The sequence below is a fragment of the Sorangium sp. So ce836 genome, assembly GCF_028553905.1.
Taxonomy (GTDB): domain Bacteria; phylum Myxococcota_A; class Polyangia; order Polyangiales; family Polyangiaceae; genus Sorangium; species Sorangium cellulosum_D.
The window spans coordinates 3,692,501-3,750,171 of record NZ_CP102233.1 but is presented as its reverse complement, the minus strand read 5'-3'; the positions used below and the strand labels follow the sequence as shown (position 1 = coordinate 3,750,171).

General features: G+C 71.2%; 42 protein-coding genes and 1 pseudogene (1 of these 43 cut by a window edge). 15 read left to right on the top strand and 28 right to left on the bottom strand.

The features are described 5' to 3' along the window. Positions 1 to 40: the 3' end of a sorbosone dehydrogenase family protein gene (locus tag NQZ70_RS13890; protein ID WP_129581341.1), read on the top strand. Its footprint begins 1,388 nt before the window's first position; 40 of the gene's 1,428 nt are visible here — the last part of the coding sequence; the start codon falls outside the window, past its left edge; the stop codon is at positions 38 to 40. Positions 41 to 51: 11 nt separating this feature from the next. Continuing rightward, positions 52 to 648 (top strand): hypothetical protein, encoded by a 597-nt coding sequence (locus NQZ70_RS13885; protein ID WP_129574634.1) that lies wholly within the window; start codon positions 52 to 54, stop codon positions 646 to 648. 187 nt (positions 649 to 835) lie between these two features. On the opposite strand, the gene NQZ70_RS13880 is transcribed toward NQZ70_RS13885, so the two are convergent. The 4 genes from NQZ70_RS13880 to NQZ70_RS13865 form a co-directional block, all read right to left on the bottom strand. Further along, positions 836 to 3,724 (bottom strand): hypothetical protein, encoded by a 2,889-nt coding sequence (locus tag NQZ70_RS13880; protein ID WP_207217837.1) that lies wholly within the window; start codon positions 3,722 to 3,724, stop codon positions 836 to 838. A gap of 235 nt (positions 3,725 to 3,959) precedes the next feature. Next, a complete protein-coding gene (locus tag NQZ70_RS13875; protein ID WP_129574633.1) occupies positions 3,960 to 5,342 on the bottom strand; it encodes a hypothetical protein in 1,383 nt (460 codons plus the stop codon). 142 nt (positions 5,343 to 5,484) lie between these two features. After that, entirely contained in the window at positions 5,485 to 5,985 is a 501-nt protein-coding gene (locus tag NQZ70_RS13870) for a DUF6691 family protein (RefSeq protein WP_129574632.1), read from the bottom strand. Further along, entirely contained in the window at positions 5,982 to 6,416 is a 435-nt protein-coding gene (locus tag NQZ70_RS13865) for a YeeE/YedE family protein (protein ID WP_129574631.1), read from the bottom strand. The genes NQZ70_RS13870 and NQZ70_RS13865 overlap by 4 nt, the downstream gene beginning before the upstream one ends. A 295-nt stretch (positions 6,417 to 6,711) precedes the next feature. Here NQZ70_RS13865 and NQZ70_RS13860 point away from each other — a divergent pair, with 295 nt between their 5' ends. Further along, entirely contained in the window at positions 6,712 to 8,454 is a 1,743-nt protein-coding gene (locus NQZ70_RS13860) for a serine/threonine-protein kinase (protein WP_129581340.1), read from the top strand. 4 nt (positions 8,455 to 8,458) lie between these two features. Then, on the top strand, positions 8,459 to 11,374 hold the full coding sequence (locus NQZ70_RS13855; RefSeq protein WP_129574630.1) for a TonB-dependent receptor domain-containing protein: 2,916 nt from the start codon (positions 8,459 to 8,461) through the stop codon (positions 11,372 to 11,374). Positions 11,375 to 11,474: 100 nt separating this feature from the next. On the opposite strand, the gene NQZ70_RS13850 is transcribed toward NQZ70_RS13855, so the two are convergent. Next, the gene (locus tag NQZ70_RS13850; RefSeq protein WP_129581339.1) at positions 11,475 to 12,053 is read right to left on the bottom strand and encodes a TetR/AcrR family transcriptional regulator; all 579 of its coding nucleotides are present in this window, start codon (positions 12,051 to 12,053) and stop codon (positions 11,475 to 11,477) included. A gap of 96 nt (positions 12,054 to 12,149) precedes the next feature. Here NQZ70_RS13850 and NQZ70_RS13845 point away from each other — a divergent pair, with 96 nt between their 5' ends. Further along, on the top strand, positions 12,150 to 13,106 hold the full coding sequence (locus NQZ70_RS13845; protein ID WP_129574629.1) for an NADP-dependent oxidoreductase: 957 nt from the start codon (positions 12,150 to 12,152) through the stop codon (positions 13,104 to 13,106). A gap of 350 nt (positions 13,107 to 13,456) precedes the next feature. On the opposite strand, the gene NQZ70_RS13840 is transcribed toward NQZ70_RS13845, so the two are convergent. Further along, positions 13,457 to 15,022, bottom strand: a complete 1,566-nt coding sequence (locus NQZ70_RS13840; protein WP_129574628.1) for a hypothetical protein — start codon at positions 15,020 to 15,022, stop codon at positions 13,457 to 13,459. Positions 15,023 to 15,447: 425 nt separating this feature from the next. Here NQZ70_RS13840 and NQZ70_RS13835 point away from each other — a divergent pair, with 425 nt between their 5' ends. Next, positions 15,448 to 17,391 carry a multicopper oxidase family protein gene (locus NQZ70_RS13835; protein ID WP_237245291.1) on the top strand — a complete coding sequence of 648 codons (1,944 nt, stop codon included), beginning with the start codon at positions 15,448 to 15,450 and terminating at the stop codon, positions 17,389 to 17,391. 57 nt (positions 17,392 to 17,448) lie between these two features. Here the strand turns inward: NQZ70_RS13835 and NQZ70_RS13830 are convergent, their stop codons facing one another. The 14 genes and pseudogenes from NQZ70_RS13830 to NQZ70_RS13765 all read right to left on the bottom strand — a co-directional run bounded on the left by NQZ70_RS13830 (position 17,449) and on the right by NQZ70_RS13765 (position 35,848). Further along, positions 17,449 to 17,649, bottom strand: coding sequence for a hypothetical protein (locus NQZ70_RS13830; RefSeq protein ID WP_129574627.1), 201 nt, complete (start codon positions 17,647 to 17,649; stop codon positions 17,449 to 17,451). A 321-nt stretch (positions 17,650 to 17,970) separates the two neighbouring features. Further along, positions 17,971 to 19,656, bottom strand: a complete 1,686-nt coding sequence (locus tag NQZ70_RS13825; protein WP_129574626.1) for a mechanosensitive ion channel family protein — start codon at positions 19,654 to 19,656, stop codon at positions 17,971 to 17,973. A 14-nt stretch (positions 19,657 to 19,670) separates the two neighbouring features. Next, positions 19,671 to 21,071, bottom strand: coding sequence for a family 2B encapsulin nanocompartment shell protein (locus NQZ70_RS13820; protein ID WP_129574625.1), 1,401 nt, complete (start codon positions 21,069 to 21,071; stop codon positions 19,671 to 19,673). A 96-nt stretch (positions 21,072 to 21,167) separates the two neighbouring features. Continuing rightward, complete coding sequence (locus NQZ70_RS13815; protein ID WP_129574624.1) at positions 21,168 to 22,574, bottom strand: family 2B encapsulin nanocompartment shell protein; 1,407 nt, start codon at positions 22,572 to 22,574, stop codon at positions 21,168 to 21,170. 21 nt (positions 22,575 to 22,595) lie between these two features. Further along, entirely contained in the window at positions 22,596 to 24,911 is a 2,316-nt protein-coding gene (locus NQZ70_RS13810) for a family 2 encapsulin nanocompartment cargo protein terpene cyclase (protein ID WP_129574623.1), read from the bottom strand. 169 nt (positions 24,912 to 25,080) lie between these two features. Next, the gene (locus tag NQZ70_RS13805) at positions 25,081 to 25,233 is read right to left on the bottom strand and encodes a hypothetical protein (RefSeq protein WP_165373947.1); all 153 of its coding nucleotides are present in this window, start codon (positions 25,231 to 25,233) and stop codon (positions 25,081 to 25,083) included. A gap of 333 nt (positions 25,234 to 25,566) precedes the next feature. After that, positions 25,567 to 25,743: pseudogene (locus NQZ70_RS13800) on the bottom strand (2-polyprenyl-6-methoxyphenol hydroxylase); the annotation flags it as partial. A 522-nt stretch (positions 25,744 to 26,265) separates the two neighbouring features. Beyond that, positions 26,266 to 26,697 carry a cyclopropane-fatty-acyl-phospholipid synthase family protein gene (locus NQZ70_RS13795; protein WP_129574622.1) on the bottom strand — a complete coding sequence of 144 codons (432 nt, stop codon included), beginning with the start codon at positions 26,695 to 26,697 and terminating at the stop codon, positions 26,266 to 26,268. Between the two features lie 5 nt (positions 26,698 to 26,702). Continuing rightward, complete coding sequence (locus NQZ70_RS13790; RefSeq protein WP_129574621.1) at positions 26,703 to 27,338, bottom strand: hypothetical protein; 636 nt, start codon at positions 27,336 to 27,338, stop codon at positions 26,703 to 26,705. 108 nt (positions 27,339 to 27,446) lie between these two features. After that, positions 27,447 to 30,422 carry a glycoside hydrolase family 3 C-terminal domain-containing protein gene (locus tag NQZ70_RS13785; protein ID WP_129574620.1) on the bottom strand — a complete coding sequence of 992 codons (2,976 nt, stop codon included), beginning with the start codon at positions 30,420 to 30,422 and terminating at the stop codon, positions 27,447 to 27,449. Positions 30,423 to 30,454: 32 nt separating this feature from the next. Continuing rightward, complete coding sequence (gene yicI, locus NQZ70_RS13780) at positions 30,455 to 32,773, bottom strand: alpha-xylosidase (RefSeq protein ID WP_129574619.1); 2,319 nt, start codon at positions 32,771 to 32,773, stop codon at positions 30,455 to 30,457. Further along, the gene (locus tag NQZ70_RS13775) at positions 32,770 to 33,537 is read right to left on the bottom strand and encodes a carbohydrate ABC transporter permease (protein ID WP_129581337.1); all 768 of its coding nucleotides are present in this window, start codon (positions 33,535 to 33,537) and stop codon (positions 32,770 to 32,772) included. Before NQZ70_RS13775 ends, yicI begins: the two co-directional genes overlap by 4 nt. 116 nt (positions 33,538 to 33,653) lie before the next feature. Beyond that, complete coding sequence (locus NQZ70_RS13770) at positions 33,654 to 34,565, bottom strand: carbohydrate ABC transporter permease (protein ID WP_129574618.1); 912 nt, start codon at positions 34,563 to 34,565, stop codon at positions 33,654 to 33,656. Next, the gene (locus NQZ70_RS13765) at positions 34,562 to 35,848 is read right to left on the bottom strand and encodes an ABC transporter substrate-binding protein (protein ID WP_129574617.1); all 1,287 of its coding nucleotides are present in this window, start codon (positions 35,846 to 35,848) and stop codon (positions 34,562 to 34,564) included. The genes NQZ70_RS13770 and NQZ70_RS13765 overlap by 4 nt, the downstream gene beginning before the upstream one ends. Positions 35,849 to 36,078: 230 nt before the next feature. Between NQZ70_RS13765 and NQZ70_RS13760 the strand changes: the two genes are divergently transcribed. Next, the gene (locus tag NQZ70_RS13760; RefSeq protein WP_129574616.1) at positions 36,079 to 38,019 is read left to right on the top strand and encodes a DUF4215 domain-containing protein; all 1,941 of its coding nucleotides are present in this window, start codon (positions 36,079 to 36,081) and stop codon (positions 38,017 to 38,019) included. Between the two features lie 37 nt (positions 38,020 to 38,056). On the opposite strand, the gene ribB is transcribed toward NQZ70_RS13760, so the two are convergent. Together ribB and NQZ70_RS13750 are read right to left on the bottom strand one after the other, a co-directional pair. Continuing rightward, positions 38,057 to 39,160, bottom strand: coding sequence for a 3,4-dihydroxy-2-butanone-4-phosphate synthase (gene ribB / locus NQZ70_RS13755; RefSeq protein ID WP_129581336.1), 1,104 nt, complete (start codon positions 39,158 to 39,160; stop codon positions 38,057 to 38,059). 283 nt (positions 39,161 to 39,443) lie between these two features. Continuing rightward, positions 39,444 to 40,394, bottom strand: a complete 951-nt coding sequence (locus tag NQZ70_RS13750; RefSeq protein WP_129574615.1) for an aldo/keto reductase — start codon at positions 40,392 to 40,394, stop codon at positions 39,444 to 39,446. Between the two features lie 236 nt (positions 40,395 to 40,630). On the opposite strand from NQZ70_RS13750, the gene NQZ70_RS13745 reads away from it, so the two are divergent. Then, a complete protein-coding gene (locus NQZ70_RS13745; RefSeq protein WP_129574614.1) occupies positions 40,631 to 41,437 on the top strand; it encodes a class I SAM-dependent methyltransferase in 807 nt (268 codons plus the stop codon). A 14-nt stretch (positions 41,438 to 41,451) separates the two neighbouring features. Here the strand turns inward: NQZ70_RS13745 and NQZ70_RS13740 are convergent, their stop codons facing one another. Further along, positions 41,452 to 43,191: a tannase/feruloyl esterase family alpha/beta hydrolase gene (locus tag NQZ70_RS13740; RefSeq protein ID WP_237245289.1), complete on the bottom strand. Its 1,740-nt coding sequence runs from the start codon at positions 43,189 to 43,191 to the stop codon at positions 41,452 to 41,454. A 231-nt stretch (positions 43,192 to 43,422) separates the two neighbouring features. Here NQZ70_RS13740 and NQZ70_RS13735 point away from each other — a divergent pair, with 231 nt between their 5' ends. Continuing rightward, complete coding sequence (locus tag NQZ70_RS13735) at positions 43,423 to 44,397, top strand: alpha/beta hydrolase (protein ID WP_129574613.1); 975 nt, start codon at positions 43,423 to 43,425, stop codon at positions 44,395 to 44,397. 117 nt (positions 44,398 to 44,514) lie between these two features. Here NQZ70_RS13735 and NQZ70_RS13730 read toward each other — a convergent pair whose 3' ends face one another. Then, positions 44,515 to 45,495 (bottom strand): ABC transporter substrate-binding protein, encoded by a 981-nt coding sequence (locus tag NQZ70_RS13730; RefSeq protein WP_129574612.1) that lies wholly within the window; start codon positions 45,493 to 45,495, stop codon positions 44,515 to 44,517. A gap of 283 nt (positions 45,496 to 45,778) precedes the next feature. Then, positions 45,779 to 47,020 carry a methyltransferase gene (locus tag NQZ70_RS13725; RefSeq protein WP_129574611.1) on the bottom strand — a complete coding sequence of 414 codons (1,242 nt, stop codon included), beginning with the start codon at positions 47,018 to 47,020 and terminating at the stop codon, positions 45,779 to 45,781. 186 nt (positions 47,021 to 47,206) lie between these two features. On the opposite strand from NQZ70_RS13725, the gene NQZ70_RS13720 reads away from it, so the two are divergent. The 5 genes from NQZ70_RS13720 (at position 47,207) to NQZ70_RS13700 (ending at position 52,751) form a co-directional block, all read left to right on the top strand. Continuing rightward, the gene (locus NQZ70_RS13720) at positions 47,207 to 48,043 is read left to right on the top strand and encodes a hypothetical protein (RefSeq protein WP_129574610.1); all 837 of its coding nucleotides are present in this window, start codon (positions 47,207 to 47,209) and stop codon (positions 48,041 to 48,043) included. A gap of 239 nt (positions 48,044 to 48,282) precedes the next feature. Then, positions 48,283 to 48,741, top strand: a complete 459-nt coding sequence (locus NQZ70_RS13715; RefSeq protein ID WP_237245288.1) for a hypothetical protein — start codon at positions 48,283 to 48,285, stop codon at positions 48,739 to 48,741. A gap of 279 nt (positions 48,742 to 49,020) precedes the next feature. Then, positions 49,021 to 50,526: a glutamate-cysteine ligase family protein gene (locus NQZ70_RS13710; RefSeq protein ID WP_129574609.1), complete on the top strand. Its 1,506-nt coding sequence runs from the start codon at positions 49,021 to 49,023 to the stop codon at positions 50,524 to 50,526. Positions 50,527 to 50,533: 7 nt separating this feature from the next. Beyond that, positions 50,534 to 51,919: a hypothetical protein gene (locus NQZ70_RS13705; RefSeq protein WP_129574608.1), complete on the top strand. Its 1,386-nt coding sequence runs from the start codon at positions 50,534 to 50,536 to the stop codon at positions 51,917 to 51,919. Beyond that, positions 51,912 to 52,751 (top strand): class II glutamine amidotransferase, encoded by an 840-nt coding sequence (locus tag NQZ70_RS13700; protein ID WP_129574607.1) that lies wholly within the window; start codon positions 51,912 to 51,914, stop codon positions 52,749 to 52,751. The genes NQZ70_RS13705 and NQZ70_RS13700 overlap by 8 nt, the downstream gene beginning before the upstream one ends. A 45-nt stretch (positions 52,752 to 52,796) precedes the next feature. Here the strand turns inward: NQZ70_RS13700 and NQZ70_RS13695 are convergent, their stop codons facing one another. The 3 genes from NQZ70_RS13695 to NQZ70_RS13685 all read right to left on the bottom strand — a co-directional run bounded on the left by NQZ70_RS13695 (position 52,797) and on the right by NQZ70_RS13685 (position 54,930). Next, positions 52,797 to 53,171 (bottom strand): zf-TFIIB domain-containing protein, encoded by a 375-nt coding sequence (locus NQZ70_RS13695; protein ID WP_129574606.1) that lies wholly within the window; start codon positions 53,169 to 53,171, stop codon positions 52,797 to 52,799. A gap of 76 nt (positions 53,172 to 53,247) precedes the next feature. Continuing rightward, entirely contained in the window at positions 53,248 to 54,027 is a 780-nt protein-coding gene (locus tag NQZ70_RS13690) for an N-acyl homoserine lactonase family protein (protein WP_129574605.1), read from the bottom strand. 69 nt (positions 54,028 to 54,096) lie between these two features. After that, positions 54,097 to 54,930, bottom strand: coding sequence for a DUF1206 domain-containing protein (locus NQZ70_RS13685; RefSeq protein ID WP_165373946.1), 834 nt, complete (start codon positions 54,928 to 54,930; stop codon positions 54,097 to 54,099). A 501-nt stretch (positions 54,931 to 55,431) separates the two neighbouring features. Here NQZ70_RS13685 and NQZ70_RS13680 point away from each other — a divergent pair. After that, positions 55,432 to 57,174, top strand: a complete 1,743-nt coding sequence (locus tag NQZ70_RS13680; RefSeq protein WP_129574603.1) for a glycosyltransferase family 39 protein — start codon at positions 55,432 to 55,434, stop codon at positions 57,172 to 57,174. The last annotated feature ends 497 nt before the right edge of the window (positions 57,175 to 57,671 follow it).

Here is a 57,671-nt window from a genome sequence, read left to right as displayed (position 1 = left end):
CGCCCATACGGGCGTGATCTGGCGCGTGACGAAGCGGTGAGGGAGGGAAACATGGTGGATGCAATCGAAGCGGCCGATCCCGAGGGCGCCGAGCCCGCGGCGATCGAAGGCCCCTACCTCCTGAATCTCGACCATGAGACCTGGGACGCGCACCTCGATCGTGCGGCCAGCTGGCTCGCCCATGTCATCACGGCGCAGGCGGCCTTCCGCAATGCCCTGGAGATCGCCGTCCCCAAGGTCGAGGAGCCCAACATCCGCCAGTTCCTCTCGGAGATCCTCGACCGCGCGCGGCGGCACGAGGAGGTGGCCCACCGCCTTCCCCGCACCATCGGCCGCGAGGTGGCGGACGGGACGCGCGGCCTCGCGGGCGTCGCGATGGACGTGGCACGCAAGGCGCTCGACGCCATCGAGGGCGTCGCGGGGGGCGCCAAGGGCAACTGGAAGGACCTCCACCACCTCCTCATGCTCAACCTCGACGCCATGGGCGCCTTCGCCATCGCCGAGCAGCTGGGCCTCGCCCTCGCCCATCACGAGCTGCGCGACCTCGCCTTCGAGGTGGAGGCCGAGAAGTCCACCGACCAGCTCATCCTCAAGGAGCTGATGCTGGAGATGGCGGCGGTCTCGATCCTCTACGGCGAGCGGGTCTGAGGCGGGGCCGCGCCTCGCTGGGGGGCTCCTCGGCCGGCGCGGACGGCCGCGCGCCGCGGCGCTGGTCGACCCGTGGCAGGCGCGGTGAGGGCGTCGCTTCTCGCCGCGGAGGAGGCGCCGCGGCACCGGCGCTCCACGGCGCCTTCGCGTGAAGGCCGGCCCGGCGCAGGGCGCGCGGCGCAGGAGCTCAGCGCCCGCCGAGCAGCCGCCCGCGCACATCGAGGATGCCCGTGGGCCCGCGTCGCGTGTAGGTCACGAACGCGTTCCCCGGACCGCAGGTGCTGATGCGTGGCCACCCTTCCGTGTCCGGATCCGCGGAGACGGTGAACAACGCCGGCGCCTCCTCGCTGCCCAGGATCTCGGCGCCGAGCACATCGAGCCCGTCCGCGCCGGCGTTCGCCCACACCGCCACGGAGCGCGCGCCGTCCGAGGCGATGGCCGGGTTTGTCTCGCTCCAGGTCCTGGGCGTCCGGTTGATCAGGGCGAGCAAGGCGCCGCCGGGCTGAAGCACGGTCCCGTCGGAGCTGATCTCGGTCGCGTAGAGGCCGATCTTATCGGTGTTCTCTTCCTCCCAGACGAGCAGGCTGCCGGTGCCGTGCCGCGTGATGGCCGGAACGGCCGGCGCCGTCGACATAGCGTCCTGATGCGAGATGCGGAAGCCCGTGGGATCCAGCCATTCCCCTGACGGGCGCACCCGAGCTCCGTAGAGCGTACCGACAGGCCCGTGCTCGTTCCAGCTGTCGTACGCGGTCCACGTGAGCAGGTAATTCACGCCGTCGAAGCCGAGGGAAATGGAGCGTCCGCCGATCTCCGGAGGGCTTGCCGGCAGCAGCTCGGGCACGCCTGCCTGATCCAGACGGACGAGCTCGACCTCGCCTAGCTCGTTCATCGTCGCGATCATGACGCCGTGCCCGTCCGAGGCGACGCTCATGTTGTCGTGCACGGGCCTGCCTTCCGATTCCGACTCTGGCAGCGGGATCGGGGCGTTATCCAGGACCACGCCCCCGGGGCTCAGCCTGACCGCATAGGCCTGGCTGGAACCGCAGCAGTCCCATATCGTCCAGATGATCACGGTGTTTCGACCATCGAAGACCGGGCGCGGCACAGCGTCGGTCCAGCCCACCGCGTTGGCCACGAAGATGCCCGCAGGATCGAGCAGATCCCCCGACGGGCTGACGCGGGCCGCGTAGATGCTGCGATCCTTGTTGCGCTGGTCCGACCAGACGACGACGTAGTTCTGCCCGTCGAAGGTCACGGCCGGCGTGAACTGGTTCGCCGGGGAGATGGCGACGGGCACCGGGCCGGACGCGTCGTGCGGAGCCCCGTGCAGCGCCACGCCGAAGATGTCCCAGGTCGACGACCCGTCGAGCCACCAGGACGCCTGCGTCCAGGCCACGAAGGCGCCGTCGGGACCTGCCGCGATGGCTGGGTCGGTGTACATGGGCGAGTCGGAAGCCAGGACCACGCCCCCGGGATCGAGCACCGCGCCGGTGGTGCGGCTCACCCGGGCTGCGCGGAGGTCGACCGTGCTGGAGGCATCATCCTCGCTGGGCGTCGCCCAGACGACGACGAGATCATCGCCGTTGGCGGCGGCCGCAACGTTGGTGTCGCTCCCGCTCTCGCCCGCGTGGACCAAGAGCCCCCCGGGATCGAGCACTTCGCCGCCGATCGTCACGCGCGTCGCGCGCACGCCCTCGCCTTTCCACACGATCCAGTACTGCTCGCCGTCGAAGGTCGCGACCGGCTGCCATTCGCCGCCGATCGCGACCGGGGCGCCGCCGGGATCGAGCACCGCGCCCTCGGCGCTGATGCGCGTGGCGAGGAGCACGCCGTCATTCTCCCAGGCGAGGAGCGCGCTCGTGCCATCGGTCGCGAGAGCCACGCGGCCATCCGAGGGCCAAGGGAGCGAGCCGAGCGAGGTCGAGCCGACCGAGACGCCGCCTGGATCGAGGACGTCGCCGGAAGGCGAGATGCGGGCGAACCGGACGTCATCGCCATCCGCAGTCCAGGCCACCACGGTCGTTGCTCCGAGCGAGACTGCAGTGGGCCAGGAGTCGGGCTGGTCGGCGCTGCTGATGACGAAGCCGCCGGGATCGAGCACCACGCCGTCGGGGCTGATCCGGGCGGCGCGGATGTCGCTCGCCGGGGACGGCGCTCCCCAACCTCGGGTGTCATCGGCCCAGGCGACGACGTAATGGGTCCCATTGAACGTGACGGTCGGTACGCCCTCGTCGCTGGGCCCGGCGGCGATGACCAACGGCTCGGGGTCCAGGACCGTGCCATCAGGCGCGATGCGCGCGGCGAGAAGGTCGGTTCCGTATCTGTCCCAAGGCTCGTCGGCCCAGACGAGCAGGAAGTTGATCCCGTCCGAGGCCAGCGCCGGGGTGAGCTCCATCCCGGCGCGCGGCGTAGTGGCAGGAAGGTTGATGTCCAGCTCGGGGAGAACCGCGCCCGCGCTCAGCTCAGGGCAGGGATCGTGCGGCGCCCCGCCGCCGCCGGAAGCATCGCCGCCGCCGCTGGAGCTGGAGGTGCCGCCGCCGCCACCGGAGGTGCCGCCGCCGCCGGAAGCGTCGCCGCCGTCACCGGAGGTGCCGCCGCCGCCGGAAGCGTCGCCGCCGCCACCGGAGGTGCCGCCGCCGCCGGAAGCGTCGCCGCCGTCACCGGAGGTGCCGCCGCCGCCGGAAGCGTCGCCGCCGCCACCGGAGGTGCCGCCGCCGCCGGAAGCGTCGCCGCCGCCGCCCGAGGTGCCGCCGCCGCCGGAAGCGTCGCCGCCGCCGCCCGAGGTGCCGCCGCCGCCACCGGAGGTGCCGCCGCCACCGGAAGCGTCGCCGCCGCCAGAGGTTCCGCCGGAGATCTGGCCACCGCCACCCGAGGTTCCGCCGCCGCCAGCGGCAGCATCGGACGCGTCGGTCGGCTCGCCCGCGGAACAGGCGATGAGCAGCGCTGTCGCGGCGCAGAGCCGGGCGAGGGGTGAGGAATCATCAGAAAAGGTGCGCCAAGAGAGGACCGACCGAGAGCGCGCAGGACATGGCACAGTGGCCGCGTTGCAGCGTGGATGAAGCGAAAGCTTGTTCATGAAACCTCTTGAAGAGCCGCTTTGGTAGACTCACCGCAGAGCGCGAAGAGCCATCCAGGTTCCAAGATTTCAGCAACTGCGTCATGTCGATATAGCGTCGTTTCTCCAAGCTGACCAGATCGCCTAGAGAATCTTCTGTCAGCTGAGAGGTCAGGAAGGCGGCGCCTGCCGCAAGCGACGGCCTGCGACAAGATCTTCGCCGCGGTCGCCGGCGTCGGCGCCGGCTGCAGCGCGCTCAGAGCAGGCGCACCCGGATCGCGTGCGGGTCGGCCCGCTGCACGCCGCCAGCGTCGATGTTGGTGATCGGCGTGATGCGCTTGAGCTTGCCGCGCTTCCCGCCGCGGGTGACCTGGACGACGCCGACCCCGGGCGTGCTGCCCACCGACGCGTGCGGATCGCCGCTCAGCGGCGTCGGGCCGCGCAGGGTCACGAAGATGCGGTTGCCCGAGGGCGAGAGGTCCATGAGGTCCGGCGCAGGATCGCTCGACAGCGGGCCCTTCAGGTCGACCGTGGCCACGTGCGCGTTGGTGTTGACGTTGAAGACCTCGGCCACGCCCTGGATCCGGTCCAGCACCCAAATGGTGCGGCCGCGCTTCGTCAGCAGCATGCCATGGGCGTCGCGGTCCGGGGAGCCGTCGGTGAACACCACCTGGGGCGGCGGGGTGTTGACCGGGTTCGTCGGCGCATAACCGGAGAGCGGGAATCGGTACACGTCGAACTGATCGAGGTTCGCCGCCGTCCCCCCGCCGGAGTTGATGAACATCGCGCCGCCGGCCTCGACGCCGCCGCACCCGTTCCCGTGCACGGCGCCGACGTCGTACTCGCCCACGATCTGGATCGGCGTCGCCGCGGGGTCGACGACGAACAGGCCCCCTCCGCGCAGCGTGATGAAGCCGTGGGCGCCCGCTCCGTCGATGATGGGGCAAATGGGCGCGTTGTCGGGCCGGATGCCCGGGAACTGGCAGGGATCGCCGCTCGGCGCGACGCACGTGGCCAGGTTGAGCTTCGCGGCGGGGTCCCACGCGAAGGTGCCCGCGGCGTAATCGGTCGAGATGCGCTCGAGCAGCTTGCCGTTCTGGTTGGCCACCAGGATGTACGAGTCGTCCGGCGCCGGCACCGCGGCGTGCGCCTGCCGCGCCCCGTCCGCGCCCGCCGACGCGCGGAGGCACGCGACCGGCGCGCGGGTCGCGGCGTCGAAGATCACGACGTGGCCGCTCGCCACGAAGGACAGCACCGCGTGGGTGCGCGCGGCGTTGAAGAAGATCATGTGCGGCCGGACCGGATTGGCGCCGGTCTGGTCGAAGCACAGCGACGCGGTGTCGCCCCCGAGGTCGATGACCTCCGCGACGGCCGGCGTGACCCCGCGACCGGTCGAGAGCGCCTGGCCATCGTAAATGTAGAGCGTGCCGCCGTACGTCAGCCCGTTCGTGTCGGACTGGTCGATGGCCCAGACCTCGAAGGGCTGCTCGTCGATCGCCGCCTCGAGGGCCGCCTCGGTGTCGGTCTCGGCGGCGGCCTCGGTGGACTCGAGCTCGGTCGGGCCGACCTGCTCGGCGCAGGCGGATAACAGACAAAGGGAAACCGTCGCCCCCAGAAAGGGGCCGAGTGAAAGCTTCATGGCTCGCTCTCCCAGCGTTGGCAAAGGCCGATGGCGCTCGTCCACCAGCCCGCGGCGGACCGCGGCCAGCATCGACGAGCATTGGGAGAGGAGCATTACATCGCGGGAGCGTTCGCCGCAAGACACATTGCCTGGAGCGGGGTCACGGGTCGCGCGTCGTCCGGCCCGTCGTCCCCGCCGTCCCCGCGTCCGCCGGCGCGCTCCTCGGTGCGGCGGCGACATGCGCGATCGCCATCCCGGCCGCCATGGCCAGGACGAACGCGAGGACGGCGCCGGAGCCGCTCGCGAGCGAGACGAGCGCCGGCCCGGGGCAATAGCCGGCGAGCCCCCAGCCGACGCCGAAGAGCGCGGCGCCGCCGAGCAGGCGCGCGTCGACCCCGGTGCGGGTCGGCAGGGACAGGCGATCGGCGAAGAGGGGAAAGCGCGGGGCGCCCTCCGAGGCGGCGCGCTGCTGCCGGCGAAGGGCGCGATAGGCGAGGAGGTGCACCGAGATCGCGCCCGCCATCACGAACGCGAGGCTCGGGTCCCAGCCGCCGGCGACGTCGAGGAAGCCGACGACCCTGGACGGCTGCGTCATGCCGGAGACGCCGAGCCCCACGGCGAACAGCGCGCCAGCGAGCAGCGCGAGCGCGTTCTGCTTCACCGCGCCGCTCCGAGCCCATGAAGGCTGACGTAAACGGTGACGGCCGCGGTCGCCATGAACGTCATGGTGGCGACGAGCGAGCGGAGCGACAGGCGGCTGAGGCCGCAGACGCCATGGCCGCTCGTGCACCCGTTGCCGAGCCGCGCGCCGAGGCCGACGAGCAGCCCCGCGGCGACCAGGAGGCCGAGCGAGCGGCCGTCGCCCGCCGGCGGAAAGGCGGCGGGATGCGCGGCGGCGAGCGCGAGGCCGCCGAGGAGCAGGCCCACGACGAACGCCGCGCGCCAGGCGGTGTCGCCCCGCTCGCGGAAGAGGAGCCCTCCGAAGATGCCGCTGATGCCGGCGACCCTCCCGTTGAACAAGAGGAGAAGCGACGCGCTGAGGCCGATGAGGGCCCCGCCGACGAGCGGGCCAGTCACGGTGAATTCATACACGATGAGACCTCGTGGGGTGACTCGTGGGGTGAGCGGCCGACAGCATAGCAACGCGCGGCGCCCGTCCTCCAGGCGAAGCCAGGCCCGGCGCTCCCGGCCGCGCGGACATGCCGAGATCCGGATCGTCGCCGGCCCCCCCGAGCGCGTCGGACACCGCAGGTGGGGCTGGGAGCGGGCGTATCGCACACGGCGCCGGCGCGGCCGGCGCGGGTGGCGTCGAGGGCGAGGATTCTGCCGGGGCCCGGGGGTGCTGGTGTATACTCATCGGCCGATGGCCCAAGCAGGCTGGGAAGCGGTGGAACCGGCTCCGTCGCGCAGGATTCCCCGGGTCGGGGACATCATCGGCGGCAAGTACCGCGTGGAGCGGGTGCTCGGCCGCGGCGGCATGGGGCTCGTCGTCTCGGCGCACCACGTCTCGCTCCGCCACCGCGTCGCGCTGAAGTTCCTGCTCCCCGAGGGGCGCACCACGCCGGGCGCGCTCGAGCGCTTCTTCCGCGAGGCGCAGGCCGCGGCGGCCATCGCCAGCGAGCACATCGCGCGCGTCATCGACGTGGGGCAGACCGACGAGGAGCTGCCCTACTTCGTGATGGAGCACCTGAGTGGCATCGATCTGGAGGCGCTCGTGGAGACGCGGGGCCCGCTGCCGGTCGAGCAGGCGGTGAGCTACGTGATCGAGGCGTGCGACGCCCTCGCCGAGGCGCACGCGCTCGGGATCGTCCACCGCGACCTCAAGCCGGGCAACCTGTTCCTGGCGAGCCGCGCGGACGGCTCGACCCTGATCAAGGTGCTCGATTTCGGCATCTCGAAGGCGTCGGAGGCGGGCGCGCTCGGCCTGAACGCCAAGCTGACCACCTCGTCCGTGGTGCTCGGCTCTCCCCGCTACATGTCGCCGGAGCACATCCGCAACACCCGGACCGTGGACGCCCGCAGCGACATCTGGGCGCTCGGCATGACGCTCTACCAGCTCCTGACCGGGCGGCTGCCGTTCGAGAACGATGCCGTCTCGGCGCTGTTCGTGAGCATCGTCACGGACCCGCCCGTGCCGCCGCGCGCGCATCGGCCCGAGATCCCGGTCGAGCTCGAGTACATCCTCCTGATGTGCCTCGAGAAGAACCCGGCGCACCGCCCGCAGACGGTCGCCGAGCTGGTGTCGCTGCTCGAGCCGCTGGCGTCGGAGCGCGCGCGCCTGACGGCGGCGCGCATCCTGCGCAGGGCCATGGGGAACGAGACCGTGGATGCGCCGCCGGCGCCGGACCGCCCGAGGGTGGTCGACGAGGACGCCCCGACCCTGACCGGGTCGCGCAGCGTTGCGCCGGGGACGTGGTGCGTCGCGGCCGAGCGGGCGCAGGGGTCGGCGCCGCCCACGCAGCCGTCCGCGGCCGACCCGCCGCCCGCGGCGATCGCGGCGTCCGTGCCGCCCATGGCGGGCCCGTCGCCCGCGGAGACGATCGCGGCGTCCGTGCCGCCCGCGGCGGGCCCGTCGCCCGCGGCGTCCGTGCCGCCCCCCGGCGCCGCGTCGACCGCGATGGCGCCGCACCTCGGCGAGCCCCTGGCTCCGGCGGCGGCGCCGTCCGAGCGGCACGAGCGCGATCCCGCGGGGGACGCCCGCGGGCGCCGCGGCCGGCGCAGCGCGGCCTTGCCCGCGGCGGCGCTCGCCGTGCTGCTCGGGGGCGCGGCGGCGCTCGCGTGGCTGGGGCGCGGGGCAACGCAGGTCGCGGGCGCGCCGCCCGCCGGCGAGGCGGCCTCGCGGGACGCGCCGGGGCGGGACGCGCCGGCGGCGATGCCCGCGGCGGACGAGGCGCCCGAGGCCTCGCCCCTCCCGCCGTCCGCGATCCTCGCGCCCCCTGCGGCGGCCGTGGCCGCCGCGGCGAGCGGGTTCGCTGCGGCCGGCGCCGCGCTCGCGCCGTCGAGCTCGGCGCGGCCCGCGCGCCCGCGCGCCGTGCTCGCGCCGCCAGCGGCGCCCACGGCCGGCGGCGAGCCCGCGGCCGGCGGCGAGGCGCCGGCGACGAGGGCGGTGCGCCTGCGCGAGCACCGCTAGCGTCATGCCGAGCGCGCCCTCGAGCACGCGCGCGCGCTCTCGGCGGCGCGCTCGCTGGTCTTGCCTCGCGGCGCTGCCCCTCCTCGCGGGCGCGCTGCTCCACGCCCCCGCCGCCCGCGCCGACGGCGAGGGCCAGGCCGACGAGGCCGACCTCCACTTCGAGCTCGGCCGCGACAGCTACAAGAAGGGGCAGTTCCGCGCGGCCCTCGAGCATTTCCTCGCGTCCAACCGGCTCGTGCCGAACCGCAACGTCGTCTTCAACATCGCGCTCACCTACGAGGAGCTGGGCCGCTTCGCCGACGCGCACCGGTACTACGACGACGCGCTCGAGGGCGAGACCGACCCGGAGATCGTCGCCGAGGCGCGGGCCGCGCTCGAGCGGATCGCGCCGCGCGTCGCCGCGCTGCAGATCGTCACGTCGCCGCCGGGGGCCACGATCTACGTCGATCGGAGGGACCTCGGCGCCCGCGGCACGGCGCCGCGCCGGCTCGCCCTGGCCGAGGGCCGCTACCGGATCCTCGTCGAGCTCGCGGGCTACGAGCCCGTGGCGGTCGAGGACACCGCGGTGAAGCTCGGCCAGACCAAGGAGGTGCTCATCGTGCTCCGCCGCATCGTGGGCACGGTCCGGGTGGACGTGCGCGGCGCGAGCGAGGCCACGGTCCACGTCGACAACGAGGGCGCGCCGCCCGCCTGCGCCGCGCCCTGCGATCTCGACCTGCCGCCGGGCCGCCACGTGCTCTATTTCTCGCGCGCCGGCTACCAGGCGGCGCCGCAGCCGCTGACCGTCGCCGCGCACGAGACCGTGCCGATCACGGCGACGCTCAGCCCGCTCACGGGCTCGATCCTCGTGCGCGCCAGCGAGCCCGACGCCCTGGTCGAGATCGACGGCCGGCCGATGGGCTTCACGCCGTCCGTGATCCAGGGCGTCCCCGTGGGCCGGCGCCGGGTGCGCGTCAGCCTGCGCGGCTTCGCGCCGGTCGAGCGGACGATCGAGGTCGCGGCCGGCCAGCAGGCGGCGCTGCGCGATCTCGCGCTGGAGCCGATCCGCGAGGTGTCGTCGGCCTCGCGCGTCCTCGAGCGGGTGGAGGACGCGCCCGCCTCCATCAGCGTCATCGAGCAGCAGGAGCTGCGCGCCTTCGGGTACCCGACCATCGCCGAGGCGCTGCGCGGCACGCGCGGCGTCTACCTCTCGAACGACCACGTGGTCTACTCGGCCGGGATCCGCGGGCTCGGCGAGCCGCTCGACTACGGCAACCGGCTCCTCGTCCTCTCGGACGGGCACTCGACGAACGACAACGTCCTCAACGCCTCGTTCGTGGGCTCGGACGCGCGCGACGACCTCCACGACGTGGACCACATCGAGGTCGTCCGCGGCCCGGGCTCGCTGCTCTACGGCACGGGCGCCCTCTCCGGCATCGTCAACCTCGTGCTGCGCGGCCGCGACGAGCCCACGGGCGCGCACGCGGCGGCCGGCACCTACTACGACGGCGTGGGCCACGCGCGCGCCGGGTTCCACTACAATGCTGGGCCGGACGCGGGCGTGCGGGCCAGCGTCACCGGCGCCCGCTCCGACGGGCTCGACGTGCCGGTCGCCCTGCGGGACCCCCGGGGCGGCCCGCCCGTGCCGATCGCCGAGCGCGCCGAGAGCTTCCGGGCCGGCGGCGCTTCCGGGCGCGCCTGGTACGGGCCGTTCACGGCGCAGTGGATGTACCACACGCGCGAGCAGCGCATTCCGACCGGCTACGTGGGCACGCGGCTCAACGACCTGGGGACGAGCTACGACGACACGCACATGATGGCCGAGGTGCGCTACGAGCCGCGGCCCGCGCCCGACCTGCAGTTCATGGCGCGCGGCCACGTGAACCGCTTCGTCTGGCGCGGGGTCTACCGGTTCGACGAGGCGACGATCTTCGAGCAGCAGCACGGCACCTGGCTGGGCGCCGAGCTCCGGGCGGCGTGGACGCCGCTCGCCGGGCTCCGGGTCACCGGGGGCGGCGAGGTGCAGGGGCACCCCGAGGCGACGCTGCGCGGCGTCTTCGCGGACGGGCGCGTCCGCACGAAGCGCGAGCCGTTCGGCTTCGGCGCCGGCTACCTCATCGTCGACGGCTCGCCCGCACCCTGGGTGCGCTTCTCGGCGGGCGCGCGCCTGGACGTCTACAGCACGTTCGGGCCCATCTTCGTGCCGCGCGCCGCGGTCATCTTCCGGCCCGCGCCCGGAGGCGTGCTGAAGATCATGGGCGGGAGCGCCTTCCGCGCGCCGAGCGTCTCCGAGCAGTACTACGAGGACGGCGAGACGCAGGTGCCCGCCGTCGACCCCACGGCAGGCCTCACGCTCGAGCCGGAGTCCCTCCATTCCGCCGAGGTCGAGTACGCGCAGCGCATCGGCGACGCCTGGATCGCGCTCGGCGCCGTCCACGCGAGCCTGCTGTCGGACCGGATCTCCCTCGAGGACCACGGCGGGCTGCTGCGCTACGCGAACAGCGAGCGCGACGCGTTCGTCGTGGGGGGCGACGTCGAGCTCCGCCGCGAGTGGCGGCAGGGCTGGATGCTCTCGGCGATGTACGGCTACCAGCGCGCCCAGCAAGGGGGCGGAGGGCGGCTCATCAACGCCCCGGAGCACCTCGCGTCGTTCCGCGGCGTCGTCCCGGTGGTGGAGCGGCTCGCCGCCGCCGCGCTGCGGATCAACCTGGACGCGCCCCGGCGGATCTCCCGCAGCGCGGGCGGCGAGACCCGGGGCGCCGTCGTCGCGGATCTCACGTTGTCCGGCGAGCTCCAGCGCTTTCACACGCGCTACGTGCTCGGCCTCTACAACGCGATGGACACGCGGTACGACTACCCGGCCGCGGAGACCTACCTCTCGTCCACGAGCCGGCAGAACGGCAGGACGTTCCTCGCCGAGATCACGGTCAGCTATCCGTAGCTCAGCCCGTCGGGAAGCCCGCCAGAGAGACCGGCCGGATGCGAGTTCGCGCGGAACCCCATTGGACCTCTTGTTCTCCTAGCAGGCAGCAGCGTTGCCGTTACCGGCGGACTGGAGGCCGCAGTCCATCCATGAGGAGGTCCAACAGGCGACTGGCAAGAGCTTCTCGCTGGGGCTTGGGGGCCACCGTGAAGATGCCGACGAGGCTCGCGGCGATGTCTTCGGCGGTGACGTCTCGGCGGAGGTCATCCACCGCGCGGCCGGCGTCGAGGATCGTGGTGATGGCCGCGAGCAGCTCGATCCGGGTCTGGTCGTGGGCGATCTCGCCGGTCTCGATCATCGCCAGCAGCGTGTCGAGCATGCCGTTCTTTGTCGCGATCCAGTCGCCGAACAGGTCCATCCAGCGCCGCATCGCCACGGCCGGCGGCAGTTGGTCGAGCAGCTCGCGGGCGCCGGTCGTCAGCCGCACGACCTGGCTCCGGTAGACCGCATCGACCAGCGACTCTCTGGTGGGGAAGTGCCGGTAGAGCGTGGCGATGCCGACCCCGGCCTCGCGGGCGATCGCACGCATCGACGGCTCGGTGTCACCCGACGCGAACACGCGGGTCGCCACCGCGAGCAACTGATCGCGGTTACGGGTTGCGTCCGCCCGTGGTGCGCGGCTCTCCGCCTCCGTCAAAACGGAGCGCGCTCCGTTTTTTGTGTTGCGGTCATCCATGGAAACGGAGCATAGTCCGTTTCAGTGCGTTCCGTCGTTCCAGGGGGACAGGAGAGCATGCAAAAACTGAGCGATCAGCCATCGACGAGCAGGAGCCGGGCGGTCCGGCTCGATTCCTTCGGCGGCCCCGAAGTCCTGGAGATCCGTGAGGTTTCAGCTCCGCAGACCGGACCGGGACAGGTCCGTGTTCGGGTCACCGCGGCCGGGCTGAACCCGATGGACTGGTTCATGACCGCTGATGCGGACACCGCCGTCCGGTTCGGCTTGAGCCTGCCGGCCGGGTTCGGGACCGACTACGCGGGAGTCGTCGACCAGGTCGGTGACGGGGTGATCGGCTTCGCACCTGGCGACCGGGTGTTCGGCGGCGCCCTGTCCCGCGCGATCGCCGACTTCGTGGTGGTCGACGCGACCGGGGGCATCGCGGCGAACGAGGCCCATCACACCCCCGACGGCGTCGACGACCGCACCGCCGCCACCCTCACGATCGCCGGACGCACGGCATCCGCCGCCCTGGCCGTGGTCGAGCTTGGGCCGGACGACACCGTGCTGATCGGCGGCGCGGCGGGCGGAGTCGGGGTATTCGTCGTCCAGATGGCCCGGATCGCAGGGGCGCGCGTGATCGGGACGGGATCGGCGACATCGGCCGATTTCCTGCGCGCTCTCGGAGCCGAGCCGGTCGCCTACGGCGACGGCCTGGCGGACCGGGTCCGTGCCCTCGCTTCCCGCGGTATCACCGCTGCGATCGACCTTTATGGAACGGAGACAGCGCACGCCGCGAGGGCGCTCGGCGTCCCTGACACGCGCATCACGACCATCGCCGCCCAGGTCGACGGGATCACACCAGCCAACGGCGCCAGCGCCGCCCCCGGCGCCCTGGAAAAGCTCGCTCGCCTGATGGCGACCGGCCGACTCCGGGTCCCCATCGCCGCGAGCTTCCCGGTCGAGCAGATCCGCGCCGCGGTCGAGCTCCAGGCCGGCCGGCACGTGAAGGGCAAGGTCGTCATCGACCTCTAGGAAAACGGCCTGCTCCTCTCCCCCGTCGCCTCAGCCGCGGTACGTCGCCATTCGCGAAGCCGAGGACGAGGGGCCGACGAAATGCTTCCTGCGTTGCCGAGGATGAGGGGGGCCAGGACCCGCTTCGCAGTAGCAACGCAGCAGCGCCTCCCTCGCCGCGACTCGGTGCGCACCGGCGCGCGTCGCGGCGTGCAAGGTGAAGCCATCGAGCGGCTGAAGTCCTCGCAGTCCGCATCGGTGTAGAGGTCGATCCCCTTGTCGGTGGCGTTGAAATCGGTGCGAGGCGGGCCGGGCGAGAGCTCCATGGGCGGGCTCGGGGGGCGCACACGCATCAGGGCGCGATCGCCCGGTCAGGGCGCGAACTCGGCCACGAAGATGTCCGATCGGTTGCGGTCCCCGACCAGGGTGCTGCCCGAGATGTCGAGGGTTCCAGAGTAATTTCCGGCGACGATCAGCTCGCCGAGCCGGGACGCGCCGATCCTCAGCTCGCGTCCTACATCTCCTCGCCCGTCGCTCACACGTGAAGAGGAGCGCAACGAGCCCGCTTCGTCGTACTGCACGATCGCATAGGTGTAGCCGCTCGTGGGGCCAAGGATCGGTCCATCCCCGAAGTCGATGTGCTCGCCGTACCGGATCGCAACGGACACGTTTCCGGCAACGTCCACGGCCAGCGTGGGCGGCGGATCGGCGGCCAGCCCCGAGACGGGCAGGTTGCTCCAGCGGAGCGCCCCGGCTTGGTCGAACTTGGCGACGAATGGCGCCACGCCGGCCGTCGCGGCGCCGTACAGGGTCGTCCCGAAGAACACCCCCGTGACGATGACGTTGCCGCGATCGTCAATGCCGATATCGCTACCGACCTCGCCCTGCGTGAGCTCCGTCATCACGTTCCACCGGCAGCCGCCGTTTTCGTCGAGGCTCGCGACGAACGAGCCTGCGTCGGAGCTGGCCGTCGTGCCTGCGAGCGGCCCGCAGCCGAAATCGTACGAGCCGGAGAACCAACCGGCGACCGCGATGTCCCCGCGGGGAGAGGCGGCGACGCTGAACACCTCGCCGAAGATGCCCGCCGTGAGCGTATGGGCCCAGATCGTCTTGCCGGTCGGGTCGAGCTTCAACACGTACGGGCTCGGAAAATTCCCGGGCGGAGCGACCGGGCCGGTGCCCAGATCGACGGTGCCAGAGAGGGTGCCGCCCAGGATGACGTTGCCCGCGTCATCCACCGCGAGGTGAGCCGCCCCGTCGAACCCGAGGCCGAAAGCCCTGCTCCAGACCGGGTGCCCGCGCTGGTCGAGCTTGATGACCGCCCAGTCGTGGGACCGGTCGCTCGCGGTGTGCAGCCCGACACCGAAGTCGACGCTGCCGGTGAAGGTCGCCACGACGAAGACATCGCCCGCGGCGTTGGTCGCCACCTCCCTGATCGACGTGGCTCCGATGAGGCTGCCGAACCCCCGGCTCCAGAGGCCGTTGCCGTCGTGGTCGAGCGTCGCGACGAAGCCGGAGTACACGCTTGGAACGTTGGTGATCGGACCCGCCCCGAGGTCGAAGGTCCCGGCGAAATTCCCTCCCAGCACGATGTTGCCCGCTCGGTTCACCGCGAGATCGGTCAGATCCTCGGTGCCAGCAATCTCGTCTTCGTCGTCCGACGACGGTGAGCCGAAGGATTTGGCCCAATGCTGCAGAGGATCCGAGGGGCGGCCCGTTCCAGGGCCGGTCTCCGGGAAGCCGCCCGCCGCGCCGGCCGCGTCATCGCCAGGCATGGACACCTTGCCACCGCAGCCGGTCAGCGACGAGAGCGCCGACAACCCCGACGCGAGCGCGAGGCACAGGGCAAGCGGGCCACGAGGAATACCTCTATGCATGACATGGACCCTTTCCAATTGTCTTCTGGAGGAACGTCCGGATCTCCAGACGACGGTCAATCTACACCGTGCGGGGCTGGCACGATAGACAGGCGCCCGCCGCGCCCATTGGAGCACCTCGGCGCACCTCGTCCGGGCGGCTCACCGTGCGCGACCGGACGCAGCCCATGCCCGCCGACACCCCGAGGCGCTGAGCCTGCCAGCGCGCGGCCTGCCGAGCGGCTACGCCGCCGCGGCATCGCTCGCCGGCTCCCCCCACCCACGACGCGAGCCGCGCCGTCCGCGCTCCCTGGCCCACCGCGCGTCGGCCGAGACGGACTCGATCTGCACGAACAGCGCTCGATCGCAGCGCATAGATGGTGATTCGGGACCTGCTCGTGAGCGCGCAGGAACCCTAAATCCGGAGCTTCCTGGATGGCTCGGATCGGCGCGGCCGTCATGATGGTCGCACGCTCGCGTCGCCGATTGCGGCGCAAGGAGATCCGATGTCTTCACTGAATCGACGACTGCTCTTGAAGTACGGTCTGACCGCCACGGGCGGGCTCCTTCTGTTCCGCCGCGAGGGCGTCGCGCTCGCGAGCGTCGGCGAATGCGCCTTCGTCCCGGAGTCGGCACCGACGCTGCGCGGCCGCGATATCCCCAAGTACAGGCTGCCGCTGCTCATTCCGCCCGTCATGCCCGAGGCGCAGGGGCGCATCGGCCACGACGCTCCCGTCGACCATTACGAGATCGCCGTCCGGCAGATCAGGCAGCGCGTCTTGCCGCCGGATTTCCCCCTCACGACGGTGTGGGCGTACGGCTCCGCCCGGCATCCGGAGACGTTCTCGTATCCAGGGTGGACCATCGAGGCCAGGTGGCGGAAGCCGGTGCGCGTGACGTGGATCAACGACCTCACCCACCCGCGGACTGGCCGCTTCCTCCCGCACCTGTTCACCGTCGACCCGACCCTCCACTGGGCCAACCCGCCCGGCGGGGTGGACGGCCGCGACATGGCCCCCAGGTTCAGCGGCCCTTGCCCGCCGGATCCTTACCGGGGCCCGGTGCCGATCGTCACCCACCTCCACGGGACGACCCCGGTCGAGCAGGAGAGCGACGGCTACCCGGAAGCGTGGTTTCTGCCGAAGGCGGAGAACATCCCGCGCGGCTTCGCGAGGACCGGGACCTTCTACGACATCTTCCGGAGGACATCACGGCTCGGGCGCCTGTGGGAGCCAGGGACGGCCGTCTTCGAGTACTTGAACCGCCAGCGGCCGACGACGCTCTGGTACCACGATCACACGCTCGGCATCACCCGGCTCAACGTGTACGCCGGGCTCGCCGGCTTCTACCTGCTCCGCGGCGGTCCCGACGATCTGCCGAAGGGGGTGCTGCCCGGACCCGCGCCGAGGCCGGGCGATCGTCCGGGCGCCGAGGTGTTCGAGATCCCGCTCGTGATCCAGGACCGCTCGTTCAACGCCGACGGCTCGCTCTTCTACCCGAAGAGTCGCGGGCTTCCGCCTGAGCTCGCCGAGGACCTGTACAAACCGAACGGCCCCGTGCCGCCGTACTGGGTCCCCGAGTTCCTCGGGAACGCGATGGTGGTCAACGGCCGGACGTGGCCTTTCCTCGAGGTCGAGCGGCGCCGCTACCGGTTCCGCGTCCTGAACGGCAGCAACACGAGGCTCTTGATCCTGAGGATGAGCAACGAGCTCCCGTTCTGGGTGATCGGCTCCGACGAAGGCTTCCTCCCCAGGCCCGTGCAGACCAACGAGCTCCTCATTGGACCGGCCGAGCGCTGGGACTTCATCGTCGATTTCAGCCGCGTCCCGGTCGGCACCGAGATCCTCCTCCTCAACGTCGGACCGGAGACGCACGGCGGCATGCCGGGCATGTCCGCCGTGGCCGACCCGAACACCACGGGCCAGGTCATGCAGTTCCGGGTGAAGGAGGCGACGAGCAGGGACACGAGCACGCCTCCCGAGCGGCTCGCGCTGCCGGCCTTCGATCCGCTCGGAGACGAGGAGGCGATACGCCGCGTGTCCATGAACCAGGAGGTGCTGGAGGGCGTGGGCACGATCCGGAACCTCCTCGGCATCGTCGACGCCGCGGGCAGGCCGGTGCCGCTCCACTGGGATGACCCCATCACGGAGAAGCCCGATGTGGACGAGATCGAGCTCTGGGAGCTCTACAACTTCACCGGGGAAGACCACCCGATCCACCTCCACAACGCGCGGTTCCAGGTCGTCAACCGCCAGGTGCTCGACCAGTCCGCGCCGCCCGAGCCCCCGTTTCCCGGGGAGGAGGGCTTCAAGGACACGGTCGGCGCGCTGGCCGGTCAGATCACGCGCATCAAGGTGAAGTTCGGCAGCCCCGGGCGGTTCGTGTGGCATTGCCACATCCTCGAGCACGAGGACCACGAGATGATGCGGCCTCTCCTCATCAAGCGTTGATGACGAGATCCCGCTCGTGATCCGGGATCGCACGTTCAAGGACGACGGCTCGCTCTACTACCCCGAGAAATACGGGCTCGACGCCCCGGCCTTCGCGACGGCCCCCGCGCACGACGAGCCGCCGCCGATCTGGGTGCCGGCCTTCGTGGGCAACGCCGTGGTCGTCAGCGGCCGGACGTGGCCGTACCTGGAGTGGTCCTCCCCCGCTTCCGCCTCGGCATTGATCGGATCTCGATCTTCTGCGGGAATTCGAGCCACGGGCGGGTCGTTCCGGGCCGCCATGGGCGACACTTCCCGGACCTGCCGGCCGACTTCGATCTGTACCGCGCCGACAACGAGGTCGAGGGGGGCGCCTACTTCGCGCCGTTCGACGCCTGGCTCGTGCCACGTCGATGCGGTGAGGAGCGCTGACAGCCGCACGTGGGTCGAGCGCCGGATGGTCTTTTGACCATCGGCGCGCCGATCCCGAACGACGGCCTGGTGCGCGCCGTCTCGTACGGCTACGCTGTACCCGACAGAACATTTTTGACGGGAAATACCGCGCGCAGGGCTGAGCGCGGCCGCGAGACGAACCGCTCGTCAGTCGTCTTTCGCGGGCGAGAGAGGCATGACGCGCTCGGACTCCTCGAATTCTCGCTTGGGTGGGTTTTTGACGGAAAGCGTGCTGTCGATGAGGACGGCTCGACGCGGGCGCGGCGCGCTGACCTGCGCTTTGCAAAGCTCCTCCACGACGCGGCCGCGCAGCGCATCGTTCACTTCCTTGTTCTTGCCGGGCGGCACGCGCGCGCTGATACGCAGGACGATCGATCCCTCGTTGAGCTCCTCCACGCCGACGTCCACCTGCCCCGGAGCGCCCGTCTGCAGCTCGACCTCCTTTTCGGCGACCCTCGCGAGGAGCTCACGCACCCGCTGCACGTCCTCCTCGTAGGGTACGTGCACGTCGACCACCGCGTTCACATAGGATCGCGAATGGTTCGCGACCTTGCGCACCTCGCCATTCGGGATCGAATGGAGCACGCCGAGCTCGTCGCGGATCTTCGTGATACGAACGCCGATCTCCTCCACGCGCCCCTGGATGCCGCCGATCTCCACGAGATCCCCGACGAGGAGCAGGTTCTCGAAGAGGATGAAGAAGCCGGCCACGATATCCCCCACGAACGTCTGCGCGCCGAAGCCGATGGCCACGCCGATGACGCCGGCGCCGGCGAGCAGCGGCGTGGGATCGATGGAAGCCTCACGCAGCCCCAGCACGAGAGCCGAGAAGTAAATCGCGTACCGCACGAAGCCCATGGCTACGGGGACCAGGGTCTTTCGTTGCTGGAGCGTCTGGGGGTTGTCCTCCGCCACCTTCCCGAGGAAGAGGTCGTTGATGAGGAGCACGCAGATGTCGACCAGGACCCGGCTCGCATAAACGATCGCGATGATCCGGAGCCCGACCCGCCCCGCCTGCGAGAGCCACGTGTCGGGCGTGAGCGCGTCCGCGACCCACGTCGCCGCCGTGATGTACACGCAATAGTCGACGACGCGCTTCGTGATCCCGAGCAGGTGCGACAGGTTCCCGAGGTACCTGAGCGGGCTTTCGAGGCGGGCGAGCCTCGTGGCGTTGTCGAAGATGACGTCGAGGAGGAGGTATCCCATCCCCGTCGCGAGGCGGCTCACGTAAAACGCGCCCAGCGTGTAGCTGGCGAGCAATACGGTGCGCTGGGTTCCCGGCGCGAGCGCGAGCTTCTCGGTGAGGAGGACCGCGGCGGCGCTGAGGACGACCACGCGCAGCGCCTTGCGCAGGCGTACCGTGACCTCGGCGACCGACTCGCGCCGCTTCTCCAGCCAGCCCGAGCGCGCGACCGCCTGCCCCAGCGCGTCGGCGAGCCCCCGGGCGAGGGCGTCGACGAAGAGCGCGCCGACGGCGATGCCGAGCGCGGTGAGCAGCCGCATCTTGGCGAGCGCGGGATCGTCTCCGGCGAGCCCGACGAGCGCGCTCTTCACCACGTCGAGGGCGCGAATTCCGCGAACTATGGCGAACGCCGCGCCGCCCATGAGCACGGCCCCGACGAGCGCGACCCAGACGAGCGCGCGGCGACGGACGCGACGCCGGAACGCCTTGCGCTCGTCGGCCGTGACGTGCTCCAGCGTCGGCGAGCGCAAGGCGAAAGCGTAGCCCCGATGGATCAGCCTAACCACGAGCTCCGAGAGAAGCAGGAGCACCACGATCGCGATGCACAGCGCGACGAGGTTGTGGAGGAGCAGGTCGAGATGCAGAGTCATAGGGGCCGTCGAGACTACCGCCCGATCTGGACGTTCTCAAGGACGCCGAGAGCGTCGGGCACCAGCACCGCGGCGGAGTAATAGGTGCTCACGAGGTACGAGGTAATGGCCTTCGGGTCGGTATCCATCTTGCGGGCCGAGACACCGGGCTCGATCTCATCGGGGAGGCCCGTGCGGTGGAGGCCGATGACGCCCTGATGCTCCTGCCCCGTGCGCATGACGAGGATGGAGCTCGTGTCGTCCTGGTTGATCGGGATCTTGTCGCAAGGCAGGATCGGGACGCCGCGCCACGCCGTGACTTTCGTGCCGGAGAGCACGACGCCGGTCGGGTAGATGCCGCGGCGACTGCACTCCCGGTGGAAGGCGGCGATCGTGCGCGGGTGCGCCAGGAAAAACTGCGACTTGCGGCGCCGGCAGAGGATCTCGTCCATGTCGTCGGGCGTCGGGCGGCCGCTCCGGGGATGGAGGCGCTGCTTCAGGTCGGCGTTGTGCAGGAGGCCGAAGTCGCGGTTGTTGATGAGCTCGTACTCCTGCCGCTCGCGCAGGGCCTCGACGGTCAGGCGGAGCTGCTCCTGGAGCTGATCCATCGGATCGTTGAAGAGATCCGAGACGCGCGTGTGGAGCCGGAGGACCGTCTGCGCGACGCTGAGCTCGTATTCACGCGGCGCGGCTTCATAATCGACGAACGTCCCCGGGAGCGCGTGCTCGCCCTTGTGACCGGCGGTGATCGCGATCGCCGCCTGTCCGAGCTTGTCCTGCGGCTTCTTCAGCCGCTCCTTGAGCGACTCGACGTGCGCGCGGAGCGCCGGGGATCGCGAGATCAGCTCCTCGAAGGCGCGCTGCGGGAGCTCGAGCACGATGCACGGCGTGACGGCCTTGACCGAATACGTCCAGACGTCGCTCGATTCGATGACGGACTGATCCCCGAAATGGTCCCCATCCGCGAGGACGTCGAGGATCGTGTCGGCGCCGTACTTGCCGACGCCGAGCTTCTGGGCCTTTCCGTGCGCGAGCAGGAAGATCGTCTCCGCGGGTTTTCCGCGTTCGGCGATCAGCGCGCCGGGCTTGTACTCCCGCTGGATGAACCGGCTCGCCAGAGCGTCGAGCACGGCGTCGTCCGAGAAGCCTTGCAAGAGCGGCAATTCGCAGAGCTCCTGCGGGATCACCTGCACCTTCGCCCCGACGTTGCCGAAGCTCAACCGCCCGTCGCCGACGGCATAACTCAGGCGGCGGTTCACGCGATACGTGCCGCCCGTGACCTCGATCCAGGGCAAGACCCGCAAGAGCCACCGGGGGGTGATCCCCTGCATCTGCGGATGCGACTTGGTCGTCGTCGCGAGCTTTCGCGCCCCCAGCGTCCCGAGGCTCGAACGCTCTACCTCGTTCCCGATCCCAGGTATTTCGGCGTTTGCCATGATGTACCTTTCCTTCTGCGCGCTTCGGAGAGCAGAGCGCTCCGCGTATCCCCCGCGTTTGCACGGGGCACACGCGGAGCGCCTACCGCTCGCGGCTCATTCGTGGGCGCGTCCGATCTCGACGCTCTCCAGGACGCCGAGCGCGTCGGGGACCAGCACGGCCGCCGAGTAATAGAGGCTGACGAGGTACGACATGATGGCCTTCTCGTTGATCCCCATGAAGCGCACGTTGAGGCTCGGCTCCACCTCGTCCGGAATGCCGGCGTGGTGCAGGCCGATGACGCCCTGGTTCTTCTCGCCCGCGCGCACGAGCAAGATCGAGGTCGTCCGCGCCTCCGAGATCGGGATCTTGTTGCACGGGAAGATCGGCACGCCGCGCCACGCCGGGACGTGGTTGCCGTTCACCTCGACGCTCTGCGGATAGATGCCGAGGCGGCTGCACTCATGGCCGAACGCCGCAATGGCGCGCGGGGGCGCGAGGAAGAACGACGGCTCCCTCCAGACCGTGGCGAGGAGCTCGTCCATGTCGTTCGGCGTCGGGGGGCCGCTGTGGGTGTGGATGCGCTGCTTCAGGTCGGCGTTGTGCAGGAGGCCGAACTCGCGGTTGTTGATGAGCTCGTGCTCCTGGGTTTCCTTCAGGGCCTCGATGGTCAGGCGGAGCTGCTGCTCCGTCTGGTTCATCGGCTCATTGAACAGATCCGCGACGCGCGTGTGGATCTGGAGCACGGTCTGCGCCACGCTGAGCTCGTACTCGCGGGGCGAGGTCTCGTAATCGACGAACGTGCCGGGGAGGACGTGCTCGCCGGAGTGGCCCGCCGCGATTTCGATCGCCGCCTCGCCCGTGTTGTCCTGCTTCTTCGTGGCGAGCGCCTTGAAGTTCTCGAGGTGCTCCTTCAGCGACGGGTACTGGGCGACGAGCTCCTCGAAGACGTTCTGCTGGAGCGTCAGCACCGTGACCGCCGTGACGGCCTTGGCCGTGAACGTCCAGTGATCCTGCGTCTCCAGGAGCGCCTGGTAGCTGTAATGGTCGCCGTCCGCGAGGACCGCGAGCACCGTCTCATCGCCGTACTTGCCCGCGCCGATCTTATTGATCTTGCCGTGCGCGATGAGGCAGATGTGATCGGCCTCCTTGCCGCGCTCGGTGATGACGTCTCCGGGCTTGTATTCACGCTGCACGAAGCGGTTCGCCAGCGCGGTGAGGACCTCGACGTCCTCGTAACCGCGGAGGAGCGGCAGCTCGCAGAGCTCCTGCGGGATGACGTGGATCTTCGCGCCGGTGCTCGTGAACGTCACGCGCCCGTCGCCCACCGCATAGCTCAGGCGGCGGTTCACGCGGTACACGCCGTTGACGTGCACCCATGGCAGGAGCTTGAGCAGCCACCGCGACGAGATGCCCTGCATCTGCGGCGCCGACTTGGTGGTCGTGGCGAGCTGCCTAGCGGCCGCCGTCGCGAGGCTGGTCTGCTGCTGGTCGATCGAACCCGAATTCCCTGAGATAGACATGAGTCCCTCTTTCCCGGACGGTTAGGACCGCCCGTGCTTCACCGGCACGGACCGGGCCGTACCCATCGAAAGATCCACCTTCGCAGCAGGATCCGCGGCACCGGCTTTTCCGGCGCCGAAGAGACTGCTGATGCGCGCCGCAGAGGCGCCAAACCCACGCGCGCCATCGATCGCCCGTTCGATCGGGTGGCGCTCGAGCTCCGCATCCACGTACCGGCTCGTCGCGACGTGCCAGTGGAGGACGCCAGCCATGTACGATCGCTGCTTCTCGACGTATCCGAGCACGGCCTCGCGGGCCGCCTTGTCGAGGTCGAATTCGTCGAGGATGCGGGGCAGCTCGGTCGCGACGATGTGCTCGAACTCCAGCACGCGCGCCGTGATCAGGTCATTGACGACCTCCTTGGCCCGCTGCGCGTCGCATTCGAGGAACCGCTCGACGACCAGCACGAGGTTGCTGAGCTCGCCCTCGAACTCGATCTCCTTGCGGTACGAATAGAGATCGTTGATCCAGCCGCCCACGTCGGCCGTGGTGTTGTCGAGCCCTCGCATCGTCCGCGTGCGGAAGACCTCGGCCGGGACCACATCGCCGAGCGTGAGCTTGGACAGGCCCATCGTGAGATCGGCGCCGAACGTCTTGCGGCGCATCTCGACGTAATCGACCGGATCCGGGATCCGGTTCTGGGCCTGGTTCAGGAGCTCCCAGAGCCAGCTCCCGGTCATGGTCTCGATGCTGCGGCGGAGCGTCTGCCGCGAGCTCATCGACATGGGGGAAGCTGTACGGATCCAGAGATCCAGCAGGCCGCTCTCCACCGGGTTCTCGGGCACCGGGGCGCCCGCGCAGTCGAGGGGCATGAACATCGAGAGCCGGGCATTGAACCGCTTCGCGCCCGCCATGTCCCGCGTCGCGCCGAACACGAGCGGGAAGTAATCGTCGCCGTACGTCCCCCACGTCAGCCAGCCCGAGCTCAGATCGAGCTCGTGCGGGGACGCATCCGGGTGAATGCCCGCGGCGCAGATGGGAAAATCGAAGCCGATGAACCTGCGCTCGTCCCAGATCCCGGAGCCGAAGACGCCCGGCACCACGTCGAGCATCGCGAACTTGCGGGCCCACTCGAGGGTGTTCCGGCGCGCCGCGGGCAGGTGTGGGCTCAAGCGGAGCTTGAACGGCATGTGAATCTTCGGGAGCGGCATCCTGCCCACGGGCCGGAACGGGGCGTGGGTGAGGGTCTTGATCCGCTGCAAACCCAGGGCGCCGGGCGTGAGCCTGATCCGGAACGCCGAGGTGCCGAGCCCCGTCGGCGCCCCGAGGAAATCGGGGACGCTCGCGGATTTGTCCGCGTTTTCGTTCATATAGCGGCTCGACCGCATGTGCCATTCGTGGCCGCCGGACTGCCAATCCTGCAGCCCCTTCACGTACTTGGCGACGTCGAGGGCTTGCGCCGGCGTCAGCCCGTACTCCACGCAGAGCGCCGGCACCTCGACGAGCGCCGTGTTCTCGAATTGCTGGAGCCGCGACGTCAGGATCTCGTTCGTCAAATCGGCCGCTCTTTGCGTGGGGACGCCGAGGAAACGCTCGAGGACGAGCACGCAGTTGGCGTTTTCCCCTTCTTCCTCGACCTCCCGCTGGTACGAGAACAGGTCATTTCGCAGGTGGACGCCGTCCGAGAACGTGTCGCGCAGGACCTCGAGGGGGCGCGTCGCGGCGACGGCGGCCGGGACCTCCGCGCCCACGGCGATCTCGACGAGGCCCGCGGACCAGGGCGCGCCGCCGACCTTGCGGCGCATCTCGATGTATTCAACCGGGTTCGCGACGCGGTTCTCCTGGATATTGGCGAGCTCCCACATGCATTCGAGCAGCAGGTTCCTCGTCGCCGCGAGGAAACGCTCGCGCCAGTGGATCGAGGTGAGCGGGACGGTGCGCGCCCAGAGGTCCGCGAGCGCGCGCTCGACCACGTTCGTCGGCTCCGGCGGCGTCCCCGTGGGCACGACGGGCATGAAGAGCGGCAGGCGGTCGAGGTACGCCTTCGCGCCGCGCATGTCCTTGGTGCGCTTGTAGATTTCGAGGAAATGGTCGTCGAAGAAGAACACCCAGACATACCAATCCGTGATCAGATTGAGCTCGGGCGCGGGCGCGTCGGGGTGGGTGTACGCGCAGAGCAGCGCGTAGTCGTGCGCGTCGAGGTCGCTCTCGGTCCAGATGGGTTTTCCCTGCGGGTTCTCCTCCAGGATACCCATCTCGTAGGACCAGGCCTTGGCATGCGCGCGCGCACCCTCGAGGTGCGGATTGATGCGCGCCGGATACGGCATGTAGAAGGCGGGCAGCGTGAAAGGTTGCATGTTCGCTGACTTCTCTCGCGCATCGACGATATGGACGACGCGGGCGACCTGAACGTCTTTGGCGGTGTGCATCCCGGACGCAGCTCGGCCGCTCGCACGCAGGCGTGCGACGATCCGTTTTGGGGGCTCGTCCATGCAGACCGACCGGGGTCTTTCGGGCAGGGCGGATCTAGCTCGGCTCAGCGGCTTCGCCAAATAAACTGGTGACCAGCCCGAAACCCCTGCGGCGCAAAAACTGCCGCTTGGTGCGGAGCCGTTCGGGCGGCAACGCCGCGGCGACCACCCGCGCCGCGCGGATCGGCCTCAGCCCCGGCACGGTCATCGACCGGGCCACCTCAGATTGTGAGCCGCCGACAGCAACCACGCCTCCGCCCGCTCGCGTGCTATCGCCGCCGCGTCCAACTGCTCGGAGCGCTGCTCGCCCGGCACCCAGTGCGCCACTGGAAGGCGCTCCAGCGAGCTTGCTCGCGTCACCGCCTCGACCATCGCTTCTCCGGGCCCGCGGATCCCGCGGGAGCGGTACAGGGCCTTGAGGCGGGCCTTCGCACACACCAGGCCTTGCACCGCGATCTGGTATCCGCGCACCCCCTCCCGCAGCGCAAGCAAGGAGGAATACGACCCGACGAAGCGTCTCAAGCCAAGCTGACCGCCTGCCTCATGTGCCGACAGGCCCTGGGAGGCCGACGCTGGCAAGGTAGGCTTCCAGAGCCGGTGCAGGATCGGACGACACGATGGCGCCGATATATCCGTCCGGCCGGACGAGCACCCAGTCGCCGAGCGACACGCCATAAGCAACGCAGAGATGACCGCCATCATCGACAACGTCGCCGCGCGGCCGGGTCGACGTCCCCGCGGTCAGGCTCACGGGGAGCGGTGCCGCGGCGGTGCGCCGGTGCCTCGGCGAGGCCGCGTGGTCGCTCGCGCTCCCGGGGGAGTTCAGGGAGCAGCTCGCCAGCGATGACATCGAGGTCTCTCGCTGAAGCGCCCGTCCGGCGTCCGTCCTACCCCGGGCGCCGATGAGGAGGGACGCCCGACGGCGGCAGGTACCCGCGCCGTCGCGAGGATGCCGCCCGCGAGGTCGCGACCCACCGCGACGCTCGCGCGGAGCCCGCGAGAGGGTCGCGACCGCTCGATTTGTATGAAAAAATTCAAATATTTCGATCGGGACCTCGTCGCGGGCTCGAATTCATCCTCCGCGGTGGGTCGCGACCTCCCCTCGGCCTCGTCACGAGCGCCGGCGTTGGTCGCGACCTCCGCGCCGCCTCGTTTTCAGCCGGACGGGTTGGTCTCGCGCGCCGCGCCCCGCCGCAAGCCGATGACAGGTGACGCGCGCTCGGATGCGCCGTTCGGGGTACTAGTCGTCAAGGGAGACCTCACGAAGCGGCTCGCCTCCATCGATGTAAAGGCGGCCCCCCTCGCGCAAGGCGCTGCGAATCCGCTGCCTGGCGATACGCCCAACCTCCGGGTGACGGCCGTCGAGCGCGCCAACCCGGACCGCGAACGCGATGTCATAAGGCCTTTCCCCCTCCTCCAGCTCGAGCTCCTCGATCGCCACATGGCGAAAGCTCAAACGGCCAGACGCCAGCTCAGCCTCTGATCCCGCCATGGCCTGCGCTATCGCCTTGGCCGAGCGGTCGATCGCCAGAACATGCCCCCCGCCGATCCGCCTGGCAACAGCGCGCGCCGCGACGCCAGGGCCGCAACCGATCTCCAGGACGCGAAGCCCCGGCCTCAACGGTAGGGCTTCCACGATCGCTGCAAGTCTGGACGACAGCTCACGGGGCATTCGGGTCAACCTTGCGACGCGCGGCGTCCCATGGCCGCGAGCGCCGCGGCCGCCGCGAGCTTGTGTTTCGCTTGCCAAGGCGGTCCGATCGATCGGCCCATCGCGTGCAGGAAGGCGTCGACGTCCTCGAGGCCGAGCGTCGCCGCCGCCTCGCGAAACACGCGCTCGCGGTCGTACCAATGCACGGACCAGCCGCGCGCCTCGGCTGCGGCCGCGAGGGCCTCGCGATACAGGACCGAGTCGGCGACGGTCTGCGCGCGGTTGTCGGCGATCCGCTCCTCGGTCGTCGGCGGAAGCGTGGGGCACACGCGGATCGCGATGCCCGCGATCGGCGCGGGCACCGCTGCGGCCAGCGCCTCGAGGCCCTCGCGCGCGCCGCGCGCGGCCGACGCGCGCACGCGCTCGACGAGCGCCACGGCGTCGGCGAGCGAGATCGGCCGCGCCCACGGGCTGTCGAGGTAACGGCCGACCGCCCACGACCCTTCGTGGTGATGCGGGTGCGTCGGCAGGCCCTGATCGGTGAGGTCGACGCGCCGGCGATCGAGGAGCTCGCCGCCGGGCGCGACGGTGACGAGCACCGCCGAGTTGCCGTGCTCGGCGACGCCGACGGTCGCGGCTCGCTGCGTGCGCTCTCTCGCCATGGGGTTCTGAAGATCTGACCAACGATCCGTCGACGGGTCAACCGAAGCCGCCGGACCAGGTCTGTCTAGATCGTCACCTTTTGTGACGTCCTCACGGCGAACCGCCCTTCAGTCGATCGCGAAGGTCGACAGGCGGGCGGCTCCACGGAACACGAGGTAGACGTCGCGTCGCCCGTAAGCGCCGTCGAGCTCGGCGTTCGCGGTGGCGTAGGCGTACACGTCCCCCGTGCTCGGCACGACGGCGGTCCCCACCAGCTTGCCGCGGACCGGATCGTCGAGCCGGATCTCGACGAGCGCGTCGCCCGCCTCGGCGCGGGCGAACCCGCCGCTGAAGTGGCTGGCGCCGCTGCCCAGCTCCACATCGGAGAAGCGGAGCCAGTCGCCCGCGGTGGCGCCCACGGCGTCGCCCCACTCCTTGCTCTCGTCGACCAGCTCGACGCCGGCGTAGTCGTCGAAGTCGATGGCCCGCGTCTCGCGGGCGAGGTCGCGCGCCGGGATGCGCTCGCCGCGCACGCGCACGGTCGTGCGGCGGCGGATGTCCGCCGAGGAGGAGCCGACCATCAGCTCGACGCCGGCCGCCTCGAGGACCCAGCGGCCCCGCGTCACGTCCCAGTGGGCGAGGTCGGAGGCGGCGAAATCGAGCTCGACCGTCCGCGTCTCGCCCGGCGCGAGGTAGATCCGCCGAAACGCCCGCAGCTGCTTGGAGGGCTGCGGATCGCGCGACGACGGCTGGCGGCTGTAGAGCTGAACGACCTCGTCGCCGGCCCGCAGGCTCCTGTTCGTGACGTCGACGCGCACCGAGATCGTGTCGCCGGCCTCGACGGACCGGGCGCTCAGCTGGAGGTTGTCGTACCCGAAGGTCGAGTACGACAGCCCGTACCCGAACGGATAGAGCGGATCACCGTCGAAGTACAGATAGGTCCGCCGGGCCTTGATGATGTCGTATTCGAGGATGTCCGGCAGGTCGTCCCCGGAGCGATACCAGGTCTGGGTCAGCCGCCCGGCAGGGTTGTGGTCGCCGAAGAGGACGTCGGAGATGGCATGGCCGGTCTCCTGGCCCGCGTGGGTGGTCCACAGGATGGCGGGGACGTGCGACTTCTCCCACGGGATGGTCATCGGATAGCTGGTCTCGAGCACGACGATGGTGCGCGGATTGGCGGCGACCACCGCCCGCACCAGGGCGGACTGCCCCTCGGCCAGCGCCATCGTCGTGCGGTCGTGATCCTCCCGCCCGTTGATGAACGGCATGCTGCCGACGACGACCACGGCGGCATCGGCGCCCGTCGCCGCGCGCACGGCCTCGTCGACGCCGCTCCGGACCACGTCGACCTCGAAGCGAGCCGCGTCGGCCGCCTCGGTCGCGGTCAGGGCGAGCGCGCCATCCTCGGCGATGGTCAGGTAGACCTCGGGGCCGGCCCAGTCGAACGCCTTCTCGTATCCGGCGTAGCGGATGACGTGCGTGCCGTCGCCCTGCGGCTCGAGGACGAACTGCTGCTGGACGAACCAGTCGTACGGCTGGGCGGCCCGGTTCGCGAAGTTGGCGCCGAAGTTGAAGCGGTCGACCACCTTGCCGTTGGCCGCGCTCCGCAACGTGACGATGCCCTGCCCCCAGTCGAACACGTCGAACTCCTCGGTGGGACCCGCGCTGGCCGCGCTGACGCGGAGGATGTCCCCGTCGTCGTCCGCGCCGGCGGTCACGTAACGGCCGCTCGCGACGTCGCGCAGCACGATCCGGTCCACGCCCTCGCTGGAGACGACAGCGGCGCCGCCGAGCCGCTCGCGGATGCCGTCCACGGGCGTGACCCGGTACGGGAGCGCCCCGGAGTACCAGTCCGTGTAAAGCGTGTCCGCGAGGGGCCCGACGACCGCGATCCGCCGCGTGGTCGACGGGTCCAGCGGCAGGAGGCGACGCTTGTTCTCGAGCAGCACCATGGCCTCGTCGGCGGCCCGGCGGGCCAGCTGGCGGTGCGCCGGGCTGTCGATGACGTCGGGCCCGATACCGGCGAAGGGGCCGCCCTCCGGATCGAAATCGCCGAGCCGGAGGCGGACGGAGAGGACGTGCTCGACGGAGGCGTCGATGTCCTCCTCGGCGAGGAGCCCTTGCGCGAGCGCCGAGCGGAGGATCGCGAGGGTGGGCGCGCTGTCGTTGTTGTCGACGGTGAAGCTGTCCACGCCGGCCAGGAGCGTGGCCGCGAAGGCCTCCTCGCTCGTGGCGAAGTACCGCTGCGAGCTGGTCAAGTTGGAGGGAGCCCAGGCGTCGGACACGTTGTAGAGCGTCTTCTGCGTCCAGCTCCGCACGACGTCGCCGACATCCGGGTTGACGGTGGCCGGCCTGCCGTTCACCAGGTTGTAGGACGTCATGACGCCGGTCACGGCGTCGGCGGCGATGGGCATCTTGAAGGCCAGCTCGTCATACTCGTGCTTCACGCGGGGGCGCAGGCTCGACGACGTGGTGTCACGACGGATCTCGTTGTTGTTGGCGAGGAAGTGCTTGAGGACCGGCGCGGTCTTCAGGTAGAGCGGGTCGTCTCCCTCGAGGCCGCGCCCGTAGGCGGTGGCGATCGCACCGGAGAGGAGCGGGTCCTCGGAATAGCCCTCCTCGTTGCGCCCCCAGCGCGGGTCGCGCAGGAGGTTGACCACGGGCGCCCATACCTGCAGACCCCAGACGCGAGGGGCGAGCGCGTGATAGCCGCGGACCTCGTCTCCGACAGCCTCGCCGACCTGCCGGATGAGCTCCGGGTTCCACGTCGTCGCCAGGCCGATCGCCTGCGGGAACACCGTGCCGGTCGCCGTCACGACGGCGCCGCCGTTGTCGCGATCGGTCGACCAGCCCACTCCATGCAGCGCCTCGGTGCCGGCCTTGAAGTCCGGGACGCCGAGCCGCGGAATGGCAGGCTGGAACTGGTGCAAGAGCGAGAGCTTCTCGTCGAGCGTGAGCCGGTCGAGGAGGTCGTGGACGCGGACCTCGATCGGCAGACCGGGATCCTGGAACGGCAGCATGTCACCCGCGCTCGAGGCCGAGGGGTGAAACGCCAGCGCGATGGCGAACGAAACGGAAGCAGCGATTGAGCGAGATCTCTTCATCGGTCGTTTCCTCTGGGGCCGGGCGCCGTGGCTCAGCCCTTCTCTTCCAGCGTGATGACCAGCTCGCGGCCGGCCGCCCTGACCAGCGCTCCCCGCGGGTGCTCCGCGCGCTCCCCGCCTTCGACGGCCACGACGCGGCGGTTGACGAGGAGGACGTTCCAGGCACCCGGGGCGCCCGCGGCCTCCACCCGCACCACCGGGCCGCGCCGGGACGTGGTGAACGTCGTGACCGCGTCCCCGTCCGCGCCCGGGATCACCGTGGTGACGCGGGCGCCGTCCGCGGGCTCGTACACGCGCAGCGTCACGCCGTTCGCATGGTCGTAGTCGGGACGGTCCTCCACCGCGCCCTCGGGGATCACCGCCCCCGGCCGGACGAGCAGCGGCGCGCTGTCGAACCCGTGGCGCTCGCGCACCCAGCGGCCGCCCTCGACGCGCTCCCCCGTGAGGTAGTGCGTCCACGCGCCGCGCGGCACGTAATAGGAGACCTCCCCGTCGGCGGAGAAGACAGGCGCCACGAGCAGGTCGTCGCCCAGCATGTACTGCCGCTCCAGGTGCGTGCAGGCCGGGTCGTCCGGGAACTCGACGACCATCGCGCGCATCATCGGCAAGCCCTCGCCGTACGCCTGCCGCGCGGCCCCGGCCAGGTAGGGCATCAGCCGCATCTTCAGCCGGCTGAAGCGCCGCAGCACCTCGACCGACTCCTCGTCGAACAGCCATGGCACCCGGTAGGAGCGGCTCCCGTGCAGCCGGCTGTGCGACGACAGCAGCCCGAACGCGATCCACCGTTTGAACAGCGCCGGGTCGGGGGTGCCCTCGAACCCGCCGATGTCGTGGCTCCAGAAGCCGAAGCCCGACATGCCGAGCGACAGGCCGCCCCGCAGGCTCTCTCCCATCGCCTCGAACGTCGATTCGCAGTCGCCGCCCCAGTGCACCGGGAACTGCTGCCCGCCCGCCGTGGCCGAGCGGGCGAACACGACCGCCTCGCCCTCGCCGCGCCGCTCGCGCAAGAGCTCGAACACCGTCTGGTTGTAGAGGTAGGCGTAGTAGTTGTGCGCGCGCTCCGGGTCGGACCCGTCGTGGTAGACGACGTCGGTGGGGATGCGCTCGCCGAAGTCGGTCTTGAAGCAGTCGACGCCCATGTCGAGCAGCGCGTCGAGCTTGGCGGCGTACCACGCGCGGGCCTCGGGGTTGGTGAAGTCGACCACGGCCAGGCCCGGCTGCCACAGGTCCCACTGCCACACGTCGCCGTTCGGGCGCCGCAGCAGGTAGCCGCGCGCCCTGCCCTCCTCGAACAGCGGTGAGCGCTGCCCGATGTAGGGGTTGATCCAGACGCAGATGCGCAGGCCGCGCGCCTTGAGCCGGCGCAGCATCCCGGGCGAGTCGGGGAAGACGCGCGGGTCCCACTCGAAATCGCACCACCGGAACTCGCGCATCCAGAAGCAGTCGAAATGGAACACGCTGAGCGGGAGGTCTCGCTCGGCCATCCCGTCGATGAACGAGGTGACGGTCGCCTCGTCGTAATCGGTGGTGAACGAGGTGGACAGCCACAGCCCGTACGACCAGGCCGGCACCCGCGCGGGCCGCCCGGTGAGCGCGGTGTACTTGCGCAGGATCTCCCTCGGCGTCGGCCCGTAGATGAGGAAGTAGCGCATCGATTGGCCCTCGACGCTGAACTGCGTCCGCGCCATCGCCTCGGAGGCCACCTCGAACGACACGCGCCCGGGGTGATCGACGAACACGCCGTAGCCCGCGTTGGTGAGGAAGAACGGCACGTTCTTATACGCCTGCTCGCTGGACGTGCCGCCGTCGGCGTTCCAGATGTCCACGGCCTGGCCGTTCTTGACCAGCGGCCCGAACCGCTCGCCGAGGCCGTACACGAAGTGGTCCACGCCGAGGTCGAGCTGCTCGCGCACGTAATGGCGGCCGTCGTCGGTGTCGATGATCGCCATCGCCTTGTGCGCGCTGCCGGTGAGGCGGCGGCCCCCGGCCAGGAAGTCCAGCCTCCACCCTTCGCGGCGCCCGACCCGCACCGACAGCGCGCCGGAGGTCAGCGTCGCCGCGTCGTCGTCCACCGTCACCTCCCCGGTCGGGCCGGTGGCCAGCTCGAACGCCGGGCCGCGCGGCCGCTCGCCCGCGAAGTGCGCGATGGTGACGCCGATGACGCCCGGCATCGGGGATGCGCAGGAGACGGTCACCACCGGGCCCTTGAGCAGGTCGCCGCGGTGCCGGATCCGCTGGACGGGCGCGTGCACGACGAACGACGCCGGCCCGGCGTCGATGTCGAGGACCTCCGCCGGGTGCGCCGCGTGCACGCCCTTGCGCATCAACCAGTAACCGTCGCTGAATTTCATTCCTTGATCGCTCCTGCGGTGAGCCCGCGCGTCAGCGTGCGCTGGAAGATGAGGAAGAAGACGACGGTCGGCAGCAGCCCGAGCAGCGCGGCGGCGCTGGACATGGTGGCGTCCATCAGCCGCTGCCCCTGCAGCACGCCGAGCGCGACCGAGACCGTCTGTTTGTCGTTGGAGATGAGAAAGATGAGGGGGATCAGGAACTCGTTCCAGGTCCAGATGAAGAAGAAGACGAGCATCACGGTCAGCGTGGGCCGCACGACCGGCACGACCACCCGCCACAGGATCTGCCACCGGCTCGCGCCGTCGATCCGCGCCGCATCCAGGAGCGGCCGGGGGAACGCCGACATCACCGACGACAGCAGGTAAGTGCCGAACGCGCTCTGGATGACGGTGAACACGATGATGACGCTGATCCGGGTGTCGTAGAGCCCGAGCTTGTTGGCCAGGGTGTACAGCGGGTAGACCAGCGACTCCTGCGGCAACGTGTTGGCCATCAGCAAGAGGACCAGCACCGACATCCGGAGCTTGATCCGGCCGATGCCCAGCGCGTAGGCGTTCAGCACCGACAAGAGGACCGCGAGCACGGCCACCGCGCCGCTGATGAGCAGGCTGTTGAGCAGGACATGGCCGAAGCCGACGCGCTCCCAGAAGTCCCGGATCCCCTCGAGATGGAACCCCTCCGGCGGGGCGAGCGGGCCGCTCGCGGTGTACTCCGCCGGCGTCTTCAGCGCGTTGAAGACGACCACGGCGAAGGGGATCAGCATGATCCCGGCCAGCGCGCTCAGCGCCACGAGCACCGCGTAGGCCGATGGGCCGCGGCGGCGCCGCCGCGGCCGGCTCCGCGCGGGCGCGCTCACCCGGCTTTGGGCCAGCGTCGCGGTCACGGCTCTTCCCCCAGCTCACGGCCCTGCAGCCGCAGGAAGGTGATGGTGAGCGCGAGGATGATCAGCGTCAGCACGGTGGCGATCGCCGAGCCGTAGCCGACGTCGGTCTTCTCGAAGAAATGGACGTAGGAGTAGTAGGACGGCACGTTCGTCGCGCCTCCTGGGCCGCCCCTGGTGAGCACGAAGATGTGCGGGAACGCCTTGAGCGCCGCGATCGTCGTCCACAGCAGCACCACGAAGATCTCGGGCTTGATCTGCGGGATCGTGACGTGCCAGAAGCGCTGCGCCCACGAGGCCCCGTCGATCTCGGCCGCCTCGTACAGCGAGGGGTCCACGCGCTGGAGCCCGGACATGAAGATCACGAGGGGGAATCCGATCTGGATCCAGACCATGACCCCCATGACGCTCCACAGCGCGGTGGCGGGATCGCCGAGCCAGTCGTGCGCGAGCGCGCCGAGCCCGATCGCGTCCAAGAGGCTGTTCACCGCGCCGTTCTCGGGGGCGAGCAGCCAGCTCCAGACGATGCCCGCGATGACGATCGGCAGGACCTGCGGCAGGTAGATGCAGGCGCGCAGGACGCTGGCGGCGCGCGGGCCGAAGTGCCGGTCGATCAGGTCGGTCAGGGCGGAGGCCAGCACGAGCCCGATCATCGTCGGGAGGATCGCCATCCCGACGATGACCAGGACATTGTGACGGAACGACGCCCAGAACTCGCCGTCCGTCGCCAGCTCCCGGTAGTTGTCCAGCCCCACCCACCTCGGGGTGCCGACGCCGGCCCACTCGGTGAAGCTGGTCCCGAGATTCATCAGGAACGGCGCCCCGATGACCGCGGCGAACAGCAGCAGTCCGGGGATCAGGTAGGGCACGTAGGCGAGCCCGTCACGCCCTGTCGCGCTGCGTGACGTCACCTGGGCAGCCCGCTGTCGTAGCTCTTCTGGATGCCGCCGAGCACCGACTGCGGCGAATCGCCGTTCATGAGCTTCTGGGTGTGCGAGACCCACTGGTCGTAGAAGCCCGGGACCGGCCAGTCCGGGTAGTACGCGAGGCCGCTCGACTGGGCGAGGGAGTTGAAGCCGTCGATGAGCTTCTTGGCCCTGGGCTCGGTGATGGCCGCGCTGTCGGCCGCCACCGGGACGCCGCCGGCGTTGCCGAGGATGTCCTGGATCTTCTTCTTCAGCGTGATGTCGATGAAGTCGTAGGCCAGCTGCTTGTTCTTCGCCCCCGCGGGGACGACCCACAGGTTGCCGCCCGAGCCGAGGGTCATCTTGGCGCCGGGCCACACGAAGGTATCCCAGTCGAATTTGGCCTCCTTGGCCACGCGCCCGAACCACCAGGTCCCGGAGAACATCATCGGGAACTTGCCGCTCATGAAGCCCACCCCGGCGTCCTCGGCCTTGGTGCTGACCGAGCTCTTGGCGATGTAGCCCTTGGTCACCCAGTCGGCGAACGTGGTCGCACCGTGCGTCCAGGCCGGGTCGGTGAAGTCGGTCTTGCCGGTGTAGCGCTGGAACGCGCTCACCCACGGCGGGTCGGCCTTGTCCAGCGCGAGCTGGTAGACGTACTGCTGCGCCATGTACTCGGCGCCGGCGTTGGCCAGCGGGGTGACGCCCTTGGCGACGAACGCGTCCATCGCCTTGGTGAGCTCGTCGAACGTGGTCGGGACCGCGACGTCGTGTTTCTTGAACAGGTCCTTGTTGTAGTAGACCAGCGTGTACTCGGCGTAGTTGGGCACGCCGTACCACTTGTCGCCGCCCATGATGCCCCTGTCGTCGTACTTGGCGACGACCTGCGCGCCCGGGCCGATCCGCTTGTCCCAGCCGCGCTTCGTGGCCTCGGGGGTGAGGTCCTGGAGCAAGCCCTGCTTGGACAGCAGCCCGGCGGTCGCGTTGCCCTTGTTGTACTCCATGACGTCGGGGGCGCTGCTGGAGTTCAGGATCATGGGCGCGGTCTTCTGGATCTGCTCGAAGCCCTTCTCCTCGAGCTTGACCTTCACGCCCGGATGGGTGGCCTCGAACTCCTTGATGGCCTCTTTCCAGGCCACGCCCATGGCGCTGTCGGGAGCCTCGTAGTGCCAGACCCGCAGCTCCTTGCCGCCGGGCTCGCCGCCGCCGCCGCGATCGCACGCGGCCAGCGTCAGCGCCGCTGCGGCGAGCGCGGCGAGCAGCGCTGCGCCCTTGACTCTTCCGATCATAAATTTCCTCCGGGACAAGAAACGGACATCGGCCCTCCTTGTCGAAGCGCTTCGGGTTGCCAGGATGTTTACCCGCATGTTAACGTTAACACAACCGGTTAAGTCAATGAAAATTCGCTGACCACGCGTTCATCGAGGCGGAGCGGTTGCGCCGAAGATGTCATCACGCTGCGCCGTGGAGTCAGGCTTACCCGCGTTATGACGGCTCTCTCTTGCGTTGGAGCAGATGGATGAACGTACGACTCGTTGCAGGTATTTTCGTGCTGGCGCTGTCGGCAGCCGCAGGATGCGGAGACGATGACGGCCAGGGCGGCGCCGGCGGCAATGGCGGCTCCGGCGGCGCTGGCGGTGCCGGCGGCGTCGACGCCACGAGCACCGGAACTGGCACCGGCGGTGGCGGCGGCGCAGAGCCCACCGGCACCGGCGGTGGCGGCGGCGCAGAGCCCACCGGCACCGGCGGCGCCGGCGGCGCAGAGCCCACCGGCACCGGCGGCGCCGGCGGCGCAGAGCCCACCGGCACCGGCGGCGCCGGCGGCGCAGAGCCCACCGGCACCGGCGGCGCCGGCGGCGCAGAGCCCACCGGCACCGGCGGCGCCGGCGGCGCAGAGCCCACCGGCACCGGCGGCGCCGGCGGCGAGCCCACCGGCACCGGCGGCGCCGGCGGCGAGCCCACCGGCACCGGCGGCGCCGGCGGCGAGCCCACCGGCACCGGCGGCGCCGGCGGCGAGCCCACCGGCACCGGCGGCGCCGGCGGCGCAGAGCCCACCGGCACCGGCGGCGCCGGCGGCGCCGGCGGCGCCGGCGGCGCAGAGCCCACCGGCACCGGCGGCGCCGGCGGCGAGCCCACCGGCACCGGCGGCGGGCCGGCGGGCACGCTGTACGAGGCCTGCGCGATGGACGCTGAGTGCACCGAGGGCATCTGCCTCTCCGAGGAGGAATTCGGATATCCGTCTGGGCTCTGCTCGACCCTGTGTGATCCCGCGGCCGAGCCAACGCCGGGCGGAGAGTGCGACGGCGGGGTCTGTCTCGATCTCTTCGAAGGCGAGGGCGCGTGTGTGGCGCTCTGCAGCGCGTCGTCAGAGTGCCGCGACGGGTATGCCTGCGAGGACGTCGGCGGCGGCATCCGGGCCTGCGTCCCGAGGTGCACCTCGAACGCGCAGTGCCCCTCGCGCGGCGTGTGCGACCCCCTGAGCGGCGTCTGCACGCTCGGCGAGACGGATTGCACGAACTACGAGGACGACGACGGGGACGGGTCCTACGACTGCGCGGACACCGACTGCGCCGCGACCTGCACCCCGATCGCCGAGGCCGCCTGCGCGAGCGCGACACCCATCGTCGCGACGACGATCCACGGCGACACGTCGGGGAGCACGAGCGGGCTGGAAGGGACCTGCTTCCTCGGCAACACCGGGCACGGACCGGAAGAGATCCACCTGTTCACGCCGCCCACCGGGCAGTCGGGCATGCTCGTGGTCGAGCTCGAGTCTCCGACCGATCACAGCGTCTACGCCCGCAGCGCGTGCGCGGACATGCGCTCCGAGATCGGCTGCTCCGACGAGAGCTCCCCCTACCACGGTCTGCCCGACGAAGAGCGGATCGAGATCTACGTGCGCGACGGCCAGACCGTGCCGATCGTCGTCGACGCCTACGAGCCGGGGGAGGCCGGTCCCTACACGCTGAACGTCAGCTTCACGCCGATCGTCTGCGGCGACGGGACCGTCGACTCGACCGAGGCGTGCGACGACGGCAACACGACGAGCGGCGATGGATGCTCCGCCACGTGCGCCTACGAGCCCGACGCGCTGTGCGAGGACGCGGCCGAGCTCGTCATCGGCGAGAACGCGGGCAGCACGGCGGCCGGCACGGCGGCGTTCGAAGGCAGCTGCCTCGGATGGGACCTGCCGGAGGCGATCCACAGGTTCACGCCGCCGAGCGACGGCACGCTCACGCTGACGCTGTCCGCCGAGGCCGACCTGGGCTTCTACGTGCGCGAGAGCTGCGCGGACTTCGGCTCCGAGCTCGAGTGCGCCGACGACGGAGGCCGCGGCGACGACGAGACGCTCGCGATCGATGTCACCGGCGGCGAGCCCGTGTTCGTCATCGTCGACACCTACATGCCGATCGGCGGAGGCCCCTACACGCTCACCGTCGCCTTCACCCCCGCTCCCTGAGCGCCCGCGCGCCGTACGACGCGCCCAGCGTGCCCTCTCAGGGCTGCAGGACGGGGACGCCGGAGAGCCCGTCGGCCGCGCGCCCGCGCCGCGGGAGCGGCGCGCCGGGGGCATCGACCGAGACCGGCGGATCGCCGGTCTCGAGGTCGATCTCGCGCTTCGGCGCGGCGGGCCGGGGCGCCCTCGAGTCGAGCAGCGCCACGCGGCGGTATCCGAGCTCCACGAGCTCGCGGGCGGCGACGGCGAGGTCGAGCCCCGCGGTGGGCTCGGCGCCGGGGTCGGCCGAGGGCGGGATGTAGACCACCGCGCCCGCGCCCGCGGCCTCGATGTCCCGCAGGGCGCCGAACAGGTCCGCGTCGCCGAGGAGGTCCGAGACGAGCGCCGCGCGGTGGGTGTACACGACGGCGCGGCCGTCCGCGGGCGGCGGCGCGCCGTGCGTCAGGAGGAGCAGCTGCCGGCCCTGGCGCAGCTGGAACGTGTGCGCCCGCCACTCGCCGCTCAGGCCCGCGGGGTGGAACGGGGCGGTCCGGACGCGCGCGGCGACGTCCTCGCGCTGCACCCGGTGGCGGATGACGTCCCCGATGGTGACGATCGGCAGCCCGTGCCGCGCCCCGAAGCGCGCGAGGTCCCGCCGGCGCGCCATCGTCCCGTCGTCGTTCATGATCTCGCAGATGACGGCCGCCGGGTTCGCCCCGGCGAGCCGCGCGAGGTCGACCGCGCCCTCGGTGTGGCCTTCGCGCTCGAGCACCCCGCCGCGGCGCGCGCGGAGCGGGAAGACGTGCCCCGGCGACACGAGGTCGCGCGGCGACGCGTCCCGGGCGATGGCGGCCGCGACGGTGCGCGCCCGGTCGCGGGCGCTGATGCCGGTCGAGACGCCCTCGCGCGCCTCGATGCTCACCGTGAACGCCGTCGAGCGGCGGGCGCCGGCCCGGGTCGCCATGAGCGGCAGCCCGAGGCGGTCCACCTGCTCCTCCGTGAGCGCCAGGCAGATGAGCCCCCGGCCGTGGGTCGCCATGAAGTTGATGGCCGCCGGCGTCGCGTGCTCCGCCAGGACGACGAGATCGCCCTCGTCCTCGCGCTCCTCGTCGTCCACGAGGATCACCATGCCGCCGGACCGGAGCTGCTCGACGGAAGCCTGCACACGCACCGCTGATGACGAAACTGCCATGGGGCGGCCCGACACGCACGAGGCGTGCCACGGGCCGGCCGCGCTCCTCACCTGCGTCGCCGGCGGTGGTCGGACCGGCAGCCGAAGGCGGGAGGCAGGGCGAATAGTTCCATGATCTCCGCGCTTTCTCGTGTTCAGCGACGCGTCCTTGCAGGGCGAGGTGCTGCTGGAGCAGCAGCGGATGCGCATCGGGTGCTGCTCCAGCAGCGGCTCGCCCCGGGGGGCCTGCGAGGCGCCGGCGCGGCGGGCGGCGCGGTCACGCGCCCGGAGCGGCGGCCGGCGGCGGCGCCAGCCGATCGATCTCGTGCAGGTCGGCGTCGGTCAGCCGGAAGCCCGCGGCGGCGGCGTTCGCGCGCACCTGCTCCGGCGTCGTCGCGCCGGCGATCACGGAGGCCACCGCCGGGCGGCTGGCGAGCCACGAGAAGGCCAGCTCCAGCAGGGTGCGGCCCCGGGACGCCGCGTGGGCGCCGAGCGCGGCGGCGATCTGCCGGTTCCGGTCGGTCAGGAAGCGCGCGGTCAGCGGCGCGTCCGGCGCCGAGAGCCGGGCGCCGGCGGGCGCCGCGCCATCGGCCTGGTACTTCCCGGAGAGAAGCCCGCTCGCCAGCGGGAAATACGGCAAGAACGCGATGCCGCAGCGCTTGCTCTCCGCCAGCACGTCCCGCTCGGGCTCGCGCTGGAGCAGGCTGTACTCGTTCTGGACGCTCACGAAGCGCGCTCCGCCCGGGCGGACCGCCTCCTCGGCGCCGCGGATCTGCGCGGCCGAGAAGTTCGAGCTGCCGATCTCGCGCACCTTGCCGGCGCGCACCAGGGCGTCGAGCGCCTCCAGCGTGTCCTCGATCGGCGTCTCGGGGTCGGGGCGGTGCAGCTGGTAGAGGTCGATCCAGTCGGTGCCCAGCCGGCGCAGGCTGTCCTCCACCGCGCGGCGGACGTAGGCCGGCCGCGCGCCGCCCTTGCGCTCGTCGTCGAGCCGGACGCCGAACTTCGTCGCGATGATCACCGAGCTCCGCCGGCTGCCGAGCGCCCGGCCGAGCAGCTCCTCGCTGCGCGTGCCGCCGTAGACGTCCGCCGTGTCGAAGAAGTTGATGCCGGCGTCGAGCGCCGCGTCGACGACCGCCGCCGTCCTCTGCTCGTCGATGCGGCCGCCGAAGTTGTTGCACCCGAGGCCCACGACCGACACCTCGAGCGATCCGATCCGTCGCTTCTCCATCGGGTCGCGCGATAGCACGGCCTGTGCCGCCGACGGGCGCGCCGGGCGGGGCGGCGGCCCTGGGGCCCGTCGATCGCCGGAGGCTGCTCTGGCCGCGGCGCAACAGCAGGCCAGCAGCCGTGCTCGCCGGGCAGCAGCAGCGGTGGCCGGGAGGCGGCGAACCGGAGGTGAGGTGGTGGGGATGCGCGGACCGCGCGTGGTCGGTAGCCCGGCACGGCTTCTGCCTGGGAGCCCGCATGACCACCAGCATCCGTCTCACGCTCGACACCCCGGAGCTCGCTCAGGCCTACGAGACCGGCAGCCACCGACAGTTCAACCACGGCAAGCTCCTCGTCGCGGCGCTCGGCGTGCGGCGGGGCCAGCGCGTGCTCGACGTGGGCGCGGGGACGGGCCGCCTGGCCGCGTACGTCGCGGAGATCGTCGGCTCCGAAGGCAGCGTGGTGGCGATCGATCCCCTGCCCCTGCGCGTGGACATCGCCCGGCAGAAGACGCGCGACAACCTCGCGACCGCGGTCGGGCGCGCCGAGGACCTCTCCGCCTTCGCCGCGCACAGCTTCGACGTGGTGTACCTGAACAGCGTCCTTCACTGGCTGGACCAGGGCCAGAAGGAGCGCGCGCTGCGCGAGGCGGCGCGCGTGCTCAAGCCGGGCGGCAAGATCGGGTTCAGCACCGGATCGCGGGAGAAGCCGCATCAGCTCGACCCGATCCAGCGCAAGGTGCTGGCGGACCTCGGGAAAGAGGCGCAGGGCACGATCCCGCACAAGCTGACGGTCGACGAGGTCCGGGAGCTGCTCCAGCGCACGGGGTTCATCGTGGACACGGTGGAGATCCGCACCTTCGTCGACCACGCCGCCGACGTCGACGAGATCTTGCGGCAGAGCGGGTCGGGCTCGTTCGGCAACCACCTCTCCCACCTCACCTCCGAGGAGAAGCGCGAGGTGCGCGACCGGCTCGCCAGGGAGCTCGAGGCGTGGCGCACGCCGCAGGGGATTCGCCTCGAGCGGAACCTCATCTTTGCGATCGCCCACACGGCGGGCAACTAGCTCCTACGCGCGGCTCACGGCGCCGCGCACTCGAACGACGCGGCGTCGTTCGGATCTCCCGTCCCGCGATATCTCGCGAAGGTCGGATACCTGCAGAGCGGTCGAGTGCGCCCCGGCACGCCGGCGAGGTCCGTGACGACCTCGTCGTCGCCAGGGTCCTTGCCGGTCTCGACCCACCTCTCGAGCGCGCCGAGGCCGTCCCACGACACGTGGAAGACGGTGCTGGCGGCGTGCTGGAACCCCGGCACCTCGTAGTAGCGCAGCATCGCGTCGGTGGCCCCCGCGCCGAGCGACGCTTGCAACGCCTCCACGTAGCGCTCCGTCGTCCGCGGGCTCGTCAGCATGTCGCCCGTGCCATGAAGCAGCAGGAGCTTCCCGCCCCGCGCGGCGAAGCCGCCCAACTCGGCGTCGCCCACGTCGAGCGCGGACAGCTGCTGCACGCGCGCGGCATAGGGGCCGAACGTCCGCGCGTCGAAGGTCCGGTAGTCGAACGACTGGTCGCCGACGACGACGTGGCGCATGAAGCTGTCGACGAGGGCCGCCGCGAACGAATTGGTGAGCGGATCGACGGGGAAGCTCGGTGCGCGCGAGCCAAGGTCGACGGCCTGCACGTGCGGCTCGAGCGGCGAATCGGTCCCGACGCCCTGTGCAGCCGAGTACACGTTGTAACCAGCGAGCTCGGTGTCGCCGCTCGCGAGCGGCGACGCCAGGCGTACCGGCGCGTCGATGGCCTCGAAGGCCTGAATCTGCGCGTCGGACAGGCACGCGTCGCCGGCGTCCGCACCGCCTTCACACCGCAGCGCCGTCACGTCGAACTGCTCATTGCAGCGCACGACGTCGCCGACCACACCGTCGGCCAGACCATCGAGGGCATCGCATTCGGCCAGCACCGCCTCCCATACGAGCTTGCGCTTCGCCGCGTCCGGGAACGCCCCTGGCGCCGACAACGCCTCCAGCATCGCGGTGAGGCCGAGCATCACATTCGTCACGTTGCGCGCCGGGTACAGCACGAGCGCCCCGTCCCAGTCGGCCGGAGAGCGCGCCGCCGCGAAGAGCGCCTCGCGTCCGCCCGTCGAGCTCCCCACCGCGTAGAAGCGCGCCGCGTCGATCCCGTAATACGCCCGGATGATTTGGCCCGCCACGTCACGCACCTTCTTGGGGGCGTCGGAGAGCCAGTTGCGATAAGCCTCCTCGTTGACGAGCGCGGAGGCGTCCGCGCCGGGCGAGGCGGCCGTCGATTGGTGTCCACCATCGCTCGCGAACACGGCGTACCCGCGCGCGAGCGGCGCCGGTGCGAGCGCGTTGAGCGAGTTGCCCGTGACGTCGGGGATGACGCCGTCGAAGCCGCCGCCACCGAGCCACAGCGCCTTCTCGTTCCACGGAGTCGGCAGGGCTACCGCCAGGAGGATGGGCGGTGCCTTCGGATCGACGGGGAACACCTCTGCGGAGACGAAGCAATGCGCCGGCTCCGTGACCTGCCCGTCGGTGCGCGCTGGGACCTCCACCGCCGACACGACGTTCGCGCCGCTCGTGGGCAAGCCAATCTGAGCCGCCGTCAAGCGCATCCCCGCGAGCCCGGCGCAGCTCCTGGACGGGTCGTTCTCTCCAGGCTGGTCGTCTCCGCATCCCAAGAGCGCGCCCGTTGCCATCCATGCAGCGCACAGCGCATGAATCCCGCGTCCGATCTTCATGCCGTCACTATCGGCCTGGGTCCGATGACCGTCAATGCGCATGCATGGCAATCCGGTTTCCATCCATGAAAACCGAACAGGCGGAGCCGCGTGGCTCGATCGAGCAGTTTTACGAGCACACGCTCGCTGCGCGCGATCGGACCCCGGTGGCGAGCCACATGGGCCTGCGGGTCCTCGTGACCCACAGGTTCGGAAGGTTCGCTGCCCGCACCGGCGCAGGCGCTCCGCGGGCGCCCCCGTCGCCGCTGCGGGCTTCCCGCGCGCCCGGAGATGTAGTACTCAGAAATCACGGACATGGCGCATCTCGCATCCGTCCTCTTGCCGGTCTGCACGACCTTCCGGTACGCGATCGCGCTCGCTCCTGGGGCGCCGGCGGACTACGAGGTCGCCGCCGAGCTCTGCGTGCCGCAGGACAGCCCGCGGGACACGGTGCTGCTCACCGTGCACGGCACCACGTACTCGAGCGTGTACTGGGATTTCCCGTACCAGCCGGAGCGCTACTCGTTCGTGCGCTACGCCAACGCGGCGGGCTACGCCACGCTGAACTTCGACCGCATCGGCACCGGAGACAGCGACCGCCCGCCCTCCCTTCAGGTCACAGCGACCGCGCAGGCTTACGTCCATCATCAGCTCGCGGAGGCGCTCCGGAGCGGCGAGCTCGGGCACGCATGGAGCCGGGTGGTGCTCGTCGGCCACTCGCTGGGATCCATCATTTCGGTCCAGCAGGCCGCGACGTACCACGACGTGGACGGCGTCGTGGTCACGGGGTTCTTGCACACCTACGGCCCGGGCTTGCCGCAGCTGCTCCTGAACGCCCATCCGGCCGCGCTCGACCCGAGCTTCGCGGGCTCCGGCCTCGACCTCGGCTATCTGACGACGCGGCCGGGCACCCGCGGTTCGACGTTCTATTACCTCCCGAACGCGGATCCGGCGGTGATCGCCCTGGACGAAGCGACCAAGGGGCTCGGCACGTCCGGCGAGCTCGCCGAGTTCGCGCTGGTCGGCACCGCGCTCACGAGCCTGCAGGTCGACGCGCCGGTGCTCACCGTCGTGGGACGGCACGACACGATATTCTGCGGGATCGCGCCGTGCGGCACCCTGTTCAGCGGGACCACGCTGGAGCCGGCCGCCTACGCGCCGGCCGCGGAGCTGGAGATCGTCGTCGTGCCCAACGCGGGGCACGATCTGAACCTGCAGATCAACGCGCCAACCGCGTACGCGGCGATCCGCGGCTGGCTCGACGAGCGCTTCCCGCCGCTCGGGAACTAGGGTTCTCGCCCCGCCAGGGGGGAGCGCTCGATCGCCTCTCGGCTCCGGCGGCGCGACGCTCCCGCCCGGGAGCTGCGCCTGCGCGGGCGCGGACCGCAGCGCGCGGCCCGCGCGCGGTCACCCCTTCGCCTTGCCGTTCGCGTCCCACTCCGCCCAGAAGCGCTCCAGGCCGAGGTCCTTCAGCGCCCGGTTCAGGAACCGCCGATCGGTCCAGGGCTCGACGTCGAAGGTGTTCCGGATCAGGCCGAACTTCTTCGAGTCGGCGACCGCCGACTTGTACCGGGCGATGACGTACTCGTCGAGCAGCGGGCTTGCGTTCTGCTTCATGTCCTCGCCCTGCTGCGCTTCCTTGTAGTTCGCGTAGGGCGTGCCCGACTTCGACCACAGCTGGAAGACCTGATTGCGGTTCTTCTCGTCCGCGACCCACGCCGACGACTTCACCGCCAGCGTGATGATGCGCTGCACGATCTCGGGGTGCTCGTTGATGAAGTCCTCCCGCGCGATGATGCCCGAGTTGCTCGGGTAGGTCGGCGAGTCGCCCTTCGTCGTGTACACGATCTTCGCGATGCCCTGATCGCGCAGCGAAAGAAAGTCCGTGCCGCCGAACGCCGCGTCGATGTCCTTCGTGGCCAGCGCCGCCTTCGACGTGGACGTGTCCATGTTGATGGAGCGAATGTCCTTCTCGGTCAGCCCGTGACCCTCGAGGATCCGGTTCGCGGACAGCTGCGTCGCCGTGCCCTTGGCGTAGGCCACCTTCTTGCCGCGCAGATCCTTGACCCCGTTGATCGGCGAGTCGGAGGGCACCACCAGATAGGCGTGGCCGCGCCGGCTGGCGCTGCCCAGGAGCCGCGTCCGGAGGCCGCTCGCCCGGCCCACCACCGAGGGGAGGTGGCCGTGCGTCCAGATGTCGAGCAGGTTGTTCGCCACCGCCTCGTTCACGGCCGGACCGGCGCCGCGGAAGAAGTTCCACTTCACCTCGATGCCGTCCTTCTTGAACTCCTCGGCGAGGCTGCCCTGAAGGTGCAAGAGGGAGAAGAAGCTGCCCCCCGTGACGGGGCGATTGCCCACGCCCACGCCCGGCACGCCGACGCGGATCACACTGGGCCCAGCAGCACGGGCCCTGCCTGCGAGGAGCGCTCCGGACACCGCCGCCGCTGCGCCCCCCAAGAACTGACGTCTATCCATGGCACGCCGATGTGCACCGGACATGCCATTCGCCGGTTATCCCTGAAATCAGCGCTCCTGCGCGCCACGCTGCTTCCAGGGGAGCACCCGATCCGCAACGATGCTGGCGGGCGGTCCATCGCGCGGGCCGGCCAGGGAGCCGCGCCCGGCCGCGGGCGCCCCGCTCGCCGCTCGCCGCCGGCCAGGCGCCGCGGCCTCAGCCGCCGAGCCCTCCCGGCCGCGCGCTCGCGAAGACGGCGACGTTCCGCGGCGTCACCTCGGGGTCGAAGACGATCGCCGCCTCGACCTCGTGCCCCTGCTCGCCGAGGGCCATCGCGCGGTCGAGCGAGACCGCGACCTCGGTGAGGCGGGCCAGGAGAGAGCGCGGCAGCGTGAGCCGGCGCATCCGGCCGAACGCCGCGCGCGCCGCGCGCTCGCGCTCGCGGAGCTCGGCGTCGGTCGCCGGCGGGAGGCCCCGCAGCGCGAGCGCCCGCGCCGCGAGCTCGCGCAGCCCGCCGTGCGCGCGCCGCCGGTTGATCCCGCGCATCTCCTCGCCGAGGGCGACGTCGAGCCCGCGGCCGCGGAGCAGCGAGAGCAGCGCGTGCCGCCGCTCGCGCGCCGCGAGCTCCTCGTCCAGGCTGGCCTCGACCCCCGCGCGCCGCGCCGTGAGGTTGGTGAGGCCCAGCGCCTCGCGCCGGAGGACCAGCCCCGCCGCCCTCGCCGCCGCCGACAGCGGGGCGCGCGCCGGCGCGCCGATCTTCTGCAAGCAGCACGAGACGAGCGCGAGGTCGCAGCGCGCCGCCGCCGCCGCGATCACCATGCGATCCCCGAGCTCCCCGCACGCGTGCAGGCCGACCGGCAGGTCGTCCGGCGCGAACGCGAGCGCCTCCTGGAAGGCGTCGAACGCGACGAAGCGGGCCCGGCCGCCGGCGGCCAGCGCCGAGGCCGTCGCGACGCGGTCGGGCTCGCGCTCGAGGCCGAGCGCGTCGCGGTCGAAGCGCGCGGCGGCGAGGCGGGTGAAGTGCCCGTGCCCCGCGCCCACGTCGACGAGGCGGCGGGCGCGGGCGGCCATGGGCGCCACCGCGCCGAGCAGCGCCTCGAGCTGGAGCCGCTTGCGCGCCGGCACCGCCCGGAGCTCGTCCAGCGACGCCGGCGGGAGCGGCTGGACCGGCCGCCGCGGCAGCCTCGCGGCCTCGTCCGCGGCGCGCGCCAGGGCCGCGAGGCTCGCCGGCGCGCCGCCGAGCCCGGCGATGCACGCGGCGAGCCCGTCGCCCTCGCAGCGGGCGAGATCGGCGTCCGTGAGCGAGAGGAGGAAGCCCGTCCAGCCCCGCGCCTCGCACCAGGCCGGCGGCGCGCCCTCGTCGACGCGCGCCCCGACGATGTCGAGCGCCGGCACGAGCACCTCGAGGGCGCGCGCGAGGCGCTGGGCGACGGTGGGCGGCCTGGGCGACGGGAGCATGCGCGAACCGGAGCGGGGCGAGCAGTACCGGATCCGCGCGGCGAGGGCGAGGGCAGGCCGAACCCCTACGAGGACATCGGCGTGAAGAAGGGGCGGGACTGATCCCGCCCGGCCGAGCGCGCGGCCGGAGCCATCCGGCGGGCGCGGGCTCTCCTGCCCGGCGGCGCATGGTAGCGTGGGAGCGCCATGCGCCTGCTCGCCCTCGCGTCTCTCTGCCTCTGGACGTGCGGTTGCGCTCCAGCCCTCTCGACGTTCCAGCCGGCCCACGTGGCCGACAAGGGCCATGTCCAGGCCGAGCTCGGGCTCGACGTCTCGATTCCGACCGGCACCATCGCCTCGCTCATCGACGCCGGCGTCGTGCTGGCGGACGTCGCGGAGTCCCGGGAGCTGTCCGAGCGCGAGCGGCAGACGCTCTTCGAGGCGGGCGGCGCGCTCACGCTGAACCCGCCCTCGGTGACGCCGCACCTCGGGATCGGCTACACCGCGCTCGACCGCTGGGAGCTGAACCTCCGCTATACCGGCAGCGCGCTTCGCCTGGGCACCCGCTACCAGCCCCTGAAGCGCGACAAGGACGGCGTCGACCTGACGGTCGGCGCCGGCGTCGGGCGTTACGTCTTCGGGCTTCCTGTCGCGAGCGTCCTCGGCATCGTGGAGCTCGAGGACTTCACGCGGTGGCAGATCGATCTGCCGATCCAGGTCGGGACGGCGGGCACGTGGTACCGGGTCTGGGGCGGCCCTCGCCTCATGCTCACGACGTTCGACGCCGCCCTCACCGCGGACCTGCCCGCCTTCACCGGATACCCGGGCGAGCGCGAGATCGCCGCGCTCTCCGGCGTCGGGCTGTACCTGGGCGGTCAGGCCGGCGTCGCGTTCGGCTACAAGCACGTGTTCCTGGGCATCGAGCTCACGCTCGCGGAGATCTTCACGGGCGGCGAGCTCTCCGTGCTCGGGGAGCGGGTGGTCGCGGTGGATCTCGACAGCTTCATCATTTACCCGGCGGTGGGGCTGATGGTTGAGTTCTAGTCGGCGCTCCAATGTCGCAATCACCCCTCCTGACGCCGCGGACAGGGGGGCGCGCGCGTTCGTCAGGGTGGCTAGCCTCGTCCTGCGCGATCGCATCGACGCGCATTTCCGGGCGCGGCGTCGACGCGACGCTGAAGCACCTCGATCCGAGCTATCAACTCCGCGGCGTCCCCGCGTCCCCCTCGGACAGCGTGTTTTGCTGGAACGGCGCGCGACGCGCTCGTGGCATGATGGCCCGCATGAACATCTCGTCGCTCTCGCGCCCGCTCGTGCTCGTCGTCGGTCTCGCCGGTCTCGCCGGCTGTCACAAGGAGGCCCCGGCGCAGGCCCCGCCGCCGGTCGACGCCGCGCCTCGGATGCAGGACCCCGCCGCCGGGACCGGCGCCCCGGCGGGCGACGGCAGCAGCGCCGCGCCGGGCGACGGCAGCAGCGCGGCGACGACCGAGCCCCGGTGCGAGGCGGACGCCGACTGTGTGGTCTCCTGCGCGCGGGTCGGACAGTGCTGCGACCAGCTGTGCCCGCCGTGCGACCAAGCGTACCACCGCGATGCGCTCGCCGCGCTCCAGCAGTGGCGCGCCGAGCGCTGCGCGGCCGAGAGCTGCCCGGTCGCCAAGTGCATGGCGCCGAAGGAGGACTCGGTCGCCCGCTGCAAGGCGGGGCAATGCGTGGTCGAGCGCGTGCCGCACGTCGACCGGTGATCCGCCGCCCGCGCGATCGCCGCTGAACGGCGCGGCCGAGCAGCGCCTCGCGGTGCGTTTCGCCACAGACCGCACCTGCGCCACACCGATCGAGCTCGACGCCATCGGACAGCCCATCTCCGGCGTCCTTCACGCCGAGATCGCCAGCGCCTGGCCCTGCGCTTGCATTGCGTGGGGTCCGGGAACATCGCGATCCCGGCGGCGGACGTCTCTCCAGCCCACGGCTGGAACGTGGAGAATCGTGGATCGGCTCTCGCCGAGGTCGCAGCGGGAGGTCCCTTGGGCATCGAGATCCAGCAAGACCATTTCAAGACCGTCGATTACGGGCTCTTCAAGGCGCGCCTCCAGCAGAACCTCACCGCGCTCGAGATGGTGCTCAGCCGGCCGGGGTTCGGCCTCGGCGACGCGACGATCGGCGCGGAGCTCGAGCTGTTCCTCGTCGACCGGGAGGCGCGCCCCGTGCCGCTCGGGCCCGAGATCGCGCGCGCGGCGGCGAGCCCGATGATCACGCCGGAGATGGGCGCCTTCGACATCGAGCTCAGCACGCAGGCGGTGCCGCTCGCCGGCCGGCCGCTGTCGGCCCTGCGCGAGCAGATGCGCGCGACCGTCGAGGCGATCCGCGCGCGCGCCGCGGCGCGGGGGGCGCGCGTGGTCCCGGTCAGCATCCTGCCGACCTTCCGGCGGCAGGACTTCAGCCCCGCGACGATCACGAACCTGCCCCGGTACCGCGCGCTCGCCGCGGGGCTCTGCCGGCTGCGCAAGGCGCCGTTCCACATCCGGATCGACGGCGCCGAGCCGCTCGAGCTGATGTCGGACGATCCCGCGATGGAGGCGGCGAACACGGCCTTTCAGGTCCACCTCCGGGCCTCGCCCGACGCGTTCGCGCGGCTGTTCAACGCGGCCATGATGATGACCGCGCCCGTCCTCGCGGCCGCGGGCAACTCTCCCACCTTCCTCGGACACCGGCTGTGGCACGAGACGCGGGTGGCGGTGTTCAAGCAGGCCGGCGACGACCGCCCGCCGGAGACCGAGACGGACTGGAAGAAGCCCGCCCGCATCGGCTTCGGGACCGGCTGGGTGCGCGACGGCGCGGCGGAGCTCTTCATGGAGAGCGTCGCGCTGCACGAGCCCATCCTCCCCGTGTGCAGCGACGAGGACGTCATCGCGTGCGCGCGGGCCGGCGGCGTGCCCCAGCTGCACGAGCTCCGCCTGCACCACGGCACCGTCTGGAAGTGGAATCGACCGGTGTACGACCCGGCCGGCGGCGGTCACCTGCGCATCGAGCTGCGCGCCATGCCGTCCGGGCCCACGCTCGACGACATGCTCGCGAACGGGTGCTTCCTGCTCGGGGGCATCCTCGCCCTCGCGCCGACCGTCGGAGAGCTCCTGCCGTCGTTCCCCTTCGGGCTCGCCGCGCGGAACTTCTACCACGCCGCGCAGCACGGCCTCGACGCCGAGCTGGTCTGGCCGGAGGGGCCGGGCGCCGCGCCGAAGGGCGTCCGCGCGCGCGATCTCCTCCTCTCGCTCCTGCCGCGGGTCGAGGAGGGCCTCGTGACCGCGGGGGTCGACGGCGCGGAGGCCCGCCGCTACCTGCAGATCTTCGAGGCGCGGGTCGCCAGGGGCGTCACCGGGGCCGTGTGGCAGCTCCGCGCGCTTTCGGCCCTGGAGCCGCGCGCGCCGTCGCGCGAGGAGGCGCTCCGGCGGATGCTCGAGCGGTACATGGCCGAGGTCGACTCCGGCAACCCCGTGCACGCCTGGGCGCTCCCGGGCGCCGGCTCGACGTGAGGTCGCCATGAGCCGGGACGCCACGAGCTCGCTCGCAGCGCAGATCGACGCGCGGCTCTCCGCGCCGGGGGCGATGGACGCGGCGCGGTTCGCGTCGTTCCTCGAGGGCCAGCGGAGGCTCGGGCTCACGCACGGCGACCGCGCGCTGTGCCGCCACCTCAGGCCCTACCTCATCGCGGAGCAGGACTACGCCGCGGTCGCGCGCGCCGCCGAGCGGATCGCCGCCGCGCTCGAGCGCGTCGCGCGGCGGGCGCTCGTCGACGCCGCCCTCGCCGAGGAGCTGGGGCTCTCCGCGGACGAGCGCGCCCTCGCGGCCCTCGATCCGGGCGAGGGGCCGTTCCTCACGGTCGGCCGGCTCGACATGCTCGTCGCCGAGGGCGGCTTCTCGTTCATCGAATACAACGCCGACTCCCCCGCTGGCATCACCGACCAGCTCCTCATCGAGCGGACGTTGATGGATCTCCCCCACCTCTCGCCGCTCCGGGGCCTGCAAGGCGTGCGCACGCCCGCGCCGCACCGGGCGCTCCTGCGCGCCCTGCGCGAGGGGTACGCCGCGTGGGGCGGGCGCGAGCCGAGGCCCACGATCGCCATCGTCGACTGGAAGGCCGCCGACACCTTGGCCGAGTTCAAGGCGCTCTCCGACCTGTTCTCGGCCGAGGGGCACCGGACGCGGATCCTCGACCCGGACGAGCTAGAGCGCGACGGAGACCGCCTCTCGGCCGGCGGGGAGCCGATCGATCTCGTCTACCGGCGCGTCATCACGCAGGAGCTCGTCGCGCGGCGCGGCGTGGATCACCCGCTCATCCGCGCCTACCGCGACCGCGCGGCGTACGTGGCGAACTCGTTCCGGACCAAGCCGCTCAACAAGAAGGCGGCGTTCGCGGTGCTGAGCGCCCCCGAGTTCGCCGATCTGTTCTCGCCCGAGCAGCGCGCGGCCATCGCGGAGCACATCCCCTGGACGCGCCGGGTGCGGGCGGGCCGGACCTCGTGGCGCGGGCGCGACGTGGACCTCCTCGAGCTCATCGCCGCCGAGCAGGAGAGCTTCGTGCTGAAGCCGAACGACGATTACGGGGGCAAAGGCGTGCTGCTCGGGTGGCAGACGCCTGCGGACGCGTGGAGAGCGGCTGTCCGCGACGCCGAGGCGCAGCGCGCGATCGTGCAGGAGCGCGGCCGCGCGCGCACGGCGCGCATGCCGACGTTCCGCGACGGCGGCGTGGTCGAGGAGGACGTCTACTTCGACCTTGGCCCCTTCGTGTTCGCCGGCCGCATGGAGGGCGCCATGGTGCGGCTCTCGGCCTCCGCGCTGAGCAACGTGTCCGCGGGCGGCGGGGTCACCGGGCTCATGATCGTTGACGATGCGCGTTTGAAACGAGAGGATATTCGCCATGTGTGAGCTCCTTGGCACGGTCTCGAACGTGCCGACGGACATCGTGTTCTCGTTCACGGGGCTCGCGCTCCGCGGCGGGCAGACGGGGCCGCACGCGGACGGCTGGGGCGTATCGCTCTATGATGGGCTCTTCGCGCGGACGTTCCTCGAGCCTCACCCGGCGTTCTCGAGCCCGCTCGCGCGGTTCATCCGCGAGAACCCGATCCACACGGCCCTCGCCATCGCGCACGTGCGCAAGATGACGCGCGGCGGGGCGGCCTTGAAGAACACGCACCCTTTCATGCGGGTGCTCCACCGGCGGCACATCGTGTTCGCCCACAACGGCACCTTGCCCAACGTCCGGGATCGGCAGCTCCGCCTCGAGACGCCCATCGGGGACACCGACAGCGAGCATGCCTTCTGCGTCATCCTCGAGGAGCTCCGGGCCGCCTACGGCGCGCAGTACCCGAGCGACGGGCGGGAGCTGGGGAAGATGCTCTACGAGCTGGGAAACGAGCTCGGCAGCGACGGCGTGTTCAACTTCCTGCTCGCGGACGGCGAGCACCTGTTCGCCCGCTGCGGCGACCACCTGTCCTGCATCCTCCGCCGCGCCCCGTTCGGCGAGGCCACGCTCGTGGACGCCGACCTCAAGGTGAATTTCAACGATGTCCACGGCCTCGGGCCCGACGCGCGCATGGCCGTGGTGGCCACCGAGCCGCTCACGCGCGACGAGCTCTGGAGCAAGGCGACGCCCGGCACGCTCTGGGTCTTCCGCGCCGGCGAGCTCGTGGCGACCTACCCCGAGGCCGCGGCGCGGGGCTCGAGCGCGGAGATCGCCGAGCCCGGCCCGCCGGGCTGAGGCGCCGTGTCCGCGGCGCGACGTCAGCCGCGCGGCCGCGCGCCGTCAGCTGCGCGGCCGCGCGAACAGGCCGCGGAAGAAGTCGCCCACCGTGTGCTCCTTGTAGTCGCGGAACTCGCCGGCATCGAAGTAGACGCCGCCGCACACGCTACAGCTCTCGTACCAGATGTGCGGCTGCTGCGGGTCGACCATGCGCACCATCGGCGTCGTGCAGCGGGGGCACGGCACGCGCCGGATCTGGTTGTTCTTCCGCCCGACCGCGGGGTCGCCGGTGTCGATCTGCTGCGAGCCGTCCATCGCCTTGAGCGACTCCTTCTCACGGCTGTCGAACCAGATTCCGCCGCACGCGGTGCATCGGTCGACATCGATCCCGCCGAAGGTGACGACATCCATCGAGGCGGTGCATTTCGGGCAGTTCACGTCGCGCTCCAGTGCGGCCGGCGCCGCGGTCGGACGCGATGCTATCAGACGAGCCGGATCGCGGGAAGCGCCGGCGTCACGTGTAGCACGCCGGCGCGAGCCGCAGCGCCTGGACGAGCGCCGGATCGTGGCCGAGGAGGAGCGCGCCGCGGCGCTCTCGCGCGATCTGCTTGAGGCGGCGGATGCTGGCGAGCGCGGCCTCGTCGTCCACGCTGTCGCCGGGGAGGATCTCCTCGGTGAAGTTCTCGGCGAGGTCGCCCGCGTCGCCGACGAGGACGACGGTGCCGGTGTCCCTCAGCTCGACCACCACGGACTGATGGCCGGGCGTGTGCCCGCGCGTCAGCACGACCTCCACGCCCGGCATCGCCTCCCAGTCTCCCTCGACGAGGTCCCAGCGCAGGCCGGGCAGGTCGTAGTCGCGCTCGAACCAGGCGGGCCCGTGGTCCGGGCCGAAGGCATAGGCGTGCTCTCGCCGCTGCACGGAGACGCGCGCGTCCTGGAACATCGCGAGGTTCCCGGCGTGGTCCAGGTGCATGTGCGTGAGGATGACGTGGTTCACGTCGGCGGGGCGCACCCCGATCCGGTCGAGCTGACAGGCGAGCTCGTGCTCCGGGAGGATGACCGGCGGGCGAATCCCCTGCTTCGTATAGTGCTCTTCGCGGAGCGCCGGGTCGTGGACGATCGCGCTGTTCAGCCCCGTATCGACGAGCACGAGCCCCCGCGCGGTCTCGAGCAGATAGGCCGACACCGGCTCGGCGAGGATGAAGCGCCCCCCGCGATCGCGCGTCGAGACCGTCTTCTCGAGGATCTCGTACCCACAGAGCAGGACGTAGAGCCTGGAGACCTCGGTGGTCATGGCGCGATCTCCCTCGCGGCGCCGGCTCGTGAGCGGGCCTGTTCAGCCCGGCCGAGCCGCGCGCCCGCGTCATGCGGCGGGGTGTGCCAGCTTCGAGTACTTCGTGCAAAAGAACATGTACACGCCGTAGGCGCACAGGCCGGCGGCGACGAGCACGAGCAGCATGGGCCCGAAGGGCGACGCGGCCACGGTCGAGAGCGCCTCGCCGACGCCCTTCGATTGCCCCGGATCATGGGCGATCGCGGCCTTGATCAGCGCCGCGCCGATGATCCCGAAGACCACCCCGCGGGAGACGAGCCCGACCCGGGCCATGCGGAAGACCCACGTGCGCTCGGGGGGACTCATGCCTTGCGTGCTGAGGTCCCGCGCGAAGCGGGATTTCATCGCCTTGCGGAGCTGCTGGACGGCGACGGCGATCACCACGAGCCCCGCGATGCCGACCAGCACGCCCCCGAACGGCTGCTCCATCACCTTGCCGACCCAGGTCCGAGACCCGTCGCCGCCGCCGCCGCGGCCGAGCGCGAGCTGGAAGGCCGTGATCGCGAGGCCCGCCGAGATCGCGCCGCTCACGGCCCAGCCCACGCGCTCGGCCTTCCCCTTCGCGTCGCGGCCCACGTGGCCCGGGTCCTTGAGCGCGAGGACCTCGCGCCACAGCGCATATCCGACGAGCCCGATCCCCACGACGATCAGCAGCGCTTGCCCGAACGGCTGTTCGCCGAGGACCCCGACCGCCTCGTGCCCGCCGGCGGTGCGCCCGCCGGCGCCGAAGGCTGCCTGGAGCGAGAGGGCGCCGATCAGCACATAGACGAGCCCCTTGGCCGCAAATCCCAACCTGGCCAGGGTGCGCACCCAGCCGTTATTTTCAGGCTCGGCGAACATGTCTTTCCTCACCGGAATTTCCATGGCTTCAGCTCTCCTGGGCGAACCTGGTGCAGCGGGCATGCCACCGGGCGAGCAGGGCCCTTCGAGCGCTGGTGCGGGGTGCGTCGTGCGGTGTGGGGCGGGCCGCCACGCCTTGGCTCCAGAGTGCCTCACACCCTCGCCGAGCGTCGGTAACGTGCTTCGCCGCGCGCCGAGGCATCGCGCAGCGGGCGCGGCGGTCCTGGGCGGGCCCTGGGAGACGAGGGCGGGTGAGCGCACACGCGCTCTCTGGATCGCGGGGATTTTCGGCGGGAAACCGGAGCGCTGGATGGAGGGGAGTCCTCTGGCAGCCTGCAAACGAGCCTGCGTCCACCCTCGTCCGCGCTGGATCTGCGGCGGCCCACGCCGCGTGGTAGAGCATTGACACCCCGTTGCCGTTTGGGGTCTTCTCGCGCGCGATCTCTTGCCGCGCGGGCCGCCCTGGCCCTCCGAGCGGGCCGCGCCGGCCCTCTGTCGCCCCTGCTTCAGCCGTTCGGCCCCTCGATGACCCAGACCTCCCCTGACGTAGCGCCCGAGCCCGCGCCTGACGAGCCGCAGCGCGCTGGCACGCCCACGGCGCTGGCCGCCCCAACGCCTTGGGGCGCGCGCGCCGAAAGCCTCCGTGCGCGCGTCCTGCCGTGGCTCGAGCGCCTCCCGCGCTTCGCCGTCGTGTTCCTGCGCGTGGTCGTCGCGCTGGCTGCGGCGGGTGCGATCGGCACCTACCTCGTGCTCGGGATCATCCACCTTCGCTTTCCGTTCGAGATCGAGTGGATGGAGGGCGGCCTCGTGGACGAGGTCCGCCGCGCGCTCGCCGGGCAGAAGCTCTACGTCAAGCCCACGGTCGAGTACGTCCCTTTCCTGTACGCGCCGCTCTATTTCTATGTTGCGGCCGCGTTCTCGAAGGTGCTCGGCGTCGGCTTCTTCTCGGCGCGGCTTGTCTCGTACCTCGCCTCGATCGCGGGGATCGCGCTCATCGCGCGCATCGTCCACCGCGAGACCGGCGGCAAGCACGTCGCCCTGCTCGCGGCCGGCGTCTACGCTGCCGCGTACCCGCTCTCCGCCGGCTTCTTCGACATCGCGCGGGTCGATTCGCTGTTCGTGCTGCTGCTGCTCGCGGCGCTCTACGTCGCGCGGTTCGGCCGCTCCACGAGCTCTGCCGTGGCCGCCGCGGCGCTCTTCACGCTGGCCCTGCTCACCAAGCAGTCGGCGTCGGTCATCTTCGTCCCGGTCGCGGCGTACCTCGTCCTCACCGAGTGGAGGCGCGGCCTCGTCTTCGCTGCGTCTGGCGCTGCGATGATGGTCGGCAGCGTCGTCGTGCTCGACCGCATCCACGACGGCTGGTTCTGGTGGTTCGTCTTCTGGCTCCCGCGGCAGCACCCCTGGGTGGAGCGGATGTGGGTCGATTTCTGGCTCGAGGATCTGATGCGGCCGCTCTCGGTGAGCTGCCTCCTCGCGCTCTTTTATGTGATGGTCGATCGCCGGGTCTTCACCTCGGGCGACGCGCGCGCGGCGGCACCTGGCGACGCTCGTCGCGATGCGGAGCCGGCGGCCCACGGCTCGGCCTTCGCCCTCTCCTTCCGCAGCGGCCGGTACTTCTATCTCTTTGCGGCCGCGGGGATGCTCGGCGCTTCCTGGGCGGGGCGGCTCCATGCGGGCGGCTGGCCCAACGTCATCATGCCGGGCTTCGCGATCCTCGCGATCCTCTTCGGCCTGGGGGTCCACGCTGCGATCGTCGCCGCAGCCGAGCTCTCGGAGCCCCGGCGGCACCGCGTCGAGGCGTTCCTCCTCGTGCTCGCGGCCGTCCAGTTCGCCTGTCTTGCTTACGACCCTTCTCGTTATGCTCCGAAGTCCCTGGATGCAAAGGCGGGAGAGCACCTGCTCGACAAGATCCGCCAGGTCGAGGGCGAGGTCTTCATCCCTGCGCATGGCCACCTCGCGACGCTCGCGGGCAAGCGCTCTTACGCCCACGAGATGGCGATCGCGGACATCCTCGGGATCAAAGGCGGCCCCGCGGGCGCCGATCTTCGCGCCGACATCGAGAAGGCGATCTTGCAGAAGCGGTTCGGCGCGATCTTCTCGGATACCGACTTCTTCAAGAAGGAGATCCAGCAGGCCTATCGCCAGGAGGGCAAGGTCTTCGAGGACAAGAAGGTGTTCTGGCCCGTGACCGGCTTCCGCGTCCGCCCCGAGCGCATCTACGTGCCCAAGAGCAGCGGTTCCGCAGGCCCGAGCCTCCCAAGGCGGTAGGTCCGCCCCTCCCAGGGCGGCACACCCGACCCTCCCAAGGCGGCACACCCGACCCTCTCAAGGCGGTAGGCCCGAGGCGAGGGTGTTCGTCGCGCGGCGCGGGGAGGGCCGATGTCTGAGCCTGAGACTTTTGTCCTCCGGCTCCGCCGGAGGACAAAAGTCTCAGGCGAGTTCGGCGGGGCCCCCGCGCCGCGCGACGAACACCCTCGCCTCGGGCCGGGGGGACTCGGAACCATCTCCAGAAAAGTCTCAGGCGAGTTCGGCGGGGTCCCCGTCGCCGCGCGACGAACACCCTCGCCTCGGGCCGGGGGGTTCGGAACCATCTCCAGCCCGGCCCGCTCGCCGCAGGCCGAGCAGCTCAGAACCACCTCCAGTCCGCGGACCCGGGATGGAACAAAGCAGAAAAGCCCGCATGACGTTCGCCATGCGGGCTCTAGAATCTCGAAGCGTCTCGTCTCGCTGCGTTGCGCTGCTCACACCCGAGCTCCGGGCGCGAT

What these genes read in the sequence shown, in the direction of transcription:
- NQZ70_RS13885 (WP_129574634.1), top strand. Translation starts at nt 52, where the DNA reads ATGGTGGATGCAATCGAAGCGGCCGATCCCGAGGGCGCCGAGCCCGCG.
- NQZ70_RS13880 (WP_207217837.1), bottom strand. Translation starts at nt 3,724, where the DNA reads ATGAACAAGCTTTCGCTTCATCCACGCTGCAACGCGGCCACTGTGCCA.
- NQZ70_RS13875 (WP_129574633.1), bottom strand. Translation starts at nt 5,342, where the DNA reads ATGAAGCTTTCACTCGGCCCCTTTCTGGGGGCGACGGTTTCCCTTTGT.
- NQZ70_RS13855 (WP_129574630.1), top strand. Translation starts at nt 8,459, where the DNA reads ATGCCGAGCGCGCCCTCGAGCACGCGCGCGCGCTCTCGGCGGCGCGCT.
- NQZ70_RS13845 (WP_129574629.1), top strand. Translation starts at nt 12,150, where the DNA reads ATGCAAAAACTGAGCGATCAGCCATCGACGAGCAGGAGCCGGGCGGTC.
- NQZ70_RS13835 (WP_237245291.1), top strand. Translation starts at nt 15,448, where the DNA reads ATGTCTTCACTGAATCGACGACTGCTCTTGAAGTACGGTCTGACCGCC.
- NQZ70_RS13825 (WP_129574626.1), bottom strand. Translation starts at nt 19,656, where the DNA reads ATGACTCTGCATCTCGACCTGCTCCTCCACAACCTCGTCGCGCTGTGC.
- NQZ70_RS13820 (WP_129574625.1), bottom strand. Translation starts at nt 21,071, where the DNA reads ATGGCAAACGCCGAAATACCTGGGATCGGGAACGAGGTAGAGCGTTCG.
- NQZ70_RS13815 (WP_129574624.1), bottom strand. Translation starts at nt 22,574, where the DNA reads ATGTCTATCTCAGGGAATTCGGGTTCGATCGACCAGCAGCAGACCAGC.
- NQZ70_RS13810 (WP_129574623.1), bottom strand. Translation starts at nt 24,911, where the DNA reads ATGCAACCTTTCACGCTGCCCGCCTTCTACATGCCGTATCCGGCGCGC.
- NQZ70_RS13805 (WP_165373947.1), bottom strand. Translation starts at nt 25,233, where the DNA reads ATGACCGTGCCGGGGCTGAGGCCGATCCGCGCGGCGCGGGTGGTCGCC.
- NQZ70_RS13795 (WP_129574622.1), bottom strand. Translation starts at nt 26,697, where the DNA reads ATGCCCCGTGAGCTGTCGTCCAGACTTGCAGCGATCGTGGAAGCCCTA.
- NQZ70_RS13790 (WP_129574621.1), bottom strand. Translation starts at nt 27,338, where the DNA reads ATGGCGAGAGAGCGCACGCAGCGAGCCGCGACCGTCGGCGTCGCCGAG.
- NQZ70_RS13785 (WP_129574620.1), bottom strand. Translation starts at nt 30,422, where the DNA reads ATGAAGAGATCTCGCTCAATCGCTGCTTCCGTTTCGTTCGCCATCGCG.
- yicI (WP_129574619.1), bottom strand. Translation starts at nt 32,773, where the DNA reads ATGAAATTCAGCGACGGTTACTGGTTGATGCGCAAGGGCGTGCACGCG.
- NQZ70_RS13775 (WP_129581337.1), bottom strand. Translation starts at nt 33,537, where the DNA reads ATGCTGATCCCCTTCGCCGTGGTCGTCTTCAACGCGCTGAAGACGCCG.
- NQZ70_RS13765 (WP_129574617.1), bottom strand. Translation starts at nt 35,848, where the DNA reads ATGATCGGAAGAGTCAAGGGCGCAGCGCTGCTCGCCGCGCTCGCCGCA.
- NQZ70_RS13760 (WP_129574616.1), top strand. Translation starts at nt 36,079, where the DNA reads ATGAACGTACGACTCGTTGCAGGTATTTTCGTGCTGGCGCTGTCGGCA.
- NQZ70_RS13750 (WP_129574615.1), bottom strand. Translation starts at nt 40,394, where the DNA reads ATGGAGAAGCGACGGATCGGATCGCTCGAGGTGTCGGTCGTGGGCCTC.
- NQZ70_RS13745 (WP_129574614.1), top strand. Translation starts at nt 40,631, where the DNA reads ATGACCACCAGCATCCGTCTCACGCTCGACACCCCGGAGCTCGCTCAG.
- NQZ70_RS13740 (WP_237245289.1), bottom strand. Translation starts at nt 43,191, where the DNA reads ATGGAAACCGGATTGCCATGCATGCGCATTGACGGTCATCGGACCCAG.
- NQZ70_RS13735 (WP_129574613.1), top strand. Translation starts at nt 43,423, where the DNA reads ATGGCGCATCTCGCATCCGTCCTCTTGCCGGTCTGCACGACCTTCCGG.
- NQZ70_RS13725 (WP_129574611.1), bottom strand. Translation starts at nt 47,020, where the DNA reads ATGCTCCCGTCGCCCAGGCCGCCCACCGTCGCCCAGCGCCTCGCGCGC.
- NQZ70_RS13720 (WP_129574610.1), top strand. Translation starts at nt 47,207, where the DNA reads ATGCGCCTGCTCGCCCTCGCGTCTCTCTGCCTCTGGACGTGCGGTTGC.
- NQZ70_RS13715 (WP_237245288.1), top strand. Translation starts at nt 48,283, where the DNA reads ATGAACATCTCGTCGCTCTCGCGCCCGCTCGTGCTCGTCGTCGGTCTC.
- NQZ70_RS13705 (WP_129574608.1), top strand. Translation starts at nt 50,534, where the DNA reads ATGAGCCGGGACGCCACGAGCTCGCTCGCAGCGCAGATCGACGCGCGG.
- NQZ70_RS13700 (WP_129574607.1), top strand. Translation starts at nt 51,912, where the DNA reads ATGTGTGAGCTCCTTGGCACGGTCTCGAACGTGCCGACGGACATCGTG.
- NQZ70_RS13690 (WP_129574605.1), bottom strand. Translation starts at nt 54,027, where the DNA reads ATGACCACCGAGGTCTCCAGGCTCTACGTCCTGCTCTGTGGGTACGAG.
- NQZ70_RS13685 (WP_165373946.1), bottom strand. Translation starts at nt 54,930, where the DNA reads ATGGAAATTCCGGTGAGGAAAGACATGTTCGCCGAGCCTGAAAATAAC.
- NQZ70_RS13680 (WP_129574603.1), top strand. Translation starts at nt 55,432, where the DNA reads ATGACCCAGACCTCCCCTGACGTAGCGCCCGAGCCCGCGCCTGACGAG.